Origin of the sequence: Maribacter caenipelagi (genome assembly GCF_004364175.1) — a bacterium.
Lineage (GTDB): Bacteria > Bacteroidota > Bacteroidia > Flavobacteriales > Flavobacteriaceae > Maribacter > Maribacter caenipelagi.
This window is the reverse complement of the sequence record NZ_SNZW01000018.1, coordinates 115,343-173,013: the sequence shown is the minus strand read 5'-3', so window position 1 is coordinate 173,013 and position 57,671 is coordinate 115,343. Positions and strand designations below refer to the sequence as shown.

At 35.5% G+C, this 57,671-nt stretch carries 50 protein-coding genes (2 of these 50 running past the window's edge); 26 read left to right on the top strand and 24 right to left on the bottom strand.

Annotated elements, in window-relative coordinates:
* Positions 1-1,146, top strand: the 3' portion of a protein-coding gene (locus DFQ03_RS16955; protein ID WP_133674431.1) for a TonB-dependent receptor. Its footprint begins 1,119 nt before the window's first position; 1,146 of the gene's 2,265 nt are visible here — the last part of the coding sequence; its start codon lies off the left edge, out of view; it ends in the stop codon at positions 1,144-1,146.
* 21 nt (positions 1,147-1,167) lie between these two features.
* Complete coding sequence (locus tag DFQ03_RS16950) at positions 1,168-1,536, top strand: heavy-metal-associated domain-containing protein (RefSeq protein WP_133674430.1); 369 nt, start codon at positions 1,168-1,170, stop codon at positions 1,534-1,536.
* 415 nt (positions 1,537-1,951) lie between these two features.
* Here DFQ03_RS16950 and groL read toward each other — a convergent pair whose 3' ends face one another.
* The 7 genes from groL to miaB form a co-directional block, all read right to left on the bottom strand.
* Positions 1,952-3,583: a chaperonin GroEL gene (gene groL / locus DFQ03_RS16945; protein ID WP_133674429.1), complete on the bottom strand. Its 1,632-nt coding sequence runs from the start codon at positions 3,581-3,583 to the stop codon at positions 1,952-1,954.
* Between the two features lie 118 nt (positions 3,584-3,701).
* A complete protein-coding gene (locus DFQ03_RS16940; RefSeq protein ID WP_036156781.1) occupies positions 3,702-3,980 on the bottom strand; it encodes a co-chaperone GroES in 279 nt (92 codons plus the stop codon).
* Positions 3,981-4,121: 141 nt separating this feature from the next.
* On the bottom strand, positions 4,122-4,481 hold the full coding sequence (gene secG / locus DFQ03_RS16935) for a preprotein translocase subunit SecG (protein ID WP_133674428.1): 360 nt from the start codon (positions 4,479-4,481) through the stop codon (positions 4,122-4,124).
* Between the two features lie 6 nt (positions 4,482-4,487).
* Complete coding sequence (locus tag DFQ03_RS16930) at positions 4,488-5,603, bottom strand: tetratricopeptide repeat protein (protein WP_133674427.1); 1,116 nt, start codon at positions 5,601-5,603, stop codon at positions 4,488-4,490.
* 5 nt (positions 5,604-5,608) lie between these two features.
* A complete protein-coding gene (locus tag DFQ03_RS16925; RefSeq protein ID WP_133674426.1) occupies positions 5,609-6,130 on the bottom strand; it encodes an LptE family protein in 522 nt (173 codons plus the stop codon).
* Between the two features lie 21 nt (positions 6,131-6,151).
* The gene (locus DFQ03_RS16920) at positions 6,152-7,438 is read right to left on the bottom strand and encodes a sigma-54 interaction domain-containing protein (RefSeq protein ID WP_133674425.1); all 1,287 of its coding nucleotides are present in this window, start codon (positions 7,436-7,438) and stop codon (positions 6,152-6,154) included.
* Positions 7,439-7,458: 20 nt separating this feature from the next.
* The gene (gene miaB / locus DFQ03_RS16915) at positions 7,459-8,904 is read right to left on the bottom strand and encodes a tRNA (N6-isopentenyl adenosine(37)-C2)-methylthiotransferase MiaB (protein ID WP_133674424.1); all 1,446 of its coding nucleotides are present in this window, start codon (positions 8,902-8,904) and stop codon (positions 7,459-7,461) included.
* A gap of 147 nt (positions 8,905-9,051) precedes the next feature.
* Here miaB and DFQ03_RS16910 point away from each other — a divergent pair, with 147 nt between their 5' ends.
* Entirely contained in the window at positions 9,052-9,780 is a 729-nt protein-coding gene (locus DFQ03_RS16910; RefSeq protein WP_133674423.1) for a hypothetical protein, read from the top strand.
* A 74-nt stretch (positions 9,781-9,854) separates the two neighbouring features.
* Positions 9,855-11,123, top strand: a complete 1,269-nt coding sequence (locus tag DFQ03_RS16905) for an LVIVD repeat-containing protein (RefSeq protein WP_133674422.1) — start codon at positions 9,855-9,857, stop codon at positions 11,121-11,123.
* Here the strand turns inward: DFQ03_RS16905 and DFQ03_RS16900 are convergent.
* Both DFQ03_RS16900 and DFQ03_RS16895 read right to left on the bottom strand, forming a co-directional pair.
* Positions 11,120-11,548 (bottom strand): response regulator, encoded by a 429-nt coding sequence (locus tag DFQ03_RS16900; protein WP_133674421.1) that lies wholly within the window; start codon positions 11,546-11,548, stop codon positions 11,120-11,122. The two genes, DFQ03_RS16905 and DFQ03_RS16900, sit on opposite strands and share 4 nt — an antisense overlap.
* On the bottom strand, positions 11,545-12,606 hold the full coding sequence (locus DFQ03_RS16895) for a PAS domain-containing sensor histidine kinase (protein WP_133674420.1): 1,062 nt from the start codon (positions 12,604-12,606) through the stop codon (positions 11,545-11,547). Before DFQ03_RS16895 ends, DFQ03_RS16900 begins: the two co-directional genes overlap by 4 nt.
* Positions 12,607-12,811: 205 nt before the next feature.
* Here DFQ03_RS16895 and topA point away from each other — a divergent pair, with 205 nt between their 5' ends.
* The 7 genes from topA (at position 12,812) to DFQ03_RS16860 (ending at position 22,467) form a co-directional block, all read left to right on the top strand.
* On the top strand, positions 12,812-15,316 hold the full coding sequence (gene topA, locus DFQ03_RS16890) for a type I DNA topoisomerase (RefSeq protein WP_133674419.1): 2,505 nt from the start codon (positions 12,812-12,814) through the stop codon (positions 15,314-15,316).
* Positions 15,317-15,375: 59 nt separating this feature from the next.
* Positions 15,376-16,533, top strand: a complete 1,158-nt coding sequence (locus DFQ03_RS16885; RefSeq protein WP_133674418.1) for a formimidoylglutamase — start codon at positions 15,376-15,378, stop codon at positions 16,531-16,533.
* Positions 16,534-16,653: 120 nt separating this feature from the next.
* Positions 16,654-18,018, top strand: a complete 1,365-nt coding sequence (porK, locus tag DFQ03_RS16880; protein ID WP_036156765.1) for a T9SS ring complex lipoprotein PorK/GldK — start codon at positions 16,654-16,656, stop codon at positions 18,016-18,018.
* Positions 18,019-18,100: 82 nt separating this feature from the next.
* Positions 18,101-18,757 carry a type IX secretion system motor protein PorL/GldL gene (porL, locus tag DFQ03_RS16875; RefSeq protein WP_133674417.1) on the top strand — a complete coding sequence of 219 codons (657 nt, stop codon included), beginning with the start codon at positions 18,101-18,103 and terminating at the stop codon, positions 18,755-18,757.
* Positions 18,758-18,812: 55 nt separating this feature from the next.
* Complete coding sequence (gene porM, locus DFQ03_RS16870) at positions 18,813-20,372, top strand: type IX secretion system motor protein PorM/GldM (RefSeq protein WP_133674416.1); 1,560 nt, start codon at positions 18,813-18,815, stop codon at positions 20,370-20,372.
* Between the two features lie 64 nt (positions 20,373-20,436).
* Positions 20,437-21,324 carry a type IX secretion system ring subunit PorN/GldN gene (gene porN / locus DFQ03_RS16865; RefSeq protein ID WP_133674415.1) on the top strand — a complete coding sequence of 296 codons (888 nt, stop codon included), beginning with the start codon at positions 20,437-20,439 and terminating at the stop codon, positions 21,322-21,324.
* A gap of 99 nt (positions 21,325-21,423) precedes the next feature.
* Positions 21,424-22,467, top strand: coding sequence for an NAD(P)/FAD-dependent oxidoreductase (locus DFQ03_RS16860; protein ID WP_133674414.1), 1,044 nt, complete (start codon positions 21,424-21,426; stop codon positions 22,465-22,467).
* Here the strand turns inward: DFQ03_RS16860 and DFQ03_RS16855 are convergent.
* Positions 22,464-22,859, bottom strand: coding sequence for a DUF983 domain-containing protein (locus DFQ03_RS16855; RefSeq protein WP_133674413.1), 396 nt, complete (start codon positions 22,857-22,859; stop codon positions 22,464-22,466). The genes DFQ03_RS16860 and DFQ03_RS16855 overlap by 4 nt on opposite strands.
* A 141-nt stretch (positions 22,860-23,000) precedes the next feature.
* Here DFQ03_RS16855 and DFQ03_RS16850 point away from each other — a divergent pair, with 141 nt between their 5' ends.
* From DFQ03_RS16850 to DFQ03_RS16815, 8 genes are all read left to right on the top strand, one after another.
* The gene (locus DFQ03_RS16850; protein WP_133674412.1) at positions 23,001-24,911 is read left to right on the top strand and encodes an ABC-F family ATP-binding cassette domain-containing protein; all 1,911 of its coding nucleotides are present in this window, start codon (positions 23,001-23,003) and stop codon (positions 24,909-24,911) included.
* Between the two features lie 161 nt (positions 24,912-25,072).
* On the top strand, positions 25,073-25,948 hold the full coding sequence (locus DFQ03_RS16845) for a leucine-rich repeat domain-containing protein (protein WP_133674411.1): 876 nt from the start codon (positions 25,073-25,075) through the stop codon (positions 25,946-25,948).
* A gap of 213 nt (positions 25,949-26,161) precedes the next feature.
* The gene (locus DFQ03_RS16840; RefSeq protein WP_133674410.1) at positions 26,162-27,046 is read left to right on the top strand and encodes a leucine-rich repeat domain-containing protein; all 885 of its coding nucleotides are present in this window, start codon (positions 26,162-26,164) and stop codon (positions 27,044-27,046) included.
* 431 nt (positions 27,047-27,477) lie between these two features.
* The gene (locus DFQ03_RS16835; RefSeq protein WP_133674409.1) at positions 27,478-28,608 is read left to right on the top strand and encodes an efflux RND transporter periplasmic adaptor subunit; all 1,131 of its coding nucleotides are present in this window, start codon (positions 27,478-27,480) and stop codon (positions 28,606-28,608) included.
* Positions 28,608-31,895, top strand: coding sequence for an efflux RND transporter permease subunit (locus tag DFQ03_RS16830; RefSeq protein WP_133674408.1), 3,288 nt, complete (start codon positions 28,608-28,610; stop codon positions 31,893-31,895). The genes DFQ03_RS16835 and DFQ03_RS16830 overlap by 1 nt, the downstream gene beginning before the upstream one ends.
* On the top strand, positions 31,895-33,259 hold the full coding sequence (locus tag DFQ03_RS16825; RefSeq protein ID WP_133674407.1) for a TolC family protein: 1,365 nt from the start codon (positions 31,895-31,897) through the stop codon (positions 33,257-33,259). Before DFQ03_RS16830 ends, DFQ03_RS16825 begins: the two co-directional genes overlap by 1 nt.
* 53 nt (positions 33,260-33,312) lie before the next feature.
* On the top strand, positions 33,313-33,981 hold the full coding sequence (locus DFQ03_RS16820; RefSeq protein WP_133674406.1) for a hypothetical protein: 669 nt from the start codon (positions 33,313-33,315) through the stop codon (positions 33,979-33,981).
* Positions 33,982-33,990: 9 nt separating this feature from the next.
* Complete coding sequence (locus tag DFQ03_RS16815; protein ID WP_036156737.1) at positions 33,991-34,173, top strand: CPXCG motif-containing cysteine-rich protein; 183 nt, start codon at positions 33,991-33,993, stop codon at positions 34,171-34,173.
* On the opposite strand, the gene DFQ03_RS16810 is transcribed toward DFQ03_RS16815, so the two are convergent.
* Positions 34,174-34,854 (bottom strand): head GIN domain-containing protein, encoded by a 681-nt coding sequence (locus tag DFQ03_RS16810; RefSeq protein ID WP_133674405.1) that lies wholly within the window; start codon positions 34,852-34,854, stop codon positions 34,174-34,176.
* A gap of 464 nt (positions 34,855-35,318) precedes the next feature.
* Here DFQ03_RS16810 and DFQ03_RS16805 point away from each other — a divergent pair, with 464 nt between their 5' ends.
* The 4 genes from DFQ03_RS16805 (at position 35,319) to DFQ03_RS16790 (ending at position 40,176) form a co-directional block, all read left to right on the top strand.
* Complete coding sequence (locus DFQ03_RS16805; protein WP_133674404.1) at positions 35,319-37,634, top strand: glycoside hydrolase family 113; 2,316 nt, start codon at positions 35,319-35,321, stop codon at positions 37,632-37,634.
* 242 nt (positions 37,635-37,876) lie between these two features.
* Positions 37,877-38,260: a hypothetical protein gene (locus tag DFQ03_RS16800; protein ID WP_133674403.1), complete on the top strand. Its 384-nt coding sequence runs from the start codon at positions 37,877-37,879 to the stop codon at positions 38,258-38,260.
* Between the two features lie 123 nt (positions 38,261-38,383).
* Positions 38,384-39,418, top strand: coding sequence for a sensor histidine kinase (locus tag DFQ03_RS16795; protein ID WP_133674402.1), 1,035 nt, complete (start codon positions 38,384-38,386; stop codon positions 39,416-39,418).
* Positions 39,415-40,176: a LytR/AlgR family response regulator transcription factor gene (locus DFQ03_RS16790; RefSeq protein ID WP_133674401.1), complete on the top strand. Its 762-nt coding sequence runs from the start codon at positions 39,415-39,417 to the stop codon at positions 40,174-40,176. Before DFQ03_RS16795 ends, DFQ03_RS16790 begins: the two co-directional genes overlap by 4 nt.
* Before the next feature lie 13 nt (positions 40,177-40,189).
* On the opposite strand, the gene DFQ03_RS16785 is transcribed toward DFQ03_RS16790, so the two are convergent.
* Both DFQ03_RS16785 and DFQ03_RS16780 read right to left on the bottom strand, forming a co-directional pair.
* A complete protein-coding gene (locus tag DFQ03_RS16785; RefSeq protein WP_133674400.1) occupies positions 40,190-40,711 on the bottom strand; it encodes a hypothetical protein in 522 nt (173 codons plus the stop codon).
* 138 nt (positions 40,712-40,849) lie between these two features.
* Entirely contained in the window at positions 40,850-42,088 is a 1,239-nt protein-coding gene (locus tag DFQ03_RS16780; RefSeq protein WP_133674399.1) for a DUF2130 domain-containing protein, read from the bottom strand.
* A gap of 175 nt (positions 42,089-42,263) precedes the next feature.
* Between DFQ03_RS16780 and DFQ03_RS19155 the strand changes: the two genes are divergently transcribed.
* Complete coding sequence (locus DFQ03_RS19155; RefSeq protein ID WP_262711606.1) at positions 42,264-42,398, top strand: hypothetical protein; 135 nt, start codon at positions 42,264-42,266, stop codon at positions 42,396-42,398.
* Between the two features lie 14 nt (positions 42,399-42,412).
* Here the strand turns inward: DFQ03_RS19155 and DFQ03_RS16775 are convergent, their stop codons facing one another.
* From DFQ03_RS16775 to DFQ03_RS16735, 9 genes are all read right to left on the bottom strand, one after another.
* Positions 42,413-42,949: a DinB family protein gene (locus DFQ03_RS16775; RefSeq protein ID WP_133674398.1), complete on the bottom strand. Its 537-nt coding sequence runs from the start codon at positions 42,947-42,949 to the stop codon at positions 42,413-42,415.
* A 29-nt stretch (positions 42,950-42,978) separates the two neighbouring features.
* The gene (locus tag DFQ03_RS16770; protein WP_133674397.1) at positions 42,979-43,485 is read right to left on the bottom strand and encodes a hypothetical protein; all 507 of its coding nucleotides are present in this window, start codon (positions 43,483-43,485) and stop codon (positions 42,979-42,981) included.
* A gap of 118 nt (positions 43,486-43,603) precedes the next feature.
* Complete coding sequence (locus DFQ03_RS16765) at positions 43,604-44,344, bottom strand: hypothetical protein (RefSeq protein WP_133674396.1); 741 nt, start codon at positions 44,342-44,344, stop codon at positions 43,604-43,606.
* Positions 44,345-44,478: 134 nt separating this feature from the next.
* Positions 44,479-46,821 (bottom strand): DEAD/DEAH box helicase, encoded by a 2,343-nt coding sequence (locus DFQ03_RS16760; protein WP_133674395.1) that lies wholly within the window; start codon positions 46,819-46,821, stop codon positions 44,479-44,481.
* The gene (locus DFQ03_RS16755; RefSeq protein ID WP_133674394.1) at positions 46,815-47,513 is read right to left on the bottom strand and encodes a hypothetical protein; all 699 of its coding nucleotides are present in this window, start codon (positions 47,511-47,513) and stop codon (positions 46,815-46,817) included. The genes DFQ03_RS16760 and DFQ03_RS16755 overlap by 7 nt, the downstream gene beginning before the upstream one ends.
* A gap of 434 nt (positions 47,514-47,947) precedes the next feature.
* A complete protein-coding gene (locus DFQ03_RS16750; RefSeq protein WP_133674393.1) occupies positions 47,948-48,172 on the bottom strand; it encodes a hypothetical protein in 225 nt (74 codons plus the stop codon).
* A gap of 307 nt (positions 48,173-48,479) precedes the next feature.
* Complete coding sequence (locus DFQ03_RS16745) at positions 48,480-48,851, bottom strand: endonuclease domain-containing protein (protein ID WP_133674392.1); 372 nt, start codon at positions 48,849-48,851, stop codon at positions 48,480-48,482.
* Positions 48,852-49,034: 183 nt separating this feature from the next.
* Entirely contained in the window at positions 49,035-50,795 is a 1,761-nt protein-coding gene (locus DFQ03_RS16740; RefSeq protein WP_208295933.1) for a serine hydrolase, read from the bottom strand.
* Positions 50,796-50,842: 47 nt separating this feature from the next.
* A complete protein-coding gene (locus DFQ03_RS16735; protein WP_133674390.1) occupies positions 50,843-52,117 on the bottom strand; it encodes a metal-dependent hydrolase family protein in 1,275 nt (424 codons plus the stop codon).
* Between the two features lie 775 nt (positions 52,118-52,892).
* Between DFQ03_RS16735 and DFQ03_RS16730 the strand changes: the two genes are divergently transcribed.
* Positions 52,893-54,422, top strand: coding sequence for a hypothetical protein (locus DFQ03_RS16730; RefSeq protein WP_133674389.1), 1,530 nt, complete (start codon positions 52,893-52,895; stop codon positions 54,420-54,422).
* A complete protein-coding gene (locus DFQ03_RS16725; RefSeq protein ID WP_133674388.1) occupies positions 54,419-54,949 on the top strand; it encodes a YceI family protein in 531 nt (176 codons plus the stop codon). Before DFQ03_RS16730 ends, DFQ03_RS16725 begins: the two co-directional genes overlap by 4 nt.
* A gap of 518 nt (positions 54,950-55,467) precedes the next feature.
* Here the strand turns inward: DFQ03_RS16725 and DFQ03_RS16720 are convergent.
* Both DFQ03_RS16720 and DFQ03_RS16715 read right to left on the bottom strand, forming a co-directional pair.
* Positions 55,468-55,974 carry a PepSY domain-containing protein gene (locus DFQ03_RS16720; RefSeq protein WP_208295932.1) on the bottom strand — a complete coding sequence of 169 codons (507 nt, stop codon included), beginning with the start codon at positions 55,972-55,974 and terminating at the stop codon, positions 55,468-55,470.
* Positions 55,975-56,141: 167 nt separating this feature from the next.
* Positions 56,142-57,671, bottom strand: partial view of a glycoside hydrolase family 3 protein gene (locus tag DFQ03_RS16715; protein WP_133674387.1) — the 3' portion only. 765 nt of this gene lie beyond the right edge of the window; the window shows 1,530 of its 2,295 coding nt (coding positions 766-2,295); the start codon falls outside the window, past its right edge — the gene reads right to left on this strand; it ends in the stop codon at positions 56,142-56,144.

The following is a 57,671-nucleotide window of genomic DNA, read 5'->3' as shown; positions in this document are numbered from 1 at the left end:
AGCTTCGGATTTCAAACTTCATATAGTTTTCATAAACAAGATTCATATTTTGGTTTAAGAACGTATGATATCAATCATGAAAGTATCTATAGCAACCTGTTATTTAATTCCATTATTGGTGATACCAGAAATAAGTTTAAGACCGGTATAACCTTCGCTTATGATGGTTATGATGAAATGGTGACGGCTACAGATTATTCAAGAGAAGACACCTCTGTAGGGGCTTTTTTAGAATATAGTTATGAGAACTTGGAGAAAGTGAGTTTAACCGCAGGGTTACGTGTAGACAATCATAATAGATTGGGAACTTTTGTAACGCCTAGATTTCATATTAGATATACCCCTTGGGAAAAAGGAAGTTTAAGAGGATCGTTTGGTAGAGGTAAACGAGCTGCAAATATTTTTGCTGAGAATCAGCAGTTGTTTGCATCTGCAAGGCAAATTAATATTGAAGATACTGGTGGTAGTGTATATGGTTTAAATCCAGAAGATGCTTGGAATTATGGAGTAAGCTTTTTACAGGGATTCAATTTTTTAAATAAAAAAGGAGATATTTCATTTGATTATTACATTACTGATTTTAAAAATCAGATTGTAGTAGATTGGGAAAATCCGCAAGAGGTTTCTTTTTATAATTTAGATGGAAATAGTAGTGCCAAGAGTTTTCAGATAGAATTGAATTACGAGCTTTTAACCCGTTTAAGTTTTAGAACTTCATATAAGTTTTATGATGTATCAACAGATTACAGAACAGGAAACCTTCAAAAGCCGTTATTGGCTCAAAATCGCTTTTTTATTAACCTAGGATATGAAACGGAAGCGAAGGAGAATGGAGCACAGTGGAAGTTTGATTACACCCTGCACAGTATGGGTGAGCAACGACTACCAGATACAAGTAGCAATCCTGTTGAGTATCAATTAGGAGATTATTCCTTTCCATATAATCTTATGAACGCTCAAATAACCAAGGTGTTCTCGAAGAATTTTGAGCTGTATATAGGTAGTGAAAATTTAACAGGAGAACAGCAAGCCAATCCGGTATTGGGGGCTGATAATTCTTTTGGTCCAAATTTTGATACTACTATAGTGTTCGCACCAATTATGGGAAGAATGTTTTATGGCGGATTCAGATTTAAAATTCAATAACAAACAATTAATATACTAAGAATGAAAACAACGATTTTATCAATAGCAATGATGCTTATAGCAGTTGTAACATATGCGCAAGACAAGAACAAGAAAATGACTTTTGACGTTAATGGTAGGTGTGCCATGTGTAAAGAGCGTATAGAAGAGGCTGCTTTAAATGTCAAGGGGGTAAAGTATGCAAATTGGGATATACCTACACATCAATTAGCTGTAATTATGGATGAGCGTAAAACCGATGCAATGAAGATTAAAACAGCAATAGTTGCGGTAGGTCATGACACCAAAGAATTGAAGGCAACAGATGAAGCTTATAATAGTGTTCACCCTTGTTGTTTATACAGAGAAGATAATTCTGATGACGGACAACATCATGAAAATAAGCAGTAATAGCTGCTTTTATTCGGTTGTAGTTTCGAGTTGAAAATCGGTTAAAAAATTTTAGTTAATTTTTTGCCAACGAGATTATCACGAATCAAAATCTGAAATACATTAGCTATAGATTTATTTTAAATTCTATAACAATGGCACAAGCAAAATCAGCAGGGAAACCAGCTGCAAAACCTTCTCCGGCAAAAGCTGGAAAAAAGGCTGCTCCGAAAGCTGCTCCTAAAAAGAAGTAGTCAAGTAATTGCCTTTAGAAGGCAATACCATTTGGACGATAAAACCACCTTCTGTAAATAAAGAAGGTGGTTTTTTTGTTGGGATACGTATAAAAAAAAGCTGCACTTGAAAATTTCAAGTGCAGCTTTAAATTTAATGTATTTCCGCAAACAAGCTAATAATTGCCTGTCGCGGCTCGCCACTACATCATGCCTGGCATACCGCCGCCGCCCATAGGAGGCATAGCAGGAGCATCTTCTTTAATGTCGGTTAAAGCACATTCGGTAGTTAAGATCATACCTGCAACAGAAGCAGCGTTCTCTAGTGCTACTCTCGTTACTTTCTTAGGATCGATAATACCTGCTTTTGTCATTTCAACATACTTCTCAGATTTAGCATCGTATCCGAAATCGCCTTTACCTTCAAGTATTTTAGCGATAACTACAGAACCTTCACCGCCAGCGTTAGAAACGATAGTTCTTAAAGGAGCTTCGATAGCACGGGCAACGATTTGTAAACCTGTAGCTTCATCTTCATTTTCGGTAGAAACCTTGCTAAGAACAGATTTAGCTCTTACCAGTGCAACACCACCACCAGCAACGATACCTTCTTCAACGGCAGCTCTTGTAGCGTGTAATGCATCATCAACACGGTCTTTTTTCTCTTTCATTTCAACTTCAGAAGCTGCACCTACATAAAGTACTGCAACACCACCAGCCAATTTAGCTAAACGCTCTTGAAGCTTTTCTTTATCGTAATCAGATGTAGTTGTCTCGATTTGAGATTTTATCTGGTTAACTCTAGTTTTAATATCTTTTGCAACACCGCCACCATTAACGATAGTTGTATTGTCTTTGTCGATTTGTACTTTTTCACAAGTACCTAACATGTCTAGCGTAGTATTGTCTAAAGAGAAACCTCTTTCTTCAGAAATAACAGTACCACCTGTTAAGATTGCGATATCTTCTAACATTGCTTTTCTACGATCACCAAAACCTGGAGCTTTAACAGCAGCAATTTTTAAAGAACCTCTTAATTTGTTTACCACCAATGTAGCCAATGCTTCACCATCAACATCTTCAGCGATAATCAATAAAGGCTTGCCCGATTGAGCAACAGGCTCTAATACAGGAAGTAAATCTTTCATTGAAGAGATTTTCTTATCGAACAATAAGATATATGGGCTCTCTAGTTCAGAAACCATCTTTTCAGAATCGGTAACGAAATAAGGAGAAAGGTAACCTCTATCGAACTGCATACCTTCAACAACATCAACATACGTATCTGTTCCTTTAGCTTCTTCAACAGTAATTACACCTTCTTTACCAACTTTACCGAACGCTTGTGCGATTAAATCACCAATAGTTTCGTCATTGTTAGCAGAGATAGAAGCGACTTGCTTAATTTTTTCAGAAGAATCACCAACTTTTTTAGCTTGTTTAGCTAAATCGGCAACGATAGCTTCTACAGCTTTGTCGATACCTCTTTTTAAATCCATTGGGTTTGCACCTGCAGCAACGTTTTTCAAGCCTTCTTTTACAATAGCTTGAGCTAAAACTGTAGCGGTAGTTGTACCGTCACCAGCTAGATCATTGGTTTTAGAAGCAACTTCTTTCACCATTTGCGCGCCCATATTTTCTAATGGATCAGCCAATTCGATTTCTTTTGCTACGGTAACACCATCTTTAGTTACTTGCGGAGCACCAAATGATTTACTGATAATAACGTTTCTACCCTTTGGGCCTAATGTTACTTTTACAGCATTTGCCAATGCGTCAACACCTCTTTTAAGGCCGTCTCTTGCATCTATGTCAAACTTAATATCTTTTGCCATTTTTAATTTTGTTTAAATATTGACCTTTCGTTTGTTGCGGCAGGTCAAGTAAATTATTAGTTTTTTAATTGAAAAATTAATGGCAAATGGCTAAGAGCCAAATTGCCAATTGCTATTTTTAGATAATAGCAAGAATATCACTTTCTCTCATCATCAAGTAATCTGTACCTTCTAACTTCAATTCAGTTCCGGCATATTTTCCGTAAAGAACGGTATCGCCAACTTTAACGGTAACACTGTCATCTTTTGTTCCAGGACCCACGGCTACAACTTTACCTTTCTGTGGTTTCTCTTTTGCAGTATCAGGAATATAAAGTCCAGACGCAGTCTTAGTTTCAGCTGCCATCGGCTCGATAAGAACTCGGTCTGCCAATGGTTTGATATTAACTTTAGCCATAATTATTAATTTTTAAATTGATTTTTAGTTTCGTGGTAATATAAAGGCAGAAATTATGCCATTGCCTTTTTCCTGACAAATTGTAAACAAAAAATGCCAGCTTATGACAAGCTGGCATTTAAATATAATGTGGTATTAACTTTATAAACTATCTGAAGGCGTAGCATCATTAGTTACAGGAGGTGTTACTGCATCTGGCAGTGTTTCTGGCACTACAGTTTCGATATCGTCACCTTGTAATAATTTTGAATCTACTTCACCATAATTACCTTTAAGGGCAACGTTAGATGCTAAGATTAAAACGATTAATAAACCAGCTAGAGTCCATGTACTTTTATCTAAAAAGTCACCTGTTTTTTTAACTCCACCAACAACTTGGTTGCCTCCTCCACCAAAAGAAGAAGAAAGTCCGCCACCTTTTGGATTCTGTACCATTATCACTAATACTAACAATAAGCAAACGACAATGATAAGTATTAGGAAAATTGAAAATGTACTCATTCTAAATTATTTATTATCTTTTCGTAATTTTTCTACCGCTTTAATTCGGTCTGCAAAGAAACTACTTTTTTCTGGATATTTCAAAATTAAAATTTTGTAAGCCTGAATTGCATTTTTATACTTTTTTTGTTCAAGATATACCCTCGCTAAAGTCTCTGTCATCAACTCATTATGGTCTATTTTTGAGGATTTTGAAATATCAATAACGGTACTCTGCTCTGTAGGAACTATTTTAGGGTTTGAAGCTATAAACTTATCTATACGGTCATATTTCTTTTTAATTACTTCACTTTTAACCTTAGGTTTTCTGATAGGCTTCTGAGTTACTTTTAGGTCCTCTACCTTTTGTACTGTCTTTTTAATGTTACTTTCTCTTACCGCGGGTTGTTGGTCAATAATTTCTCCTTGAGGCTCAGAAATATCTTCTTCAGGCTCTTCTAATGGTTTTTTAGATGCGAGATTTAACCATTCAGAAAAAGAATATTTCTCTTTGGCATCGAAAGTTAAGGGCTTACCTATATCAAGTGCATCTTCTTCTTCGGTATTTTCAGGGTTTTTAGTTTGAAATAACTCTGGATCTAGTATTTGGTCTGCATCATGTTCATCTTGTGGAAGGGGCTTGTCTTCAGATGCCGTAATTAAAGATACTACAGCTGTTTCACTTATAGGATAATCATTTTCTTCTATATCTATAATCTCATCTTCTGAAATTGAATCCTCAGTTTCGATTTCGGCTTCAATTTCAATTACTTCTTCTGCTTCTTTAATAATCTCAATATGATTGTCTTCTGCGATTTCTTCCGTTTTTTTAACTTGTTCAATCTCTTCTTTACTTTCTGATGCTACGATATTCTCTTTTGAGATATCACCATCATATTGCAAAAAATCTTTAGAGGTTATAAACTCAAAAAGTACATCTCTGTCTGTAGTGTAAGCAGCGGTTACTTTAAGTGCTTTGTTATATTTGTAGCTATTTAGATTTTTTAATCCCTTTAAGTGTAATGCTCGTGCAGCTTGAAAATAAGGATATTCAGCAATAATATCTTCTAGGTGTTTTGTATGTATAGGTTCTACCACTTTGGTAGGATGTTCTAGAAAATATGTAAAGTCCTTAACGTTCATGTAATCTACCAATCTGCCAATGAGGCGTTGAAAATATCTTGTGTTAACCTTTCGAAAATTATCTCATGGGCTTCACTCTTAATGCTTGCCAATTGTGTGTCTGCTGGATAATCATAAAAGAATGAAAAACTTTGGTCAAAGGCGGCATCTTCTTTCAGCTGATTATAAAAACGAACTTTCACGCGTACAGAAAGTCTGTTTTGTGCAGCAGTTTGTGCAGCGGTTGCAGACATTGGTGAAATCTTATATTCGGTTATTTCGCCTTCATATAATAAATCTGGATTACCAGAAGAAATAAGATCTAAACTAGTCTGGTTTAATATTCGGTCTTGTAATGCCAAAGTGAAATCCCTATCAACACCGGGTTCAAAAGTAGACCCTGGACTCTGGGTGGCATAATTTTGAAAGTAATTAACTTTAAAAGTTTTGGCTTCTCCAACATTACCACCGGTAAAATTATATACACCACAGCTTAGAAATAAGATGACGGGCAGTATAAAGATTAAAGATTTTTTAAGGTATCTCATTGAAATGGGATTCATTTTAAATTAAAGGTCGTACTGTTTTATTTTACGGTAAAGCGTTCGTTCAGAAATGCCTAATTCTGTTGCTGCAGCCTTTCTTTTTCCTCGGTTACGTTCTAAAGATTTTTTAATCAATTCAACCTCCTTCTCTTGTAAAGATAGGGTTTCTTCCTCTTGAATTTCTTCGGCAAAATGATATTTGTCTTCGTACGATTCTTGAATTATAGAAGGTTCTTCTTTTTTAGGTTCGGGCAAATGCAAGAGGTTTCTTGGTGCTTCTTCTTGAGTATCATGATCGATATCTGCATCTTCGTCGTCGTCGTTGCCGTAGATTTTGCGTATCAAGTTTTCATTATCTTTTTGAACCTTCTCGGAGTCGTTGTTCTTTAACAGCTCCATCGTTAACTTTTTAAGATCATTTAAATCGCCCTTCATGTCGAACAGCACCTTATATAAAATCTCTCTTTCGTTACTGAAATCACTTTCAGATTTTGAGTTCGAGACAACGGCAGGTAAGTTACTTGTAGTGTTGTTGGGTAGGTAACCATTTAAAGTCGCAGCGGTAATGGCTCTGTTTTCCTCTAAAACCGAAATCTGTTCTGCAATATTTCTTAACTGACGTATGTTACCTGGCCATCTATATTTTATTAATAAAGATACCGCATGGTCGTCTAGTCTAATAGTAGGCATTTTGTATTTCTGACTAAAATCAGAGGCAAATTTTCTAAATAATAAGTGAATATCATCTTGACGTTCACGCAATGGCGGTATATTGATTTCTACTGTACTTAAACGATAATAAAGGTCTTCTCGAAAACGCTCTTTTTTAATCGCTTCGAACATATTTACGTTTGTGGCCGCTACAATACGCACATCTGTTTTTTGAACTTGAGATGATCCTACTTTTAAAAATTCACCATTTTCTAGCACCCGTAAAAGGCGTACTTGGGTAGTTAGCGGTAATTCGCCAACTTCATCTAAAAATATGGTGCCGCCATCTGCAACTTCAAAATAACCGCTTCTTGTTTGCGTAGCGCCGGTAAATGCGCCTTTTTCGTGTCCAAAAAGTTCACTGTCAATAGTACCTTCGGGTATTGCACCACAGTTTACGGCGATATATTTTGCATGTTTTCTATGGGAAAGCGAATGAATGATTTTCGGAATAGATTCTTTACCTACGCCACTTTCACCAGTAACCAGAACTGAAATATCTGTTGCCGCAACTTGCATTGCTTTTTCAATGGCTCGGTTCAATTTTGGGTCTTGCCCAATAATTTCAAAACGCTGTTTTATACTTTGTATGCTTTCCATGTAAAATGGGTACTATAAATTTAGTTATTGTCAGAATACCCAACGGCAACACCTTTTAAGGTTGCAGAAGTGCAGTCGTTAATTTGTACGTTTACAAAGTCACCTACCTTGTAATTTTCTTTCGGAAAAACTACTACAGTACTTTGAGTATTTCTTCCTTTCCATTGGTTTTCCGATTTTTTAGAAGTTCCTTCTATTAAAACTTCTTGAATCTGGCCAACATGTTTTTCTGTTCTAAACTGACAATGACTTCTCTGTAAAGCTATAATTTCAGAAAGGCGTCTCTTCTTTGTAGCTTCGGGCACATCATCTTCCATTTTTCTGCCTGCCATAGTACCAGGTCTTTCAGAATATGAATACATATAACCGAAATCGTACTTTACGTATTCTAGGGCTTTTAAAGTAGCGGCATGATCCTCTTCTGTCTCTGTAGGGAAACCGGTAATAATATCTTGAGAAATAGAACAGCCAGGTAGAATTTTTCTAATATTATCTGTCAGTTCAAAATACTCTTCGATAGTATGTAAGCGATTCATTTCCTTTAAAATACGATTGCTACCGCTTTGTACAGGTAAATGAACGTGATTACAAATATTTTTGTGTTTGGCCATGGTTCTAATCACGTCCAAAGTCATGTCTTGTGGGTTCGAAGTTGAAAAACGAATACGCATTTTAGGGTTTGCCAATGCGACCATTTCTAACAATTTAGAAAAGTTGGTAGCTGTCGCTTTTTGCATTTCAGAAGCATTCACAAAATTCTTCTTGAGTCCGCCGCCATACCATAAATAACTATCTACGTTTTGTCCAAGTAATGTGATTTCTTTGAACCCTTTTTCAGAAAGTTCTTTTACCTCTGTTAGAATAGATTGTGGGTCTCTACTACGTTCACGACCTCTAGTAAAAGGGACAACACAGAATGTGCACATATTATCACATCCTCTAGTGATAGAAACAAAAGCGGTAACCCCGTTTGTGTTTAATCTTACAGGTGCAATATCGCCATAAGTTTCATCCTTAGAAAGAATAACATTAACTGCATCTCTGCCGGAATCTACTTCTTTTATTAAGTTGGGTAAATCTTTATAGGCATCTGGTCCAACGACCATGTCTACTATTTTTTCCTCATCTAAAAGCTTGTCTTTCAGTCGTTCTGCCATGCAACCAAGAACGCCAACTTTTAAATGCGGTCTAGATTTTTTTACCTTATTATATTCGGTTAACCTTTTTCGAATGGTCTGCTCAGCTTTATCTCGAATAGAACACGTGTTTACAAGTACTAAATCGGCATCTTCTAACGTTTGGGTGGTGTTAAAACCTTCGGTCGCTAAGATAGATGCAACAATTTCACTGTCGGCAAAGTTCATGGCACAACCATAACTCTCAATATAGAGGTTACGTTTGTTAGCCTCTTTTCCATCAACTACCAAAGTTGTGCCCTGCACATTTTCGTCTATGGTTTTCTCCATTTTTGTAATACGTTACAATAAAATATTTTGGATGGCAAAGATACTATTATAATCAAAAATATGACAATATGACATGATTATTTAGGGTTTGTTTATGCTTTCTACTTGAAAATTATTTAGTTTTATTAATAATAACCACCAATACTTATGAATTTAGAAAACTTAACACATCACATTAAATCGAAACCAGATTTAGATTTTGGCACTATATTCAGTAGGTCTATAGATCTTTTTAAGAAAGTTTGGTTGCAGGGCTTTATTATTTTGCTCTTAACATTCGTTGTAATACTACCTTTTTATATTGTTTTGTACATACCTATGATTGCTATGGGTATAACTGATCCAGAGGCACTTCGGTACAATGAATTACCGCCTATGGCCGCTATTGCAATGGCAATTCTTTTTCCTTTTATTGCGATTGGGGTAACTACCTTTGCTTTGGCATTAAATGCGGCATTTTTAAAGATGTGTAGAGAAAAAGATTTAGGAAAAGAATCAGGTGATGATTACTTCTATTATTTTAAAGAAGGGCGTATCGGTAAGGTCTTTATTCTTGCTTTGTATACATTCGGACTCTCAATTCTAGGGGCGCTTGCCTGTGGTGTGGGTATGTTCTATGTAATGGTTCCTGTTTCTTTGATTCCGGCTTTTTTGGCATTTTCAAATGATTTGTCTCCTTTAGAAATGGTTAAGGCAAGCTTTACATTAGGCAATAAGAATTGGTTGGTTATTTTTGGGTTGGTTTTGGTAATGTCCTTCGTTGCTCAATTAGGGTTTTTTCTATGTTGTGTAGGCGTATTGTTTACTGCTATGTTAGCTAAAGTGCCTATATATTATATGTATAAAGACGGGGTAGGATTTGATGAGTTAATCTAAATTTAAACGGTTGATAACGCAACTATTGGTTGTTGTCCCTATCTATATGGTACAACCTTTCAAATGTATATACCATGAAAAATTTAGTTTTTTTATTATGTGTAATAGTATCAGCTTTTTTAGTGTCTTGTGATGATGACGGGCCTTATGAAGATTATCTTGTTGCAAGACCCATTTTACAAGATGCTATTACTTTTAAAGCAGAAGCCGTTTCAGTTACTGAGCCAGTGCCAATTGTATCATCGGGTAAAATATATGCCTATGGTAATTATATTTTTGTCAATGATGTAAATAAGGGTTTTCATGTAATCGATAATCAAAATCCTTCATCTCCAGAAAGTATTGCATTTATCAAATTAGAAGGTAATAATGATATTTCTATTAAAGATGATAAGATATATGCCGATAGCTATGGTGATTTGGTCATTTTTGATATTTCGGATATTACTAATATTACTATTCAAAGTAGAATTGTCAATGCTATATATAATAATGAAGTATGGCTTTCTAATATAGAATATCCTCAAGCAGATTTTTATGAGTATGGCGATATTGATTACGATAGGGATATTGTAATTGGTTGGGAGGTTGTAACCGAAAGAAGATCGGTAGAAGAGTATGAGTCTAGGTATAATTGTGATGGTTGTGTTGTAGATTCTCTTGAAAGTTTTAATGACAGTCCGCAGCCAAGCACAGGTCAAGGTGGTTCTTTGGCACGATTTAAAATTATTGGAGATTATCTTTATGTTGTCGATTATAGTGATATCAATATTTTTAACATTACAGATGTGGAAGATGTTAAGGTGTTAGATGATGTTCAAGTAGCTTGGGATATTGAAACCATTTACAGTCAAGGAGATATTTTGTTTATAGGAGGTTCTCAAGGAATGTATATTTATGGGATTGAAAACCCTGAAAAACCAGAATTTATGTCAGAATTTAGGCATGGCACCGCTTGCGATCCCGTAGTTGTAGATGGTGATTACGCCTATGTAACCTTAAAGGGAGGTAATTTTTGTGGTAATACAGAAAGTGGCCTTTATGTAATTGATATTTCTAATCTTGAAAATCCGGAATTAAAAGTGATTTATCCGATGGATGGTCCAAACGGATTAGGCGTTAAAGGTAATACGCTATTTGTATGCGACGGAGATTCGGGTTTAAAAATATATGATAAAACAGATGCGCCAAATATTAACTTGATCAATGCTTTAGAAGATATTGTTGCATACGATGTAATACCGATGGCATCATCATTATTAATGATCGGTGAAAGAGTGCTGTATCAATATGAGTATGAAGGTAATGACATCAGGTTGCTAAGTGAGTTTCCATTAAATTAAGCAGTTTCCTTAAATTGTTTGGATAGAAGTTTTTGGTATTTTTCAAAAACCTGTTCTATATCTATGGGTTTAATAAGATAATCATGGACATTTTCGTTTTCTTTAGCCATTTGAATGTCATCTATGTTTGATGAAGAAGAGCCTATTATAACCATAGATTGCTGTTTAAAATGTAATGGTAGTTTGTCATAATGTTCCATAAATCCCCAACCATTCATGACTGGCATATTAATGTCTAATATTATAATATTAGGGGGGTCCTGTGAGTTATAGTTTAATTGCCTTAAATATTCAAAAGCATTTAAGCCATTAGTTTTAATTACTGTGTTTATTTTGGCGTCTATTCGTTTAATGGTATAATCATAAACAAAACTTACAGCTCTGGAGTCATCTACTAAAAGGATATTTTCTATGATACTTTTCATTCTAATAATTTTTTAATTTTAAAAGTGAAGCAACTTCCTTTTCCTAATTTGGATTCTACTGAGATTGTTCCTTCATGCATTTCAATAATCTTTCTACAATGGGCTAGACCAATACCTGTGCCTGGGTATTCAGTTCTATCGTTTAAAGAAACAAATACATCAAAAATTCTTTCTTGATTTTCGTTTGCTATTCCAATACCATTGTCTTTTATAGTAAAGACATGGTAGTCATTTGTGCTTAGGTATTCAATTTTAATAATGGGTACAGTGCTTTTTTGAGTATATTTTATACCGTTTGAGACTAAATTTTGAATCAGTAAACGAAACTCTGTTTTATAACCAAATATAACAGGGAGCTTGTCATAGTCTACGATAGCATTTACATCATTAATGGTTTTTCCTAAATCTTGAATTACTTCTCTAACGATTTCATGGCTATCGATTTCTATAAGTTCTTTTTTTGAATTTAATTTGCTGTAATCGAGTAATGCCTTGATAAGAACGCTCATCCTTATGGATGATTCATCAATATATTGTAGAACTTGTTTGGTGTGTTCATCAATAGAAGAGTTGTTTTGAGCATCTAACATCTTGGTTAAACTCAAAATTGTCCTTAAAGGTTCTTGAAGGTCATGTGAAGCAATACGTGTAAATTGCTCTAGTTGTTTATTTTTTAATTCCAGTTGTTTAATATACTCCCGATTTGTTAAATCTCTTACTATAGCGATAAAAAGAGATTTAGTTTCATTTTCTAAAGGTGCTAAACTAACATCGACCGGAAATGTTGAGCCATCTTTTCTTTGCCCCAATAACCCGGTTCTGTTGCTCATGTTCATCTTTACTGGACATTTTGCATACGATTTTGTATACAAGAGATGTTTTCGATGTAGTTTTTTTGGTATAAGTACATTTATAGGTTTGCCAATTAATTCATCTTCTTTGTATCCAAAAGAGTTATGTGCAATATCATTAGCATATGTAATAATTGTGTTGGAGTCGGTTAAAATTACTCCATTCGGAAATAAGTCAATAAACTCTCTAAGCGCTGTACTATTCATATGTAAGATAAAACTTACAATTATAACTTTTGTATTTTGATTTTATTATGCTTTGTTCAGTTTTTTTTCAAAAAGTGTGATTAATTAGTTTAGGTTTTAAACAATTGAATTCTAATACAATTATGATTCATGTTTGGTGATTCCGAATTTGAAAACCTACCAAAGTTTAATTTTTAGTATACATTTGTAAGTATAAACAAGGTTGATGGCGAAAAATTTAGTAATTGTTGAGTCTCCTGCAAAGGCCAAAACTATAGAGAAGTTTTTGGGAAAAGATTATAAGGTTGAATCGAGCTTTGGTCACATAGCAGATTTACCTTCAAAGGAGCTGGGAGTAGATGTTGAGGGCGATTTTACACCGAAATATATAGTCGATAAAGACAAGCAAGCTTTAGTGAAAAAGCTTAAAAGTTTAGCGGATAAAGCAGAAACTATATGGCTCGCGAGTGATGAGGATCGAGAGGGAGAAGCTATTTCTTGGCATTTGGCCGAAGAGTTAGGTTTAGACAAAAAGAAGACAAAACGTATCGTTTTCAACTCGGTTACCAAAGCAGCAATTCAAAAAGCGATTGAGAACCCAAGAGAAATCAATTATAACCTTGTAAATGCACAACAAGCAAGACGAGTTTTAGATCGTTTAGTTGGGTATCAATTATCGCCAGTACTTTGGAAAAAAATTAAACCGGGCCTTTCTGCCGGTCGTGTTCAATCTGTAGCCGTTAGATTGATTGTTGAACGAGAAAGAGATATTGAAGGCTTTGAACCGCAAGCTTCGTTTAAGATTGCAGCAGAGTTTCAAACCGAAGCCGGTAGTATTTTTTCGGCAAAACTGAACAAAACTTTTTCTACGGAAGAAGAGGCAAAAGCATTTTTAGAGAAAAACAAAGCTGCTGACTTTTCAGTAAGTAAGTTAGATAAGAAACCGGCTAAGAAATCGCCATCTGCGCCGTTTACCACTTCTACATTACAGCAAGAAGCATCAAGAAAATTGTATTTCTCTGTAGGTAGAACCATGCAGGTAGCCCAACGTTTATATGAAGCGGGTTTAATAACCTACATGAGAACTGATAGTGTTAACCTTTCTAACGAAGCGTTGACGTCTGCGAAAGAAGCTATTGAAAAGAATTACGGTAAAGAATACAGCGAAACAAGAAATTTTAAAGGTAAGTCTAAAGGAGCTCAAGAAGCACACGAAGCTATTAGGCCTACAGATATGAGCAATCAATCACCATCATTGGAGCGTGATCAATCAAAGTTATACGACTTAATTTGGAAACGTACTGTTGCTTCTCAAATGAGCGATGCGCAATTAGAGCGTACCAATGTTAAGATTAAAGCAAACAAGCATTCAGAAGAATTCACTGCAAACGGTGAGGTTATAAAATTCGACGGTTTCTTAAAAGTGTACATGGAAGGTGTAGATGACGAAGATGTAGCCGAAGAACAAGAAGGCATGTTACCTGCTATGAAAGAAGGCGAGCGTTTGTTGAACAACTATATTTCTGCAACAGAACGTTTTACAAGAGCGCCATATAGATTTACAGAAGCATCTTTAGTTAAGAAATTAGAAGAATTGGGTATCGGTAGACCATCTACATATGCACCGACAATATCTACTATTCTTAATAGAGGTTATGTTGAGAAAGGTACTATTGAAGGTACGGAACGTAAGTATCAACAATTAGTATTGGCGTCAGATGTAATAGAGACCAAGAACCTAACGGAAAATGTTGGGTCGGATAAAGGTAAAATGGTACCAACTGATATTGGTATGATCGTTACCGATTTTTTGGTAACTAATTTTGCCAATATTTTAGATTACAATTTTACTGCACAAGTAGAAGAAGATTTCGATGAGATAGCTTCCGGTGATGAAGATTGGAAGAAAATGATGAAAAATTTCTATAAAGATTTTCATCCTAATGTAGTAGATGTAGAAGAAAATGCAGATCGTGCAAGTGGAGAAAGAATTTTAGGGAAAGATCCTAAAAGTGGAAAACAAGTTTCTGTACGTTTAGGTAGATTCGGACCAATGGTACAAATAGGTACCGTTGATGATGAAGAGAAACCAACATTCGCAAGTTTATTGCCAGAACAATCGTTGAATACTATTTCATACGAAGAGGCAATGGATCTTTTTAAACTTCCTAGAAAATTAGGAGTTTACGAAGGTGAAGAAGTATTGGCCAATGTAGGTAGGTTTGGGCCTTATGTAAAATTCGGGGAAAAATTTATTTCTATGGATAAAGGCGAAAGTGCTTTTGAAATTGAGATGGATAGGGCAATAGAACTTATTGTTGCCAAGCAAAAAGCAGATGCGCCAATTGCCATGTACGAAGACATGGAAGTTACCAAAGGTACAGGTAGATTTGGACCGTTCATTAAGTGGAACGGTATGTTTATTAACGTAAACAAAAAGTACGATTTTGATAATTTATCAAATGACGACATTATAGAGCTTATCGAAGTCAAGAAGCAAAAGGAGATAGATAAGGTTATTCATAACTGGGAAGAAGAAGGCATTCGTATAGAAAAAGCGAGATGGGGTCGTCATAACGTTATAAAAGGTAAGGTTAAGGTAGAATTGGCTAAAACTGTCGATGTTGTTAACATGTCTTTAGAAGAAGCTCAGAAGTTAATAGAGGCTAAGACTCCGAAGAAAAAAACTCCAAAGAAAAAGGCAAAAGCTAAACCTAAGTCAAAAAAGTAATTTAATTTTAGGTCGAAGATTAGTATAGTATTTTTATGATTTCTAAAAACCTTTAATAAATGGCCTTTGATTTTCTAGTTCCGGTATCGGATAAAGTTTTAGCCCATAATGAGTTACTACCTAGTCAGGCCATTGGTAAGAACACACATATACACACCGAAAAGGATGGTTTGCCTGTATTGGCAAATGCCACGGTTGCGATAATAGGGGTTAGAGAATCTAGAAATGCATATGAAAAGAAGCATGATAAGTTAGATGTTTCTGCTATACGACTACAATTTTACAAGCTTTTAATAGGAAACTGGAATGCCACTATCGTCGATTTAGGCGATATTGAAGAAGGTGCTACTGTAAATGACACGTATTTTGTGGTCAAAGAAGTAGTGGCTGGTTTGTTAGAAGAACATGTTATTCCGATTATTTTAGGGGCAACACAAGATATTACCTATCCAGCTTATCGAGCTTTTGACGGTATCAGAGATATGATAAATCTGGTAGCAATAGATAGTAGGTTCGATTTTGGAATAGAAGATGAGCTTATTTCATCACATTCTTATATGAGTAAAATCATAACAGATAAACCAAATAATCTATTTAATTTTTCAAATATTGGTTATCAAAGTTATTTTAATGCCCAAGAAGAAATAGATTTAATGGAGCGTTTATTTTTTGACGCTTACAGGCTTGGGGAAGTTGCGAACGATATTTCTTTGGCTGAACCTGTTTTAAGAAATGCACATATGGTAAGTTTAGACTTACGATCTGTTAAGGCAAGTGAAATTTCTTCTTCAGCAAATTTTTCTCCGAACGGATTTAATGGTAGAGAGATCTGTGCCATTTCTAGATATGCCGGTATTAGCGATAAAGTATCTGTATTCGGGTTGTACGAGATGGAGAACACCGTACAATCACAACAGTTGATAGCACAGATTATATGGTACTTTATAGAAGGTATCAATTTTAGAATTAAAGAATCTCCATATACCAAAACAGACGACTTTGTTAAGTATAATGTACCTAGCGAAGATGAAGAATTGGTATTCTACAAAAGTTTATTAACAGAAAGATGGTGGACAGAAGTCCCATCTATTTTCACTTCACATACTAAAGGCCATACACCTGCGTTATTACCTTGCACCGAGAAGGATTATTTAGATGCATGTAATCAACAAATTCCTGAAAGGTGGTTTAAGGCCTACAAGAAAGGCTTTAATTAACATTATTTTTTTAAAGCATAAAAGGACTTTAATACAATATTTTATATAAAACCTAGTTTTAGTTGTTAGAATAAATTATTGTATTCTGAGTTTAACCATAATCGAAATTTAACCTAAAGTATGAAGAAGCTATTGTTATCCTCTATAGCGTTTGTTTTTTTACTCACAAGTTGTGGGTCTAAGCAAAAAGGTGAGCTAACTGGAGTCCAGGGAAAAAAATGGTATCCGGAAAAACCATATGGAATGGAACTTATCCCAAGGGGTTCTTTCATAATGGGTAAGAGTGAAGAAGACCAAGGAAAGTTATTGAATGCACCGACTAAGACAGTTACGGTACGTTCCTTTTACATGGATGATACAGAAATCACGAATAGTGAGTATCGTCAGTTTGTAGAATGGGTAAAGGATTCTATAGTTAGAACCAAATTAGCCATATTAGCTGATGAGTTAGGTATCGGTCCAGAAGAAGGCGGTATTGGTGACTATGCTTTTAAAGATGCAGATACTACAAGAGCATCTGTATACGATAAGTATATGTTGGACAATTACTCAGGTATGGGTGAGACGGGATACGAAGGTAGAGCGTTAAGCAAAGATGAGGACCTAGTTTGGAACACATCAGATTACCCAGATGAGTATTATACCGAAATAATGGATTCTATCTATCTATCTGAAGAAGAGTCTTATAACGGTCAACGTACAATTGATGTTAAGACATTAAAGTATAAATATAGCTGGATGGATATTGAGGCAGCTGCTCGTGCTTCTGTAAAAGGAAACCAAAGCCGTAAAGACTTTATCCGTACAGAAGAAGTTGAGATATACCCAGATACAACGGTTTGGATCAGAGATTTCTCTTATTCTTATAATGAACCAATGCATAACGATTATTTCTGGCATGATGCATATAGCGAGTATCCAGTAGTTGGTATCAGCTGGCAACAAGCGAAAGCGTTCTGTAACTGGAGAACTAAATTTAAAAACGATGATAACAAGAGTCGTGGTAGACAGTTCGTTAATCAATTTAGATTACCAACAGAAGCGGAATGGGAATATGCTGCAAGAGGTGGTATCGAAGGAGGTACGTACCCATGGGGTGGACCATATGTAATCAGTGATACTGGTTGTTTTATGGCAAACTTTAAACCACAACGTGGAGATTATGCTGCAGATGCTGCTTTATATACAGTAGAGGCGAAATCTTACGAGCCTAATGACTTTAATATGTACAACATGGCCGGTAACGTTTCTGAGTGGACAAATTCAAGTTACGACCCTAGTGCATACGATTATGTATCAACAATGAACCCTAACGGAGGTGATCAATCTAATACCAGAAAAGTTATTAGAGGTGGTTCTTGGAAAGATGTAGCGTACTTCTTACAAGTAAGTACAAGAGATTACGAATACGCTGATTCAGCTCGTAGTTACATAGGTTTCAGAACAGTACAAGATTATATGGGTGAGGAAGATTCCACACAATAAATAATAACATTAACAGTTGTATAATAAATTCAAATTCATTTTTTAACCAAATCTTTTTTTTAAACCTTAAATTAAATTAAACATGGCACAGTCAAAATCCACAAAAAAATTATTTAACATGGCCTACGGGCTAGGAGCATCAGTTGTAATTATTGGTGCGTTATTCAAAATTCTTCACTGGGAGTTAGGACCATTAAATGGTGGTATTCTTTTAGCGATAGGTCTTATTACAGAAGCATTAATTTTTGCGATCAGTGCATTCGAACCAGTAGATGAAGATCTAGATTGGGCATTAGTATACCCAGAGTTAGCTGGTGGTGAAAGTAAAGCACCTAAGAAAGCACAAGCTGCAACTGAAGTAAAAGAAGCTGAAGCATCTTTATCTAAGAAATTAGATGATTTATTAAAAGAAGCTGGTGTAGACGCAAGCCTTATGGAAAGCTTAGGTTCAAGCATTAAAAACTTTGAAGGTGCTGCTAAAGGTATCGCTCCAACCGTTGATGCTATGGAATCTACTAAGAAATATTCTAGTGAAATGGTTCAGGCTGCCGCTCAAATGGAGTCTTTGAACAGTCTTTATAAAGTACAATTAGAGAGTGCCAGCAAACAAGCTTCAGTTAATGAAGAAGTTGTTCAAAATGCAAGTGCACTAAAAGATCAAATGGCATCTTTGTCTACAAACCTTTCTTCATTGAATGGTGTATATGGTGGTATGTTATCTGCAATGAGCAAAAACTAATTTGGATTTTTACCAACCCGAATCAATTATTAATAAAAATCTAAACTAAAAATCCATGGCAGGAGGAAAAAATTCACCACGTCAGAAGATGGTCAACTTAATGTATTTGATCTTCATCGCAATGCTGGCACTAAACATGAGTAAAGAGGTATTGGCCGCATTCGGTATAATGAATGAAAAGCTAGAGACTTCGAATCAAAAGACAACAGCAAGTAACGATGCGTTCTTGGAAAGTCTTGGAACTAAAGCATCTGAAGATGCTGCAAAGTACGATAAGTTATATAAGAATGCTCAAGAGATAAAATCTATGTCTCAAGAATATTATGATTACTTAGAAGGACTTAAAACAGGTATGATGGAAGGGATTGAAGATCCTAAAGATTATGCTCGTATGGATATGGCTGATTACTTAGATCAGAAATTATTCCAAGGTGAAAATTTATCAGAAGATGGTAAAAAATTCATGAGTAACTTAACCGGTTATAGAGATCAAGTTGCGGCAATAGTGCCTGCAGCCTTAAAGCAATCAGTTATCGATCGTTTCCAAACAGGAGATGAGAATGGTAAAGTTGAAAAAAGAGACGGTACTAAGCAAGATTGGATTAACTATCACTATGAAGGATATCCTTTAGTAGCATCTTTAGCAAAATTAACTCAGTTACAAGCTGATGTTAAAATAACTGAAGAAGCAGCTTTGAAATCAATGTTAGAAGGCGAGTTAACGAACCAAGTATCTTTAAAGAATTTTGCAACATCTCTTTCTGCTACTAAATCTGCCTATTATGCAGGTGAGAAGTATGATGGTAAGATAATTATTAGCAAAACTGATAATTCTTCTACTCCGGTTAGAGCTGAATTAACTTTAGACGGAAGAAAATTATCTGAAGGTTCTGATTATAAATTAGAAGCTGGTGGTGTTAAAATGTTAATTGGTTCTGGTTCCGCTGGTGATCATGAAGTAAAAGGTACTATCTACTTTAAGCAAGACGGTGAAGAAATACCTGTTGAGGTTAAAAATTCTTTCGCAACAATATCTAAGCCTAACGCTGCTTTAATTGCTGCCGATAAAATGAATGTTGTATATAGAGGTGTTGCTAACCCAATGTCTATCTCTATACCAGGTATACCAAATAATAAGGTAAGAGCTTCTGCTCCAGGTCTTAAGGCTGTAAGTGGCAGTAAATATGTAATGACTCCAGGAACTGGAAGAAACGTTACTATTACAGCTTCAGGTACTTTGCCAGATGGTCAAGCCGTATCTTCTAAGTCTGAGTTTAGAATTAAAGATATTCCAAGACCAGAAGGTAGTGTAAGTAAGCAAACAGGTAGTATTAAACTTCCAAAAAGGAATGTTGAGATCGCTACGATCGGTGCTGGCTTAGAAGACTTTGATTTTGATTTAAACCTTGCAGTAAGCGGCTTTAAATTCAAAGTACCAGGTCAACCAACTGTTTCTGTAAGAGGCAATAAGATGGATGGTAAAGCTAAATCAGCTTTACAACGCGCTAAAAGAGGAGATATCGTTCAAATATTTGATATCGAAGCTTATATCACAAACAATAAAAGTTACAAGTTGAAAAAAGTATCTCCAGTAGTTGTGGAGATTACAAACTAAATAAATAGAATGATACCGGGCAAGCCCATTGGTCTTGCCCGGTTAATTTTAAAGTGAAGCAAACATGAATTGGAAAAATGTTTTAGTAATGGGAGCGGTAACAATGTTACCTTTATCAATGATGGCCCAAGCAAATGTATTGAATGCGAAGAAACCAGATGAGGTTGGTATTCGTACAGAAGCTCAGAAAGCTGTAGATAACGATGCTCCATTAGAATATGGTTATGTAGATGATAGGGATATACTTTGGTCTAAAACTTTATGGGAAGCTATAGATTTAGATGAGAGAGTTAACTTCCCATTATATTATCCAACAGATACTATGGATATTGGACCAGATAGAAGGTCTTTATACCACGTTCTAATAAAAAATTTAAAGAGTGGAAAATTAGAAACTTATACAGATTCTTATTTCACTAAAAAAAGATCTTTTAACGATTTAAAAGATGCCTTGCAAATGGTTGATACGCTAGATTATGGGTATGAACAAATGAATGCAGGTGAAACTGTTTCAGAAGAGTATATTACTCGTAGAACTATTTCTGCAGCTGATATTGAAGAATATCACGTTAAAGGAATTTGGTATTTCGATAAGAGACAGGGAGAATTAAAATACCGTCTTTTAGGTATTGCTCCAGTTGCACCAGATGTAAACTTTATGGATGATGACAATCCAGACATGGTAGAGCTTTTTTGGGTATGGTATCCAGATGCTCGTGAAATGTTGCACGAAGCTAAAGTTTTCAACTCACAGAATTCAGCTCAGCCTATCTCATTTGATATGTTGTTAAATGCAAGAAGATTCGATGCCGTAATTTATAAAGAAGATAATATACAAGGTGATAGAAAAGTAGACGATTACATTTCTGATAATGCTTTGTTCCAATTATTGGAAGCAAAACGAATTAAAGAAACAATTAGAGATAAGGAACAAGACATGTGGGCTTACTAAGCTTATTGAAAATCCAATTCACATAATAAAGACCCGATCGAAAGATCGGGTCTTTTGTTTTTATATCATGTTTTGTGCAAATGTCATTACATTTGCGCCATGGTAGATTACATGGTAGTAGGACTAGGATTGGCGGGTACCGCATTTTGCGAAATATTACGCAAAAACAACAAGACTTTTGTGGTTTTTAATGACCATTCGCAAACATCGTCGCGTGTAGCAGGCGGTTTGTATAATCCTGTTATATTAAAGCGATTTACACTTTCTTGGCGCGCAGATGAGCAACTGCCCATTGCTGCTGAATTTTATACGCAGTTAGAGCAATTTTTGGATGTGAATTTTGACAAAAAACTTAATGTACTTCGAAAATTCGCTTCTATAGAAGAGCAGAATCTTTGGTTTGAAGCCGCTGATAAAGAAAAACTGAAACCATTTCTAGATATAAAATTAGTGAATAATGAAAATGACGGACTCAAAGCGCCATTTCAGTTTGGAAAAGTACTGGAAACGGGTAAGCTAGATACCAAGTTACTTTTCAATAGCTATGCGAACTGGCTAGAGAAAGAAAATAAGCTATATAATGATACATTTGATTATAGGCAACTTCAAATAGAACAAAGTGCGATAAGCTATCAAGATGTAAAGGCTAAAAATATAGTCTTTACAGAAGGTTATGGTATGATGAAGAATCCGTATTTCAATCATTTGCCAATGCAAGGATCAAAAGGGGAATACATTGTTATAAAAGCTAAAGAACTAAAAGAAACTCAAATTATTAAATCTTCTATATTTTTAATTCCGTTAGGCGATGATTTGTATAAAGTAGGTGCTACATATAATAGAAATCAAAAAGATAATTCAACGACTCTAGAAGCAAAAAATGAGCTTATCAATAAATTACAAAGTCTTTTAGACTGCTCTTACGAGATAGTTGGCCATGAAGCAGGTATGCGCCCTACGGTAAAAGATAGAAGACCATTGGTGGGTAAACATGCAAAGTACAACAACTTATGGCTATTGAATGGTTTTGGTTCTCATGGTATAACCATTGCACCTTGGGCGGCTAAATCGCTTTATGAGCATATAGAGATGCAAATTCCAATACTTGAAGAAATGAATATAGCCCGATTTGCTTCGAATTAAGAATTCTTGATGTTCGCTTTGGCTTTTGGGTCGTATTTTACGAACATATTGATCCAAATATTACGTGATAGTCTCATAATTATTGGCATGAATACGACTAGGGTAACGATAATGGCAATAAATGTTTCAATTAGGTTGGCGCCAAGAAAAAGATTAGCAATAACAAATGCGGCTACCGCAAAGGCAATTCCAACTCCATAACTCACATACATAGCCCCGTAAAAGAACGACGGTTCAATTTTATATTTTAGGTTACAATGGCTACATCTTTCGTGCATTTTAAAGATTTTGCCCATATGGTACGGGTTTTTGTCCAAATACATGCTTTCTTCATGACATCTAGGGCAACTTCCTGTTAAAATACTGTAGAGTTTGTTTCCTTTTTTTAACATTTGCAAAACTTTATACTAAGGTACGATTTTGAGGCATTTTTTAAGTCTTATAACCTTAGTGACAAAGATAAATTTAACTTAAAAGTTACTAGGGTAAAATAGTCCCTGCTTTCGAGTAAAAAAATAGAATAATTAGAATTTATGTTAAACGTTCACAACCTATCAGTCTCTTTTGGAGGAGAATATTTATTTGAAGAGATATCATTCCGTTTAAATGCGGGAAATAGAGCAGGGCTAGTAGGTAAAAACGGCGCGGGTAAATCAACCTTGTTAAAACTGCTTAACAAGGATATGGCTTTAGATACCGGTGTTATTGCAATAGAAAAAGATATCAAAATTGGTTTTCTAAGACAAGATATAGATTTTGTAGAAGGTCGGTCAGTTTTAGAAGAGGCATATCAAGCATTTGAAGAGATAAAATCTTTAGAGCTTAAATTAGATGAAATCAACAAACAATTAGCAGAACGAACGGATTATGAATCAGATTCGTACAGTCAATTAATTGTTGACCTCAGTGATATTACCCACCATTATGAAATTTTAGGAGGATATAATTACCAAGGCGAAACAGAAAAAATACTACAAGGTTTAGGTTTTAGAAGAGAAGATTTTGATAAAAAGACCGAAACCTTTTCAGGTGGTTGGCGTATGCGTATAGAGCTAGCCAAATTATTACTGCAAACAAATGATGTGTTGTTGCTCGATGAGCCGACCAATCACTTGGATATTGAATCTATTATTTGGTTCGAGCAGTTTTTAAATAATTATACAGGTGCGGTGGTAATCGTATCTCACGATAAAATGTTCTTAGATAATGTTACCAACAGAACTATTGAAATCTCATTAGGTCGTATTTACGATTACAATAAGCCATATACCGAATACCTGGTATTAAGAAATGAGATAAAGCAGCAGCAGGTTAACGCTCAAAAGAACCAAGAAAAAGAAATTCAGCAAGCAGAAAGATTAATTGAAAAGTTTAGGGCAAAATCGACCAAGGCTTCAATGGCGCAATCTTTAATTAAGAAATTAGATAAAATAGAGCGTATAGAGGTCGATGAAGATGACAATAGTGTAATGAGTCTTCGTTTTCCAATTTCCGTTACTCCCGGTAAGGTCGTTGTAGAGATAGAAGAACTCTCAAAAGCTTATGGTGATAATTTAGTGTTAAACGATATTAACCTGCTAATAGAGCGTGATAGTAAAACAGCCTTCGTTGGTCAGAACGGACAAGGTAAATCTACTTTGGCAAAAATTATTGTTGGTGAACTTAAACATGACGGACACCTAAAATTGGGTCATAATGTACAAATAGGATATTTTGCTCAAAACCAGGCGGAGTATCTCGATGGTAATAAGACCATTTTAGATACGATGATTGATGCCGCAAACGAAAAAAACAGAAGTAAGGTAAGAGATATTTTAGGTTCATTTTTATTTAGGGGCGATGAGGTAGATAAGTATGTGAAAGTACTTTCAGGTGGTGAGCGTAACCGTTTGGCTTTAGCTAAAATGTTACTGCAGCCTTTTAATGTACTGGTGATGGATGAGCCTACCAACCACTTAGATATTAAATCGAAAAATGTACTAAAGCAAGCATGTTTAAATTTTGAAGGTACTTTAATATTGGTTTCTCACGATAGAGATTTTTTACAAGGGCTAACCAATAAGGTGTATGAGTTTAAAGATCAAAAAATTAGAGAGTATTTAGGTGATGTAGATTTCTACTTAGAGCAGCGAAAAGTAGAAAATTTTAGAGCTATAGAGAAAAAGCAAACAGTAGTTGTTGAAAAGGCAAAACCAAAAGCATCAAATTCTTTTCAAGACCAGAAAAAGCTTAAAAGTTTAAAAAATCAATTGAGTTCGGTAGAAAGCAAAATAGGCAGCCTTGAAAAGGAGATTAAAGACATTGACCATAACTTGTTGGTAGATTATGATGCCACTATTGCTAAGCCTGATTTTTTCGAAGGATACCAAGCGAAAAAGAAAAAGTTGGAAACACTAATGCAGAACTGGGAAACGCTTACAATTGACATTGATGAGTTAGCTTAGTAGTTAAATTGTTGACATACAGATTTGGGGGTTTCACAACACTTTCAGCTACTTTCACAACAAATAGGGGTTAGTTAACGATAAAATTTTAGTATTCGACGTTATTAGTTCAAATTTGTAGGATAATTCTTAGTATATTGAATTTATCAAACCACCATCTTATGAAAAAATTATACTATTTAAGTTTCAGTGTGTTATTTCTAACATCTGCCTGTTTTGCAGAAGTCTCGAAAAAGGAGAAGAAAGCTTTGATTGATTTTTACGAAACTGCCAATGGTAGTCATTGGGTAAAGAAATGGGATTTAAATACTCCGGTTTCTCAATGGCACGGTGTCAAGGTCGAAAATGATAAGGTGGTAGAAGTTAATTTGTTCCATAATAACCTTATGGGATCAATTTCTTCGCAAATAGGAAATTTACAAAATCTTAAGGTATTGAATCTTGCATTCAATTCATTAACAGGTTCATTACCTGCAGAAATAGCAAACCTATCTAATTTGAAAGTTTTGAAATTAGAAATGAATAGGCTTAATGGCGAACTGCCAGAAGGTATTGGTAATCTAATACTATTAGAAGAGCTTTCAGCTTTCAACAATTTTTTCACAGGTAAAATTCCAGCTACGGTAGGTAACCTAACAGATCTAAAAGTATTGAATCTTTCAAGCAATGAGTTCTATGGTGACATACCAAGTTCATTAGGTTCATTATCTCAATTAGAAACATTAGGTTTATTTGAAAATAGATTAGAAGGTGCTATACCAAGAGATATGGGTAAACTAAGCAAGTTGAAAGAATTGGTTTTGGCAAATAATAGATTCATAGGTGATATTCCTAACGAGTTTGCTGATTTAGCAAGTTTAGAAGTATTTCAAATTCAGAATAATAATTTCAGTTCGTTCAAAGCTTTAGAGTTTTTAGAAACGAAAGAGTATTTAGTTTTTGATTATGATAAAGATGATAAGAAATTAGAATTTAAAGATATCAACTTCAGTAAAACCAGAATGGCAGATACTAAGTTCGAAGATATAGAAGAGTAAGAGTAGTTTACACTTTTAGTTAGTTTGGTGAAAGAAAGAGATGTTGTTCAACATCTCTTTCTTGTTGTTATGCATTATTGCTAGCTATATATCATAAATATATTTTTTGCACGTTATAATAAAAGTACTTTTTACACTAAAGCTGTATAATAGGAGTATTACCGTGTAAGAGGTTTAAGTAAAAGTCCCTTCAAATAAGTTAATTTTTTCAGTATGAAAAATGTTATAACCAATACCTTCTTAATTCTTGTGCTGACTTGTAGTTATATGATCCGAGCGCAAATACCTACTAGCGAAAAACAATACCTATTAGAATTCAATAAAAGTACCGTTGGTGATCAATGGCAAAATAAATGGGATGTAAAAGCTGATCCATCAACTTGGTATGGTGTGGAAATCGAAGATGGTCATGTAACTGCATTGAAACTTTATCGTAATAATCTTACAGGGGCTATTCCTGAAGGAATCTCGGTCCTCTCACATTTACAAACATTGAATCTTGCATTTAACGTAATCGAAGGGAATTTACCAGAAGATATGTTTCAGTTAGAAAAGTTGACAACTATGCGTTTAGAGATGAATAAGCTGAAGGGTAATTTACCTCAAGATTGTTCAAAAATGACACAACTAGAAGAATTGTCAATGTTCAATAATTTATTGCAAGGAACTATTCCGAGTGGAATAGGAGAATTGTCAAACCTAAAAACCTTAAACCTTTCAAGTAATTACTTAGAAGGAAGCTTACCTAAGTCAATTGAAAAATTGGGTAAGTTAGAAAGGCTAGAGCTTTTTGGTAATAAATTAGCAGGTACTATAGAAGTTGATCTTGGTCGTTTAGTTAATTTAAAAGAATTGATTCTATCTTATAACCAGTTCGAAGGTGATTTGCCAAACGGTATGGCAACCTTAAGTAATTTAGAGTTTGTACAATTGCAGGGTAACGACTTTAGATCTTTAAATTCGTTATTAAGAATGCAGAGTTCAAAACTTGCAGTTTTTGATAGTGACGATGAATTTTTAAATATGAAATTTGGTAGTACAGATGCCAGTAGAACGCGCATTGTAGATACCAAGTACGAAGATGTAAAACGAAACTAAAGAAGTTGAAATATAAATTAAAAAAGGGATGCTTTTGCATCCCTTTTTTAATTTCTGATAATCTTCGATAGCGACAGTTTTATGATTACTTTAACCATTAAGGCTTTTAATGACAGAGGGGTTTTTTCGTAGTTTCGCCGATGATTAATTGATTTCCAAAAGTATCGCGTTAAAGTCTTTTTAAAATTGCTGTTCAGTTTTAACAATACTTTGATTGTTGTTAAAAATGTGTCGCTGAATTTAAGACGTTAGTGTTGAAGTTTTAGGGAAATAAAGTTCCTAAAGAATAGTAGAAAATTAAGCTGAATTAGTATCAAAGTCGTTTCACGTTGAAATTTGGTCGGTTCATTTAATTAGTGTGATTCTAAAGGATATTAAAAAGTATTTTTGATTCTGTGTTTTTTTAAAATACGCTTATAAATTAAAATAAAATGCGAAAAATTATTTTTACCGTTTTAGGTATTTTACTAATTGTAGTGTCCTTTTTTTTAGCTGGAGCTATTATTGATAGTAAGAAAACATTCAAGCCCAAATCTGATAAAGTAGTTAAAACTGTTTTTACAGAGGTAGTAAAGAATGGAATGGTACCCATTGTAGTATCGGCAAATGGTAACCTAACAGCGAAACAACGGGTAGAGTTATATGCTGAGGTTCAAGGTGTATTTAAAAAGGGTAGCAAGCTGTTCAAAGAAGGGCAAGCTTTTCGTAAAGGCGAGACTATTATAAGCATCGATGCAAATGAATATGCTGCAAGCGTGCAATCTGCAAAGAGTAATCTTTTCAATCAATTAACGGCTGTTATGCCCGATTTACGATTAGACTATCCAGATATCTATTCGAAATGGCAAGATTACCTTTCTAATTTTGATATGTCAAAAACCACTCCGGCGCTTCCAGAAATGACTACGGAGAAAGAAAAGTTCTTTATTTCAGGTAGAGGTATTTTAACCAGTTTTTATAATGTTAAGAATTTAGAGCAACGATTATCTAAATATCGTATAGTAGCTCCATTTTCAGGGATTCTTACTGAGACCTTGGTTACCGAAGGTACTTTGGTAAGATCAGGTCAGAAATTAGGAGAATTCATTAATACCGAAGTTTACGAACTTGAAGTTGCTATTAGTAAACGCTATACTGATTTATTAAAAGTAGGCGAGTCGGTTGAACTTACCAATTTAGATGATAACAGCACCTATAAAGGTAAAGTTACAAGAATCAGTGGTAGTATTGATCAGCTGACCCAAACGGTAAACGCTTATATCGAAGTTGACGACGAGAACTTAAGAGAAGGTATGTATTTAGAAGCAGATTTAGATGCAAAAAAAGAAGAAGATGCTATTCAGGTAGATAGAGGGTTGTTGTTGGAAGGCAACAAGATATTTATAGTACGAGACTCTGTTCTTGATAAGATCGATGTAGAGCCTGTTTATTTCTCAGACAAGAGTGTTGTACTTAAAAACGTACCTGACGGAATTACAATAGTTTCTAAGCCTATAAGTGGTGCTTTTACAGGTATGGCGGTAAAAATGTACTCTGAACAACCAGAAAATAAGAAAGAATAATGCGTAAACTGATAGAATATTTTATTCGGTATCATGTTGCCGTTAATGTTATAGTTATTTCGTTTGCCTTATTTGGTATTGTAGGGGCAAAGGCTTTGAAGTCTTCTTACTTTCCATTGACGGATTCTAAGAACATTGCGATTACAATTACATACCCAGGTGCATCGCCACAAGAGGTAGAGGAAGGTATTGTACTTAAGATAGAAGATAACTTAAAAGGACTTGAAGGCGTTGATCGTGTAACCTCTACTTCTAGAGAGAACAGTGGTACCATTAATGTAGAGATTGAAAAAGGAGAGAATATCGACTTCATGCTTTTAGAAGTAAAAAATGCGGTAGATAGAGTACCTACCTTCCCAACCGGTATGGAGCCTTTAATCGTTTCTAAATTAGAAAGTGTTCGTCAAACCATATCTTTTGCTATTAGTGGAGAAGACATTCCGTTAGCAACACTGAAGAGTGTTGGTAGAGAAATCGAGAATGACCTTAGGGCCATGGAGGGTATCTCTCAAATAGAGATTTCTGGTTTCCCGAATGAAGAAATTGAGATAGCTGTTAATGAAAATGATCTTTTAGCTTACGGCTTGTCGTTTTCTGAAGTAGCTAGTTCGGTTGCCAATGCTAACATACTAGTAACAGGTGGTAATATTAAAACAGATGCCGAAGAATATTTAATACGTGCAAATAACCGTTCGTATTACGGTAGTGAACTAAATAACCTTGTTGTTCGTGCAGATCAATCTGGTAATGTAATTCGTTTAAAAGATGTAGCTATTGTTAGGGATCGTTTTGCTGAAACCCCAAATGCAACTTTTTTTAATGGTAACCTATCTGTTAGTACAACTATAACTAGTACTAATAACGAAGATTTAATTGCCGCTGCAGATCAGGTTAATGAATATGTAGTTGAGTTCAATCAGAAGTATAATAACATTAAGTTAGATGTAGTATCGGATCAATCTACAACGTTAAATCAAAGAACACAGTTACTGACAGAGAATGCCATTATGGGTATGGTGTTGGTATTAATATTCTTATCTCTTTTCTTGAATACAAGATTAGCGTTCTGGGTAGCCTTTGGTTTACCTGTTGCTTTCTTGGGGATGTTCGTTTTTGCGGGCTTCTTCGATGTTACCATTAATGTACTTTCATTGTTTGGTATGATCATCGTTATCGGTATTTTGGTAGATGATGGTATTGTAATTGCCGAGAATATTTATCAGCATTACGAAAAAGGGAAATCTCCTGTTCAGGCAGCCGTAGATGGTACTATGGAAGTACTGCCTCCTATTATTTCTGCTATTATTACAACGATTTTAGCGTTCTCTATTTTCTTGTTTTTAGATAGTAGAATTGGTGAGTTCTTTGGTGAGGTTTCTGTTATTGTTATTTTGACATTGGTAGTGTCGTTAGTAGAGGCATTGGTTATATTACCTGCTCACCTAGCTCATTCTAAAGCATTGCAGCCAATAGATGATAAACCAAAAAGCGGATTAGCGAATGCATTTGCCAAACTAAGGGTAATCAATGAATTTGGAGATAGGCTAATGGTATGGATGCGTGATAAATTATATACGCCAGTTCTACGTTTTTCTATGAATCATAAAATATTCATGTTCGCTGTATTTGCATCAGCCTTTATTTTAACATTAGGTTCTGTAGGTGGCGGTATTATAAGAACGGCTTTCTTTCCAAGAATTGCCAGTGATAGGGTTGGTATTGAATTAGAGATGCCAAATGGTACCAATGAAAAAATCACAGATTCCATTATCTCATTAATCGAAGAAAAAGCCTTAATCGTCAATAAAGAATTGACAGAAGAATATATGGTTGCATCAGATAAAGATGTTTTTGAGAATATAATCAGAAGATTAGGTCCGGGTTCTTCTTCGGCGGTATTGACTCTTAACTTGTTACCAGGTGAAGAAAGACCAAATGAGATTTCTGCAGATATGGTCACTAGAAGATTAGAAGAATTAGTTGGTCCGGTGGTAGGTGTAGAAAGTCTAATTTATGGTTCTGGCGGTAACTTTGGTGGGTCACCGGTTTCGGTATCCTTACTTGGTAATAATATCGAGCAGTTAAAAGCAGCTAAAGCTGAATTAAAGGGCATATTGACCAAAAATCCTAGATTAAAGGATATTGCAGATAATGACCCGGCGGGTATAAAAGAAATTAGATTAACCTTAAAAGAGAACGCCTATTTATTAGGTTTGGATCTACAGACATTAATGACTCAGGTTCGTGCAGGTTTCTTTGGGGTTCAGGCACAACGTTTTCAGCGTTCTCAAGATGAGATCAGGGTTTGGGTTCGTTACGATAAAGAAGAGCGATCGTCAATCTCTAATTTAGATGATATGCGTATTGTAACTCCGTCAGGTGATCGGGTACCATTGAGTGAAATTGCAGATTATACTATTGTACGTGGTGATGTTGCTATCAATCGTTTAGAAGGTAGACGAGAAATTCAAGTGTCTGCCGATATGAAAGATGTAAAGGATAGCCCTACAGAAATCATGACCGAAATTCAGAATGTGCACATGCCAGAGATACAATCTAAGTATCCAACGGTAAGTGCATCTTACGAAGGTCAGAATAGAGAGCTGGAGAAATTGACAGGCTCTTTAAAGTTGGTAGGTTTTACGGTAATATTGTTAATCTATATCACTATCGCATTTACCTTTAGAAGTTTTAGTCAGCCGTTAATGTTATTATTATTGGTGCCGTTTAGCTTTACAGCGGTAGCATGGGGACATTGGATACACGATTTTCCAATAAACGTACTTTCTATATTAGGTATTATTGCCTTGATCGGTATTATGGTAAACGATGGCCTTGTACTTATCGGTAAGTTCAATTCGAATTTACGTGAAGGTATGTCTTTCGATAATGCCATTTTTGAAGCAGGTAAATCGAGATTTAGAGCAATTTTCTTGACATCGATAACTACTATCGCAGGTTTGGCTCCTTTAATGTTAGAGACGAGTAGACAAGCGCAGTTCTTGAAGCCAATGGCGATTTCTATTGCCTATGGTATTGGTATTGCTACAGTGCTGACCTTATTGATGTTGCCATTGTTTTTATCGTTCAGCAACAATTTAAAAGCGCAGAATTTATCTTTCGCTTCGGGTCATAAGATTACGAAAGAAGAAGTAGAAAGAGCAATTAAAGAAAGAAAAGAAGCTTCACATTTAGAAAGTCATTCGCATGGGGCAATTGAAGGTAGCGAACATCTAGGGCAAATTGAAGGTGGTTCACATCCATATAAGAATATAGATAAGTTATAATGAGTAAAGTAAGATTCATCACATTATTAGTATTTTTTCCGCTTTGTGGAATTTTTGCACAAGAAAAGACACTTTTGAAGGAAGATGCTGTTATAAAGGCTTTGGAGAACAATTTCGGAATTGAGATAGCTAAAGGTCAAGTCGAGATTGCTGAAAATAACACGAGTATTTTAAACTCTGGCTATTTACCTACCTTGACAGGTACGGCGGCGGCAACCTATAATAACAATAATACCACAACCGAATTTCCAGGGCAATTTAATGATGATGGTACCGAAAGAGATGACATTTCTATTGATGGTGCAGAGAGTCAGCGATATAGTTCTGCTTTGAACCTTAACTATACGTTATTCGATGGAATGGGTAGATTTTACAATTATAAAAGACTAAAAGAGCAGTATCAATTAAGTACGTTACAGGCTCGCGAGACCATTGAAAATACAATGATACAGATGTTCACGGTTTATTTTGAAATCGCTCGATTGACCGAGAATAAAAATGTTCAAAAGCAAGCATTGGAAATTTCAAGAGATAGAATAACCAGGTCAGAATATTCTTTTGAATACGGTCAAAATACCAGGTTAGATATATTGAACGCTCAGGTAGATATGACCAATGATAGCATTAATTTATTGAATACCGAGCAGCAATTGGCAAATGCAAAGCGCGATTTAAATGTAGTTTTGAACCAAGATTTAGCTACCCAATATCAGGTAGATACCACTATTGTTTTCATACCTAAATTTCAGATTGTCGAGTTCATGGATGAGGCTATTAAGAATAACGTGGCGGTCTTACAGACAGAAACCAATTTAAATATCAATGCATATGATATTAAAGTGAACAAATCGGGCTATTTGCCAACGATTGGTCTTACCGGTTCTTATGGATGGAATAGAAACCAAAATGCCCCTTCTGCTTTCTTAACGGGGGCCGTATTTCCGGGCACTAATTCTAACGTAGGTAACTATTCTTTAGGTGCAAGTCTTACGTGGAATCTTTTTGATGGTGGTAGCACAACCGTAAGTGTAAAGAATGCGAAGATTACCTATGCTAATCAAGAATTATTGCGCAAGCAGGTAGAGCTAGAAGTAAATAGAGATATGCAAAATGCAATGGCATTGTATGAGAATCTTTTAAAAATATATCAAATTCAAGAGCAAAACGTATTTACGAACCAAAACAATTTTGAACGTTCAAAAGAACAATTTCAATTGGGCAGTATTACATCTATAGAATTTAGACAGGCACAGATCAATTTGTTAAACGCTCAGACCAATAAGAACTTGGCAAAGTACGATGCAAAATTAGCAGAGCTTCAACTATTGCAACTTACAGGTCAGTTATTGAATATAGAATTGTAAGAAGGCTTAGAGATTTTAACCTCGATTGTCGAGTAAATTAATTAGGGAATAACATGTATAGCGATAGAACAAATAGCGAGCTTATAAAAATTCTAGATCAACATTCATTACTCACTTTTGAAGCGCAATTAAGTTTACAAGATGAGTTGCAGAAACGTACTGTTGTTGTAGATTTAAGTGGTTTAGAAACTACCATTGCCAATAAACTAGCTCAAATTAATAATCTAGAGTTTTTAAAAGATTTCGGATTTCAGGCCAACAAAACGGCAGATGGCTTAACGGTAACCAGAACTACCAAAGCCTTACTTACCGATGTGCTTGCTGTTATCGTTGGTCTATTAGTTTTCTTTTTGGGTATTTATGGTTGTATAAACTTGGCACATACTTTTATAAATGGAGATGAGCTAGACGTTTTTACCTTGGCATATAAATTTGCCATGGCAAGTTTAGTTTTTATAGGAATAAGTTTTTTCAGCGGATTAAAGCGCTTGTTTGATTTCTACGGATTCGAGTTGCGTAAGATGAACGGATTGGTCAGCTTAAAAAAGCGTTTCGATGTAAAGTTAGAAGAAGTCAAGGTAAACCCTTCAGACATTCATTTAGATACTAATGAAGATATACTATCCTTAAAATTAGGTTACGATACCATTTTTACTTCTAATGGCGGTAATTTAATTCAGACTCTTACTTTAAAAGAACTAGCGAAAGAATTGAAAGCATAAACTGTAGTTATGTTCGAGCATTATTTTCAGTGTCCGTATTGTTGGGAAGAAGTATCTATGCTATTAGATCCATCTATTTCACAACAGACATATGTAGAAGATTGCGAAGTATGTTGTAACCCTATAGAGGTTACTCCGCAGTTTCAAGATAATGAACTGATTGGGTTTGATGTTCAGAGTATAGAGCAGTAATTATTCTAGTATTGCAATTTTACCACCAAACGTATCATCTTTATCTACAGATTTTGGGTTGCCGTACACCGTAATTGCTCCACCTGCTTTTACCTTGGCAATAACAGCCTCACTGGCATAAACTTCGGCACTACCTCCAGATAATACGATTACGGTACTACTTTTAGTCTTTAGACCTTTATTTAAAAGTTTACCACCGGTATTGATCATCACCTGTTGAGTACCGCTATTACCAGAAAGTTTTATTTCGCTACCGCTCGTGCTTTTAACCGATACATTGTTGTAGGCAATATTTAAGGTGATGGTACTGGCGTCTTGTGCTTCAATAGCTAAATCTGTACCGATAATTAATCCCGTTGAAATAATACGAGAGTTCTTATTTGCATCAATAACCGAAAGTGCTTCAGTATAGAAAAGTTTAATGCTTAAGATGGAATTCAGCAAAGATTCGCCCGAGCACATTTTTAGTCTCAAGCGACCGTCATTTTCGGTAATGCTCAAATCTTTTTTGTTCTCGGCAGATATTTCAATTTTATTCTTTTCGCCTTTCACTAAGGTAACACTAATTCTATCGTACACTCGAAGCTCTGTATATTTCTCTAATGGAATTATTGCTACGCCTTGGGCAAAAGCGGTCAAGGTATAAAAGCAGAAACAAGTAAAAAGTAGCATTGATTTCATGTAGCGTTGACTATTTGGTAGTACAAAGTTAAGGTACAAATGGCTTTCTACCACAAAAGGGCAGAAGTGGATTTTACTTGTGATATTTTATTCGATTTTTAAAACTAATAAGTTCAAGCAAAACGTATTGTCAGTTCGAGTGTTTTTGAAAGAAGCGTAGCGTTTTTTAAAAATGTATCGAGAACAGGTCTGGAACATGCGAGTTTCTCGATACAAATTTCTTCGTGCCTTGAAATTCACTCGAAGTGACATTTGAGATGCCTAAAGAAGAATAAATGAATCGGAAACCCTTTTTCAAGTTCAAGTGTTTATGAAAGAAACCTAGGTGTTTTAAAATGAATTTAAAACAGGTTTGGAACATACCACCACAAAATTTCCTTTTTTAAAAGTTAAATAACGTCGTAAACAGATATAGGTTTTACAGTTTTGTTATCTTAAACAACAGTTAGCCAATTACTGACTTTATGAAGAAGAAATATCTCTTAGTTGCCTTATTTGTTATTGTTGGTATTGTTGGGTTTGCAGGTGTAGAATATTTTCCTAAAGCAGAAAATGAGATCATACCCAAAGCAATAGATTCTGTGGCTACACGAAGAGATCTTCGTAGAAGTTTCTTCGATAAGCGAGAGATATTGGTGGTCTACGGTGCAAAAGATTCAACACTACAGCAGCAGTATAAAAATGTTCTTCATAACCTTTCTTTGATGGAGGTTACCAAATCTTGGCGAAGTGTAAAGGTCAGTTACCAAAATGTAGCAGAGGTAAGCAGAGAAGCACTGAACAATAGTATTGTTTTTTTGGTAGGTACCGTAGATGAGAATCCGCTGATAAAAAAATACATGGGCGATACCCCTTTTCAGGTATCGAACTCAGAAATAAAAATAGGCTCAAAAGAAGTACCCAATAATAATTCGATTCTCGGGGTAAGTTTTTATCCGAGTCCCACAGACCCTAAAATTCCTTTTAGCTTTTTGACCGGTACAGATGCCCAAGAAGTATTTTCATTTTTTGAAGAAAAAGTAGCTGAGCAAGGTCAGTCGTTTTACTGCCAGAATTTAGAATACGAGGTGTATGAGAATAAAGAGCGATTGGTTATGGGCGATTTCAATAACGAATGGGGAATTGAGGGGGCTACATTTTTCAATTTTGCCACGGGCACCAGGGTTTTGTTAGATACCGATGAATTTAAATTCATAGACCATCAAAAAGCCATTGAACCAGCCGATGTTGATAATTGGCAAGCAAAGGTTACAGCATCAAAAGCTACGATAGTCGATTTTGTTAGTGGCAAGAATGCACCAAAAATTACATATAATTTTTATACCTGTACAGAAGAAAAAGGCTTGATGACAGGCAATACAGATCATTCTACTTTTGATACTGTAACAAATTCGGTACACACCATTGTCAATAAAATCTATGACAATAATAACATCGGTAGAGATAATGCTTTGTTGCTGCACAACCTTATTGGAGAGAGTGATAAAAATATAATCACATCGGGTTTACCGATTTATTTTACTAATACCTGGCAAATGAAAGGCTATCATTATTGGTCGGCAAGGTTGGTAGAATCTGAAAATACATTTACTGTAGCAGAACTGTTGGATAATTCTTTTATGGAGATGGAATCATCACTTATTAGAGATTGTATGGCAGGTGCTTTTACCGATTTTCTAATAAAAACTTGGGGGAAAGAAACCTACCTAAAACGATACAAAAATGCATCCCTTTCTGAAACAGAAGAAAAAATACTAGAAGTAAAGTGGCAAAACTATTTAAAGGGGTTGCCAAAAGCACATCCGAAGAAAAAAACGGAAAAGAAAAAATTACCCTACCTAAAAGGCTTCAATTTTGCACATGAAGGCTATAGTATTTATAACGGCTATGGTTCTCAAAAAGCGACGGAATCTCTATTGAAGCAAAAGAATATGGGTAGTAATGCCATGGCAATCGTACCGTATACGGGCATTAACGATATAAATACACCAACGCCACTTCATTTTAGTAATAATGCCGGTAGTGAAAACGATGACGCTGTAGTACATGCCGTGGCAATGGCGAGTGATATGGGTATGTATACCTTGTTGAAACCACAGATTTATGTGGGCGGTAGTTGGCCGGGCGGTATAGATATGCCTACAGATGCACAATGGGACAAGTTTCATGATTATTATTATCGTTGGATCCGCCACTACGCCTTCTTGGCAGAAATTCATGAGATGGATGCCTTGTGTATAGGGGTAGAGTTTACCAAAGCAACTTTGTCGCAACCTGAAGCTTGGCGTGCGATGATCAAGAAAACGCGGGCGCTTTATTCTGGGCAACTTACCTATGCCGCCAATTGGGGAGCAGAATTTGAGAAAATAGAATTTTGGGACGATTTAGATTTCATTGGTTTAAACTCCTATTATCCGTTGAGTAAAAAAGACAGTCCTACGAACGAAGAATTAAGTCTGCAGTTCGATACCGTAAAGACGAAGATTAAAAAGGTATATGATCGCTTTAAAAAACCCATCGTATTTACCGAAATAGGTTTTAGAAGTGTTGATGCCCCTTGGAAGAATCCGCATGCAGAGGCAGACGATACCATTAACGAAGAAGCACAGCGTAGATCTTACGAGATTATCTTTGAAGGTATACAAAACGAACCTTGGTGCCAAGGTATACTGTGGTGGAAATTCCCTAGCTACATCGAATACCGCGGCGAGCATAATAGTGCCTTTACACCTAATAACAAATTAGCCGAAGAATCGGTGCGCGATTGGTTCACTAAGTAGGCGTGCATCCGAAAAAATGAATGTATTTTAATTGTTTGTCTACTTCAAATTAGAAGTGTATAAGTACTAATTACTTCAAAATTATTCCCGCTTAATATCCGCCAAAAAAAAATTCATAACTGTCTAAAGCTGTTTTAGATGGCAAATTTGACAGTTGGGTCACTAATATTATCTACAAGCAGTATTGCGCAATATCTTTGGGGTATAGTAAAACAATTCTAAGAACTTAAAATTATAAAATCATGAAAAACATTAAAATTTTATCAGCGGTGGTCGTAGTGGCCGTCACCTTTATATCATTTAAAGGAATTCAAAAAAATAAAGAAACCGAGAAGGCAGAAATCACCGCCATTTTCAATGATTGTGTTATCGATTTAGAAGCACAGTTAGAAGCATCTTTAGAGATGGATAAATTGAATGCGAACGACATTGAAGTATTAGAAATCAACGAAGAAATAGATTTAGGTTTCGATGCATTTGAATATTTGCCTCTTGATTTTGATCCCTACGCAGGTGCCAATCTATCCGATATAGATTTTGAAATTTTCGAAGAGGAAGATATTGTGGAATTAGGTTTTGAAACTGCAGCTTATTTACCTGCCGATTTTGATGCCTATGCACTTTAAGAAGTTAGTGTAGTTTAAATGTAAGTTGGTCTTTACTTAGTAAAGACCGGCTTTTTTGCGCATTGCAAATTCAAAGTTATTATTACGGTATATTTGAAAAGTACCATTTAGAAAAGAGATTACATGGCATTGACAAAGGTTAAACAGGGAGAAGTAGTTAAAACGGCCCTACTTATAGGTATTTTGGTATCGCTGCCAAAGACTATCTATCTATATAATGGTATTATGGAGGGGAACTTAAATTTCTCCATGTCTTGGGTTACCGACTTTTTATATAGGTATCTTTTCTTCTTTTGTTTTTCATGGTCGGTAATACAGTTGAATGCCAATATAGATTATGATGCTTTAAAATGGTCGCCAATATTAAAGTGGATCTTGATATTGCTCATAAATGCTTTATCACTTTTTGTAGTGGTAAAAATCATAATAGCAGTTTATCCTTTGGTAAATGGCAGAACGTTGGATTCTCATGAAGAAGGCTGGGTTAATTTTACCTTCATCAACCTGTCTATAGTACTATTTTTTATTGCCCGTTTATTACGTGTAAGTACAGATAAGCAAGAGAGTAGAATTGAGAACGAGCAGTTAAAACAACAGAATCTAGAGAACGAATTGGCAGCCTTAAAAAACCAGATCGATCCACATTTTTTGTTCAATTCGCTAAATTCATTATCCTCTTTGATAAGAGATAATGAAAATGCCACCAAATTCGTAAATAAGCTATCTTACATGTACCGCTACATATTACAAAGTGGCGAGACCAATTTAGTACCTGTAAAAGAAGAATTAAAGTTTCTGGATAGTTATTGTTTTTTAATGAAGACCCGTTATAGAGATCGCATACAAATAGATATAGATATTGCCGATGAGTTTATGGATTGTAAAGTGCCACCTTTGGCATTGCAGTCATTGGTAGAAAATTCAGTGAAGCATAACGAAATATCTTCGACCAACCCACTGACCGTAAAGGTCTATTCTAGCGGAGATTCTTTGGTGGTAGAAAACCCAATTCGTAAACGCAGCACATTAGCTGAGGGTATGGGCACAGGACTCTATAATCTTAAAAAGCGGTATTCTCTTTTATTGAAAAAAGAAGTGTTGGTCAGTACCGATAATGATATATTCAAAGTAAAATTACCTTTAAAGCAATCGGCATGAAAGTAATACTAGTAGAAGACGAACTTGCTGCAAGCGATAACCTGGCATATCTGTTAACGAAGATCAACCCTGCAATCGAGGTTATAGCCGTTTTAGATACGGTAAAGGCGACCGTAGCATATTTTTCAAAGCCGCATGAAGGTGTTTTGGTATTTATGGATATTCATTTGGCAGACGGTATTTCGTTCGAGATTTTTGATCAGGTAGAAATCAAGATTCCCATCATATTTACTACGGCATATGATCAATATGCATTAAAGGCATTTAAGGTAAATAGCATTGATTATTTATTGAAGCCGATCGATCAAGAAGAACTGTCAGATGCCTTAGATCGTTTTGAAGCTCAAAACCACCAAAATGGTATCGATGAGCAGCAAATGCATAGTCTAATGCATCTAATACAGCACAAACCTGCAAATTTTAAACAGACATTCTTGGTGGGTTTGGGCGACCAATTGTTACCTGTAAAAACTGCCGATATAGCCTATTTCTTTATAGATACTGGTCTTGTAAAAGCGGTAACGGTACAAGAGCGTTCTTATGTGCTCGATATTAAATTAGAAGACATAGAAGAGGCTTTAGACCCCCAGGTGTTCTATAGGGCAAACAGACAGTTTATAGTACGTAGAGAGGCTATAACCGCTATTAAATTTCATTTTAACAGCAAGTTGTTGGTAGAAGTTCACCCGGTGTGTAGCGAGCGTATTGTAGTGAGCAAGGCAAAAGCGTCGGATTTTAAAAATTGGATGGGAACTTAAGGTGCTTCTTCTTTTAGGGGATGGTGCTGATCTCGGTAAGTTTAAAATATCCGTTCGGCTCTTTTACAAATGAAAAGCTATGTTGACCACCTTCGAAAAATACGGTCGGTGGTGTTGTTGTAACAAGTATGTGCGCATAGGTTATCCCCTCTTTTTGTTCGCTTAAATAAACAGTTTCATTTTCTTGAAGGATGTTTATAAACTGCGGATTAAATAGGATGTCATAATCATTGGCTATAAAACTGTCAATGGGTATATAAATGAGGTCTTCGTAAATTTTATCGTACCAAAGGGAATCTTGTTCTCTTAGGATGCTCATTTGTTGCACTTCAGATGGTGTATTCTCTAAACAATCATAGCAACGTATCGTCTCGGCAGATGAATTTTTAAAAGCTTCCTTGTCCTCAGCCTCTAAATCAGATAAAAAGGATGTCCATATATTAGTTACATTATCACCTGATGCTTTCTTTTCTTGTTGGCATGAAGAGGAGAAAATAACAAGTAGTAATGCAAACAAGATGAGACATTGCTTCATAATTTATTAGCCTTTGCATTATGGCTTTTAGCCTTAACTGTTGGTTGATGAATATAAAAAGCGTAATCCATAATGCGAATAACGTATTGCGAATAGCGCGCAGCAAAAAATCACTAATTCACCACCAACAACCAACAACTAGTCGTCTATCTCCGCATCCGGTAAATCAAGTATCGTGGAAGTTGATAACGAGTTTCCGGCTATGCCTTTAATAGAACCAAAGAGTACATTAATATTTTCTTGAACGCCCCAAATTTGCTTTTCACGAACCGCAAAATTCTTATAGGCCGCTTTTTTCTCGTAGTTAAGCTGTTTGATCATAGAGTCATAGTTTTCTATAATCCTGTTGATATTCTGTACAAACTCGTTACTGGTTAGGTAGCTGTACAACAATTCCATCTTATCCCCTTTGTTCTCGTCAGACGATTTTATCGATTGTGTTTTTAATAGTAGTTCTCGTAATACGAGCGATACACTTTTTACCTCGTTGAATCCGCAGATCCAAACACCGTTTTTCTCTCCAAAGCGGTCCATATCTGGCGGAAAAGTCTCCGTTACGATAACCGCAATATCTGCCTTGCAATTAATCTGGTCTTGTTTAAGTTTATTGATCCAGTCGTTACTAAAATTCTTGGTACGCTTACTCTCGTATACAATAGAACCACAGGTCTGTTGAAGCGAGTTTATAACCGTTTGTACGCAATCTGCACCACGAACGCCTTTGCCCACTTCGTCGATATCATCAAAAGGGTAGGTGGCACGTAACAGCTCTTCTAGTGCCAATTCTTGTACTTCGCCCTGCATTTGCATAGAGCCTTGTTCGGCCTTACGCTTCATTTCATCAATTAGCTTCTTTTGGTCGTCTAGCTGCTTTTGGTATTCCTTTTCCTTCAGTGCCATAGATTCGCGTTCTTTGGCCTTGGCTTTTTCTTCGATTTGGGTTTGCTTTTCGAGCAACTCTTTTTGCACGTTCAGCTTAAGGTCCTCCGCTTTTTCCTTTAGTTCGTTCTCACGTTTTAAAAGGTCGATCTCTTGAGCGCGTAGCGCTCTGTTCTCCTCTTTCTTTTTCTCGTTCTCTTGCTGTAGCGCTTTTAATTTTTGCTCAAAAGATTCGTTGGTCTGCAGTTGTATTTTTTCAGATTCTTTGGCAAGGCGTTGGGCTAGTTTTTCTTTAAAAAGCTCATTCTCCTTCTCCTTTTTCTTTTCGAATTCTTCTACTTCGATTTCAAGTTTTCTACGTTCTTTATTGAATATTTCAGCCTGTTCGGCTACTTTTCGCTCGTATTCAGCCTTAAAATGTGCCTGCATTTTACCAGAAAGTGCCTCTTCAACATCAAACTCATGAGCACAATTTGGGCATTTAATTTTATCTACCATTTTCTAAAAACCATTTTCAACTATAAAAATACAGAACCCATACCAAGCCTACAACGTTTGGTGGCACTCAAATGAAATGAAAATTCATTTGTTGCGTAGTATTTTGATTTCCTGACAATTGTCATAGAACATCTTGTAGCTACATTCTATTTTTGTTTTATTAAAATTACCGACTATGACCTCATTACATCTACCCTTGGTAAACTGGAGCAACGGCGTTATTATGATCGCTGTATTTGCAGCTGTGTGTATTACCCTTGTTGGCATTGTACTAATGCTAATGAACGGCGACAAGAAAAAAGAAGAATAGTTTCTCTTACCTCGCTATTGATATAGCACGTACCGTGGCGGTGTAAGTCCGTTTAGGCGCATGTATACCAACATTTGTCCTCTGTGGTGCGTAATATGGTCTGCCAACAGCATACATATTTGTCGTTCAGAGCGTGTAAGTCCGAAATAATCTAATTCGGTATCTAACTGTTCGGGAGAAACATCTTGTAAAAGAGCAATAGCTTCGGTAAACGTTTGGTCTATACGCGCCATCATTTCAGCCTTTGTTTTATTGGCAGGTTTAAAAACGGTATCGGTTTGGTATACGCGTGCTTTTCGGTCGCCAAGGAGAGACTGGCTGTGCCAATCTAGCGCAAAACCAATATGCATTAAGTTTTCGGCAAAACTCAAGGACTCTTCTGTTGCTTTATACCCATACTTTTCTTCGGGCATCATATCGGCAACCAGTAACAAGTACTTGCGTGAGTTTTCTAATCGCTCTATAGAGTCTTCAATGAATTTGTCTTGTTGGGCTAGAAGACAAGTTGTTGTAAATAAGAGGAAGGTGATAAGTGTGATTGTTGTTTTCATGATGATTGATGATGAGGTGAACAACTAATTTACTTCATTTGGGACAATGCACAGCCATTTTCACGTTCTTCTTGAGTTAATGTCCAAATATTGATGACTCTTTGTTCTAGTCTATTTTCGGTAGTAGGTGTCACCAATTCCACTTCAACAATACTTTCGGTTGAGAATTTGTACTTAGCGGATTCTATTAAATACCCGTTAACATAAACGCTATTGTTCGCATCTAAACCAAAAAAGGTATTGATTTCAGCTTGAGTTTTAGAGGCTATTTTTTTCTTTAAAGTTACTGAAGCAATACCGTTTTCACTCAGATTGTAAAAGTCATGGGTTTCTCGTCTAGGTTTATCTTTTATTACTGCTATTTCTTCAATATTTTCCTTTGAAGTGATTATATTTTTATTGGCGATGATATACTCGTCAATTAATAGCATTGGGCAATTGATTTTTATTGCTTGTGGTAGTTTTATGAAGCTATCTTGGGAGTAGGTATTGAGGTGTAGAAGAATGAAAAGGATTGTGGTGAGGGTTGTTTTCATGGGATAGATATTTTACGCCATAGTTAATTCAATTTCGCTTTTTTCTAATTTATTTTTTGAGTTTTTAAGTTTTCCTAATCTGTTTCAGAGCATTATTCTATTTTCATTGCAATGATAGTTATCCATTGATTTTAATCAGTTTTATATTTTCTTCTTTAGTTTTTAAGAAACTAAATTTTTCATTTTCCCTTTCTAGAGTTCTGTCAATAATCATTATGCTATTAGTTAGATTTTTTATTTCCCACTGTTCCTCAAGCTTATTAGACTCACTACGTAAGTTCATTCTAATGAATTCAGCAGTATTATTGACTTCAATTTTTGATTTTGACTCTTGATAGAAATACTTGGTCGAAATAGAATCTTTGTCAATTATATATAATGGGGGATATTGAAAATTTTCTAAGGATACTCCTGGAGGCGCAGGTGGAAGAGGCGGTTTTTCAGTACTATCATTAAAGAACAGTGCATGATGCTGCTCTTCAATCCATATTCCATTTAGAAGTTCTTTTTTCCATTTCGCTTCTCTTTTTTCAATTTTTATTTCATAGTCTTTTTCAGAAATGAAAAGCCCTTCAAAGCTATTATCATCTATTTGTTTAATAGCAATTAATCGGTTGTCAAATACTAAAATATCATTATTGTCAAAAGTTGCAATTCTCCAAGGTAATTCTTTATCGCTATATTCAAATACTGTGTATGTCGAATCTTTAAATTCAATTGTTAGTGTGTCATTTTCTTCAATAGAGAACATATCAAAAGTATTCCCTCGTAATTCATTTGCAATATTCTTCTGCTCAACATTTTTTTTACAACCAAACATTGTAAGAATTAGAAGTAAAATTAATGTCGGTTTGTTCATTTTTGAATGTTAGTTAACGTGTTTTAAGTACTGAAATTATCAAATAAATCACAGATAGAAAGTCCGCGAGGTCTTTCGTAAGTAAGCTAGAACTAGCCATTAATTATCTACGGTGTTGGCGTTAGTTATTATTCTTATATATATCGTTCAATTAACTTGTAATTTTCTGGGTTAGTAATAAATTTATTAATTGACTTTTTAAATATTATTTCTGTTTCATCTATTCTTTCTATATGTCCAATAATTAGCTCTATATCTTCAAAACTAAACCCATATTTCAAGAGCCAAATTTCTGTTTCGTCATTAGTACCATATTTTATATAATTACTTAGTATAAGTGACCTTTTATCATTTGTTTTTTCAAAGTAAAGTATTAACGCACTAGATATTGGGTCTTTTACAGAAAGAGAAAGAACTTTGTCAATATAATCATAAGTGTCATAAATTATTGTATCAAAATCTATATCAGTTACACTTGTGTTTCTATTGAATAAAGGTACTGGTCTTTTAAAACTTTTATTTGGAAGAGCTTCGGCTATGCAAGAAAATCTTACTTTTTTTTCAAAAAGTTGCTTTTTAAATTCACTTATTGAAATTTCCTCATTTTTCAGCTTACGTCTTAACTTTCGTCTAAAATCTTTCTCAGATAAAAATGCGTATCTCAATGAAATTATTTCAGCAAAAGACTTTCCTTGAATTTGCCAAAGTAAAATGGGTATAGATGCACTTAGGACACTTTTTTCACCATCACCAAATTCAGTTCGTCTTAAATGGGCTGTATAAATATTTTCAAGTGCTTTCTTTATTTTTTTTCTTTTATAGTCAGTTAATACATAATATTCTTTTACTGTTAAAGGCTCTAACTCTTGGTTTAAAAAGTTGTCTAAAATAAAAGAGATTTGTGTATCTAAGTCTGCTTTTTCAATTCGTGTTATTTGACTTTCTGTTAACTGTAATTCAGAATTAAAAGTGTCATTTTTTATTGCATCAACTATATCAATAAAGTCTTCGTTATTTGGGTCTGTCGGGTTATCAAGATTTGATAATGGTGATAATGATGATTCAGTATTTAATCTATTTATAAAAGTTCGCTTGTTTCTACTCTCTACCACGACATAACCATAATCAAAGTGATTGTCTGCAAGTGTTACTCTACCAGCTCGCCCTATTAAATTTTTTAAATTTAAAGTCTTTTGATCTTCATTGCCTCTGAAAGTAAAGTTGTTAATCCAAATTATATCAAATGGCATATTAATACCTTGAATTAATGTAGAAGTTGAAAAACAGATTTTAGCGTGATGACTATTTACAAAATCTTCAATTATTAATCTTGCGTTTAAAGGAATTGAACCGTGATGAATTACAATACCTCTTTTCATTAAGTAGATAAGCATAGAACTCTTTTCACTATCATCTTTGGTTCCAAAAAAGGCTTCTATTTTTTCAATAAAACTTAAACTTTCTTTATCGGTTATTATTGGACATAATTCGATATAGTCTGCAAAAGACTCAATAAAATCTCCACTATATATTTTTGCTTTTGAAATGTAAATTAGAGCTGTGCCATTATTTTTAATGGTTTCTTTAATAATATCACCTTCAATTTTTTTTCCATTCATTTCATCTTGAAATGGTGAAAAATATTTAAAGTTACTCTTTGAATGCTCAATGAAAATTTTACCAACTGTTTTTTGATTATATGTTTCCGAATCGGTACTCTGTGTGATATTATGCTTTTGAAATTGTGCTTCAGGGTTAAGTATAAAAGGATGCGTAAATACCTTTTTTATATTGCTTAATTTTTTGTCAATTCTTCTGACTAGAGAATCAAATTTCATTCCTCTTATACCTTCTTCCGAAATTTGGGCTTCATCTAGTAAAATTAATTCTACATTTAGTTTTGGAATATTTTTAAACAATTCTTCACCTCTTTCAGGTGTTATTATATAAATCCTATTTTTAGTTCTTTTTGTATTTACTACTTCAATGAATTGGAGAACTAAAGTTTCTTTTGATACCAGTTTTTTGACTTTAATTAAGTACTCTGAAATCAGAGCTCTTGATGGCAAGATGATAATGATATCTCCTTGAGTTTCTTTAATTAATTCTTGAAATAAAAATGATTTACCTGCACTTGTTGGTGCTGAGAATGAAAAATTAGTGTATTTTTTTATTGAAAGATACGCATCTGCTTGTACAGGAGTGAAATTGTGGCCTGTTTCTGACATTATTGTCTCGGCATATGCATTATAAATTGCTTCTATGAACGAATTTGGTTCTTCTGTTTTGTAAAACAAACCCATAAGAAACATTAGCTTAGATTCATATTTTTTGAAAGAATCGGCATTATATTTTTTCAGATACGATAAAGTTTCTAGATGGCTATTGTCAATTGGACCATTTTTATGAAAATCATAAAGTATTTCTTTTATTAAATCATTGTCAATATCTTGGTTGAATATTATTTCACTTAACATAATTCAACTGCGATTAGATAAAGTTCATTATATTTAATAATCTCCTTTATTGGTTCTGAATCAAGAGCATTATTAAGTGTATCAATTATGTTTTCATTATTATGTGAAAAAGCAGCTGAATATCCTTTTTTATTATCTATGATATTTTGTTTGGTTGTTGAATCTAAAAAAGGAAGTAAGGATAGTAATTCAGAGCTATCTCTGTCTCCAATAAATTCAATTATTTGATTTAAGGCTTTGGCTCTTGGAGTTCCTTCTAAACTAAACTTTGCCTCTCCAAAAACTAAATAACTCTTAGAACTTATAGAATGATAGTCAAAACCAGGGTTTCCTGTAATTTTTTCTTTAAGTAATTCAGCTAACGGAATTAATTTATGAGAATGTTCAATTTCTAAAGCTTGCTGAGCTGCATACGAAACAATAAATTCTCCAATTTCAGTATTTACATTTGAAGATATTTTAGCAATTATTTCATTTACAATTTTATCAATAGTTTTTTTTGAAGTAGCTCGAAAAGTTATCTGTGATATTTCGTCAAGATTTTTTATCCAATTTGTATCACAAATATGTTTCTCAAATTCGTCAACTATTGGTCTAAAATCTTTAATCTTTATATAGATACAATTAATTTCACAACAACTTCCTGTAGGTAGTTTAGAAAGACTTGTATTGTCAATTTTATGAATGTCCATTTAATGTTTTTTTAACTACTGCCAACATTCGGTATATGTAATAGCTATTACATATAATTTCCGTTAAAGTGGTTGGGGGAATATACTTGACTTGGTACTGCAATATAAAGAAGTTTATGGTACATTTTCTTACGGTTTTCCGTAAAACTGTCAGAAAAATAAAAGGTTGTAAAGAAAATATAACGAGCTGCATTTGTAGTTGAAGTTAGTACACCGTAGCACCCACCCCTTAATCCCCTCCCAAGAGGGGAGAATTGCGTTTTTGGTTGTGGGTTTTTTGGTGGTTGGGGAGATTGGTTTTTATAATGCCAGCGCTCGCCCAGACCCTAAAGGGTGCCATTGCGCAATTTGGTGTTGATATATGTTCTTAATCTAAAAAGATGAATGATAACTAAAAGCTGTTCCCCTCTTGGGAGGGGCTAGGGGTGGGTATTTTATTCTATAATTTCATAGTCAATACTAAGCTTTCGTAAGGCCCGTAATGCGGAACCGGTATTTTTATCATCCAATTCTATGTCAACGGCATCACCTTCTAAAAGTATATCGGTAAGTTCATTTGCTAGCGATGCACTACAGCTAGGCGATATCTCTACAATACAATTGGCAATAGCTCTTCTGTCTGGTCTTGGGGCATCACAAGACAATAAATTGATTTTCATAATTGTAATTTATACATGCAAGATACCAGTGTTGGGTGAGGTAATGGGTATTGGTATGCAATTATTCAATTGTAGTGACTAGCTGTTCCCCTCTTGGGAGGGCTAGGGGTGGGTTCTTTTGGGTTAGTATGTTCAATGAAACCTTCATCACCCGATCACCCACCCCTCAATCCCCTCCCGAGAGGGGAGGTTTTCGTTTTTGGTTGCTTTGGGGGAATAGGTGTTAAGGGCCACCACATCTATTTTGTCTAAAATACCCAATAAAAGTAACGATCTATTCCCCTCTTGGGAGGGGCAAGGGGTGGGTTCATGTTAGTTCTAATCTCTCAATTATTACTTTAATCTCTTCTAAAACAAAGCTTAAATTATTCTTTACATCGGTATCTGAAAACCTGAGCACATACACACCTAAAAATTCTAAGCGTGCTTGCCTTTTTTTATCTTTTTCTTCATGTCCTTCTTTAAAGTGAATACTGCCATCTACTTCTATGGCGAGCTGAAGATCTTTGCAATAAAAATCAACTATATATTGATCGATAGGAATTTGTCTACTAAATTTTTGACCTAGCTTTTTACCTTTGATTTCTCTCCATAGCACAATTTCACCAAGGGTCATGTTGTTTCTTAATGTTCTAGCGAGTTCAACTAAATTTGGGTTATACGGAATAATCTTTCTCATCGTAGTACCCACCCCTCAATCCCCTCCCAAGAGGGGAGAAGTACGTTATTGATTGCGAAGCTAGAGTTAGTTGAAACTTCTGTTTTCATAAAATTATTGTTAGAATATATTTTAATTAAAGACGCTAGCTGTTCCCCTCTTGGGAGGGGCTAGGGTTGGGTGATAAGACTAAATAACCTAACACTACTCAACCTTTTTACCATTCATTTCTTGCCCGTTTTGAAATAGAGTTAAACTTTCAATTGCTCCGTTTTCATCTTTTATAAACTGAATTTGAGCAGCAACTTCTTTTAAGTAAAAAGTATCGTTCGATTTTGCAAAAATATCGAACATGGGTTGCCCCGTTGCCTGTGCTTTTAATTGCTTGCCTTCTTTGGTAATTGTAATTTTAAAAGTGGGCATTAATTCATAAACACCCTGGTAGCTTTCTAATAGTCCTTCTGTTACTTCGAACTCTTTGGTGAGACTGCTGGTGTCTACACCAAGTTTTTTTAGCATGTCTACTCCGTTTACGTTTGCAGGATTCATCTCTACAGACTTTTTGTAGTTTTCAATAGCACCTTTATTATCGCCAGATTTCATTAATGCTTCGGCATAACTATCATAAACATTGGCAGATTTTGGATACGCGTCTACGTTCAGTTTAAAAACTTGAATTGCTTCTTTTGTTTTGTTAGACCCTAATAGTTGATATCCCGTTTGGTTCATTTCATTTTCATTGACATCAAAATCTTTGTTGTCCTTATTCTTTTCAAAATACGCAACCCCTGCATCTATACCTTTAGTTTCTATGACCTCTAAAAGTTTAGATGCTAAAGGAGTTTTAGGGAGGTCGTAAGTTTTATCGTTTATAATACCAAGAATCGATTGTGTGATTTTACCTAATGGGGCACCACCTGTATTATTTAAAAGCACAATCAATGACTTGTCTGAAAGCTGTCTTGAAATTTGTGTATTGAATCCGTTAATACCGCCACCATGCGTAATTGTTGCGATACTATCGGTTGTGTTGCCGAGGGGTTCATTACCAACCATCCATCCATAGGTATAATGAAAACTGCCGAAAGCGGGTATGTGTGGTTTAAAATACATATCCATATATTTTTGGGGTAGTAATTTGTTGGTATACAATGCTTGGTCCCACAGGTATAAATCTTCTACGGTAGCGTATAGCGAGCCTGCAGCATACGGAATAGACATATCTAGGAAAGGGGAATTGATAAATCCGTTTCCATTATTCTCGTAACCTGTTGCTCTATTTTTTAGGATGTCTGAATGATGATCGAATCCGGATTCCTTCATACCTAATGGAAAAAATATCTTCTCGTCTAGCATTTCTTCATACGTTTTACCGGATAGTTTTTCAATAAGCACACCCAAAAGAAAATAACCGGAATTGCTATAGTTGAATTTCTCGCCAGGAGTAAACTCCAATGCCATATCTTGAAAAATTTTTGTAAACTCTTCCGGAGTGTAAGGGTCACGACTTTCTTCTTCAAAAAACTTAGGGAAGGCAGTATAGTTCGGTACTCCAGAGGTATGAGTCAATAAATGGTGGGTGGTAATTTTGTCTCCGTTTTCTTTTGGATAATTGGGTAAGTAGGTGGTTATAGGTGCCTGTAGGTCTAGTTTACCTTCGGCAGCCAATTGTAGAATAAGCATGGCGGTAAATTGCTTGGTTATTGAACCTAGTCTATGTTTGGTACTGGGGCTGTTGGGAATATCCCATTCCATATTTGCCATTCCGTAACCTTTTTTAATAATTACCTCACCATCTGCGGCAATTAGAGCAGAGCCATTGAATTCTCCATAAGATTTATATTGATTTAGAAGTTCATCTATCTGTTCGGCTTTCGTTTGGCCAAATGCCATGGAGCTCGTAAATAATAATGCTAAAAAGCCTAAAAGAAGTTTTCTGATTGATTTATTATGCGATGATTTCATGATATTCGTTTTTTTGATTTATTGACTATACTACCAACAAGTGGCTTTTATTTTTTATTCTTATATACAACACCATCTTTCATAACAAATTTTACATGTTCTAAAGTGGTTATGTCATCTATGGGGTTTGTGTCTACAGCAATTAAATCGGCAAGTAAACCTTCTTTTACTTCACCACGATCGGTAAGGCCTAGCATTTCTGCGCTGTTGGTAGTGGCAGTTTTTATAGCTTCTTTAGTGCTCATACCACATTCGATCAAAGCTGCGAATTCAATGGCGTTTTTACCATGAGGGATTATAGGTGTATCTGTGCCAAAGGCAATTTTAACATCTGCCTTAATGGCTTTAGTAAGGTTCTGTTTGGCAATGGGCATAACATACTTTGCTTTGCCGGCCATAACGGGATCCATTTTGTCGATCATAGGTTCAATAATGGTAGCGAGCCCTCTTGTTGGAACCAAGTAAACATTGTTTTCTTTCATTAGTTGAATACCCTCATCATCTATAATAGATCCGTGCTCAATTGAATATACACCAGCTTTTATAGCTTCTTTAATGCCTTTGGTACCATGTGCGTGGGCAGCAACTTTTATATGGTGCCTAGACGCTTCGTCAACAATGGTCTTCATTTCTTCATTACTTAATTGTTGTGCTCCTATCGCATCTTCCATAGAGAGCACACCTGCGGTAGCATGCATTTTAATGAATTTGGCACCGTGCTTAATTTGATAGCGTACTGCTTCAATCGCATCATATTTACCATTAATTATTCCGTCATTTGGACCTACAGTAACTAATCCTTCAGCTAGTCCTAAAGAAATATCTCCGTGGCCGCCATTTATAGAAATCATATGTCCCGATGGAATGATTCTGGGTGCTGCGATCATCCCTTTATTAGAAGCTTCGGAAACCGCAACATCAATAAGCTCGGGCGTAATATGTAACTGCCCTATACTTCTTATGGTAGTAAAGCCTGCCATTAATGTTTTTTCGGCATTGACCACTGCCCTAACAGTACCTTGGCTAGCACTTTCTTTATAGATATAGTCCCAGCTGCCTCTAAAATCGCCATCTAAATGCACATGCATATCCATAAGTCCCGGTAATAGTATCTTACCCGATAGGTCTACAGTTTCTACGCCTTCAGGTAATGTCTTCGGATTAATAGATTTTATGGTTCCGTTTTCGATAAGTAGATTAGCGGGAGAAATTAATTTTCCGGTTCTGACATCTAAGTAAGAGTCTGCTTTGATCAGTTTAGATTGTGCAATTGTGGATAATGTCGCTGTTAAAAGGAGAAGGAGTGATAAAAATTGTTTCATGTGGTAATGTTTGGATTTATATAGTCTTTTTCAAAGAATACAATAACCGTAGTTCTTTGATGAAAATAATACTATAAAGTGTTAGGGGAGTGGACTTTATTGATTACAGCAAGATACAGAAGTTTGACTAAAAAAGTTTTATAGTCGAGCATTAAAAGGAGTTTGATAAAAGTCACTATCTGCTCCCCTCCTCGGAGGGGCTAGGGGTGGGTCCTTTTGGGTCAGTATGTTTAATGAAAACTTCATTACGCGATCACCCACCCCTCAATCCCCTCCCGAGAGGGGAGGTTTTCGTTTGGTTTGTGGGTTTTTTGGTGGTTATGGAGATTGGTTTTTATTAGAGTTATTTCGTCTGTTTATCTAAAAAGTTTGTTTCAAGTCAGAAACTGTTCCCCTCCTTGGAGGGGCTAGGGGTGGGGCCTTTTGGGTCAGTATGTTTAATGAAAACTTCATTACGCAATCACCCACCCCTCAATCCCCTCCCGAGAGGGGAGGTTTTCGTCTTTGGTTGCGGGTTTGTAGGTTGCTTTGGGAGAATAGATTTTAAGAGTTACTACATCTATTTTGTCTAAACGGTATAATAAAAGTCACTAACTGTTACCCTCTTGGGAGGGGCTAGGGGTGGGTCATTCATCCTTTATACATATTCTTAAATTAATCGCTTTACCAAAAAATCGGTTTTTTCTACCATCTGCAATGTTTTCTGAACGATACATAAAATTTTGATGCAAATATTTTAATATGAATTGTAAATTAATAATTTAACCATCACATTATGAGAACATTATACCAAGTGCTACTGACTTGTATAGCACTAACAACCTTGTTTGGTTTTATGGTCGTTACTATTGATATTCCAAAACCGTACATTAAAAAATATCTTGAAGGAGTGTATGTGCCGTTGGCAGATAGTACAATCAGTATAAATTACGTGCCAGAAGATCAGTATGAAAAACTGGCAACCCAAGAAATATATAAATCATATCCTGTATATCTACCAGGAAGAGAGCCTGAGGGATATTATGAGAGCTTATCACAATTAGAGCCAGAAGTGGTATTCAAGGAAGATGAATTGACCTCTAATGAAGATTGGGTAAAAGCGGGTGAACTGGTTTTTGATTATAGCTTATCGCTACGCCCTTTAGACTCCACTTTTCTAACAAGGTTGACTTTATTGCACGATAAAGAAAAGTTACCGGTTGGTAAAGACGGTATTATTCCATTTTATAAATTGGTAGTTCCGGAAAAAGGGGTGTTACTTATAACAGGGCGTTCTTGCGTTATGTGCCATACTAAAATAATGCCCGATAGTTCTATAATTAAAGGCGCACAAGGCAATTTTCCTTTCGATCCCGATTATGCGGAAGATTTAAGAGGTTTATTAGGTAATGCCAGAAGCCAGAATGTTCCGCAAGAACAAATTATGCAGGGACTCTTTGGAGATAAAATGTTTCTGTTTGGGGCACCGTGGATCAAATCTGTAGCACAGCAACGATTATTGGACATGTCACCCGAAGATTTTATAGAGAATATTGATAGAGCCCCTAGCGGTGTAGTGCATAGACATGGTACAAATATTGGAACACCGGCAAGTATACCAGATCTATATAACTTAAAGGATAGGAAGTACTTAGATCATACGGGACTCATGCGCCATAGATCAATCGAAGATTTAATGTTGTATGCCACATTTAACGAAGAAACGGATTTTATGAGCAAGTACAATGATTATAACATGCTGCGCCCTTGGCCCAATGAGCAAGAAAATCCGATGCGGGCGGGTAGACGATATTCCGACGCACAGTTATATGCCCTTGCCAAATATATTTATAGTTTGAACGCACCCAAAAACCCTATTTCACAACCCGAAGAACTAGTGAATAAAGGGCAGCGTATTTTTGCTAAAGAAGGTTGTGTTACTTGCCACGCTCCGCCATATTTTTCCAATAATATGTTGTTGCCGGTAGATGGTTTTACGTTTCCTAAATCATATAAAAGCAAGCTTGATATTTTTGATATATCTGTAGGTACCGATCCGCAATTGGCAATGAGTACTAGGAGGGGAACAGGGTTTTACAAGGTGCCATCTTTAATTGGTGTTTGGAATAGGCAGGCCTTGCTACATGATGGTAGTATTAGCAGTTTAGAAGAACTGTTGAGCAAAGAGCGTTTACAGGATAATTTTGAGCGCACAGGGTATAACGCAACCTATAATACAAGTCAAAAAGTTGAAGGTCATCCATTTGGGTTAGAACTTTCTACCGAAAATAAACAAGCATTAATTGCCTACGTCAATAGTCTATGAAAAGCAGCTATTTTACATTGATATTTATTTTTCTATGTAGTTGTTCCGCTATTGCACAAAAATTGGTGCTAGAAGAAGCCACCGTAAATTTTAAGGTTAAGAATGCAGGATTTTGGGTAAACGGATATTTTGATGATGTAAAGGCAGAAATGGAATTACAACAATCGAATTGTAAAATCAAAAAACTGAACGGAAAGTTAAAAGTAGCTTCTATACATACAGGTATTTCCCTTAGGGATGAACACCTTAAAAATGATGATTATTTCGATATAGAACTTTATCCAGAAATCTGGATGGAATTGCTTTACTGTGAAGCCCAAAAAGGAAAGTCTATAGATACGGTGTTTAAGTTGGTTATAAAAAATGTAGAACGGGAAATACATATTCCATTAACTATGGAACGTGACTTAAATAGAATACTTATATCAGCGGATTTTGAAATTAATAGACAAGATTTTGGTATTGGCGGAGACAGTCTAACACTAGCGAACGAAGTTTTGGTAAGTATTGCTGCATCTTTTAAGTGAGCTATTTGATTTTGAGAAGTATTTTTAAAATATGTGAGAACGGCGTTTAGTATTCACCCACCCCTCAATCCCCTCCCGAGAGGGGAGGTTTTCTTTTTTTTTGCGTTTTTTTTGGTTGCTTTGGGAGATTGGATTTCTAAGAGTCACCACGTCTGCTTTTATCTAAAAAGTTTGTTTCAAGTCAGAAACTGTTCCCCTCCTTGGAGGGGCTAGGGGTGGATCCATTTGAGTTAGCGTATTTATTAAAATCATCATCACCGTAGCACCCACCCATCAATCCCCTCCCGAGAGGGGAGGTTTTCTTTTTTTTTGCGTTTTTTTGGTTGCTTTGAAGATTGGATTTTATTAGAGTCACTGTATTTGTTTTATCAAAAATGCTCAATAAATGGCACAATCCATTCCCCTCTTGGGAGGGGCTAGGGGTGGGTTCTTGATGGTAGCAGTGTTTATCACAAACCAAAAAACCGCTTTAAAGAAATGTCTTTAAAGCGGTTTTGATATCAATTTATCTTAAATAATTATACGAAAAGCAAAATAATGGTCAGTAATATGCCGCCAAGTGAGAAATAGAGTCCTTTTTTGAAAACAGTAGTTTTTGGCATGAACATCCAAAAAGAGGATATTACGAAAAAGAGTAATGAGAGTCCGAACATTATATTCAACCAGTAAACAGGGCTATTGGTAGTTGCCTTATGTAGGTGTTCCATTTTGTCAAGGATAAAGGGAAGTTCCATTTTTGTTATGGTAGCCATACCCGTTTTGGTATTGTAATTTCCATCCTTAAAGTAAAGTACATCGCCTTCTTTTTTATCTACTTTGACGGCCATACGTAATTTTGGGCTCAGTTCGCCTCCGGTCAAATTAGGTTCTAATTGCCGTTCTGATACTTCTTGGTGCTTTAGAAAATCGGTGTTTCTAAAAATCATAATGATTCCGCTGATGGAGTACATCGCCATGATACCCGCTAAAAAGAAGCCTAAATATCTGTGTATAATTCTCATGCGTAAACTTGTGGTCATTTTCATTTTTCATTTTTTAAAAGTTGGTGTTTAGTAATCAAAAATAGGTACATAATTTTATATATGATTAAGACAATGTTTGGGATGAAAGGTTTAATTAGAAAGTATTTAAAAAAGAAAACCCCAAAGAGAAAAATCTCTTCGGGGCAATCTCCGTTGTTTGATAGTTGTAATTATTTATAAGCACTTACCCGTTCATCTTCGATAACACCGTTCCAATTTAAGCCGTATGCAAAATCATAAGAATTGCCATCGGCATCGGTATATGGTTTCATATCTCTTGGTACATCTTCAAATTGCGCTTCTACCGTTAACATATCGGCAGGCATTTGAAAAGGAAGCAGGGCAGAAGGTTCTGCAGCGCCAGTAATAATTTCCATTAGAGCTTGGTCTTGCACACCCATGTGCACCAATATGGCCGAAGCACTACCTTCTATTTCAGAAAAAATCATTGGTTTACCAACCTTTACAGAAACGATTACGGGCTTTTCTCCCATCTTCGCTTTGGTATCATTTACCAATTGCATATCTGAAGTGTTTATCGTTTTTACCGATTTTCCTTTATAGGTTCTATTGGTGAAATCTTCTAACGGACTACCGCCGGCCAAACTCACTTCACGAGCGGTATCTGCGGTATAATCACCATATTGCAAGCTAATAGGTACATAGCCATTACCTCCTTGTTCTAAATCGCCACTGTTGTAACCAACACCACCATCTGGGCTATAAATACCTACCAAGGCAATGTCTGCTTCTTCTGGAGTTTCTACCACATCAAAGTATTTGGCTACTACTTCCATATTAAAAGCATCTACAATTTTTGGTTCAGAAGTCATACCCCACCAGTTGGTGCTAGGGGCTACATAACGTTGTGGTACATATACCTTCTTTTTGTCTTTAATAGGCAAAGTTTTGCCATTATTCTTCAACATTATAATTGATTTCAATTGTGCATCAAAACCAGCTTTCATAAACTCACTGTTCCCCACAATTTTACTGGTTTCCGCTACATCTAAATACGGATTTTCAAATAGTCCGACTCTAAAGATATTCGTTAATAAGCGTACTGCCGAAGCTTCAAATCGTTCGCGCATTGCTTCTTCGCCCATTGCTGCAACACCTAGTTTATAAGCTTCCAAAACCGGACCCATGTCATTATTTCCTCCAAATTGGTCCATTCCTGCTGCAATAGCCTTATAATGACGTTCTGCAACAGATAAGCTTTCTACACCAAAAGGTTTTCCTTCAAATTTAGATACTGAAGTAATATCTCTAGTAATGCCCCAATCTGTACATAATACACCTTCATAACCGTATTTACCTCTTAAGATATCGGTGATTAAATACTTGTTATACCCATTGGCTACATTTTCACCTTCACCTGTAGATATCGTATAATAGGGCATTACGGCAGCAGCCTTTTTAGTAGGACCATCTAGTTTAAAGGCACCTTCGGTAAACGGTTTCATGTGGTCTGAAATATTTTTACCAGGGTAAACGGCATAAGCGCCATACCCAAAATGACCATCACGACCACCTTCTTCTGGTCCGCCACCAGGCCAATGTTTTACCATGGCATTTACACTCTGCATACCCCAATCACCACCATCGGTAGACTGAAACCCATCTACGTAGGCACGTGCCAAATCGGTAGCCAAATCTGGGTCTTCGCCCATGGTACCGTCAAAACGGCTCCAACGTGG

What these genes read in the sequence shown, in the direction of transcription:
- DFQ03_RS16950 (WP_133674430.1), top strand. Translation starts at nt 1,168, where the DNA reads ATGAAAACAACGATTTTATCAATAGCAATGATGCTTATAGCAGTTGTA.
- groL (WP_133674429.1), bottom strand. Translation starts at nt 3,583, where the DNA reads ATGGCAAAAGATATTAAGTTTGACATAGATGCAAGAGACGGCCTTAAA.
- DFQ03_RS16940 (WP_036156781.1), bottom strand. Translation starts at nt 3,980, where the DNA reads ATGGCTAAAGTTAATATCAAACCATTGGCAGACCGAGTTCTTATCGAG.
- secG (WP_133674428.1), bottom strand. Translation starts at nt 4,481, where the DNA reads ATGAGTACATTTTCAATTTTCCTAATACTTATCATTGTCGTTTGCTTA.
- DFQ03_RS16930 (WP_133674427.1), bottom strand. Translation starts at nt 5,603, where the DNA reads ATGAACGTTAAGGACTTTACATATTTTCTAGAACATCCTACCAAAGTG.
- DFQ03_RS16925 (WP_133674426.1), bottom strand. Translation starts at nt 6,130, where the DNA reads ATGAGATACCTTAAAAAATCTTTAATCTTTATACTGCCCGTCATCTTA.
- DFQ03_RS16920 (WP_133674425.1), bottom strand. Translation starts at nt 7,438, where the DNA reads ATGGAAAGCATACAAAGTATAAAACAGCGTTTTGAAATTATTGGGCAA.
- miaB (WP_133674424.1), bottom strand. Translation starts at nt 8,904, where the DNA reads ATGGAGAAAACCATAGACGAAAATGTGCAGGGCACAACTTTGGTAGTT.
- DFQ03_RS16910 (WP_133674423.1), top strand. Translation starts at nt 9,052, where the DNA reads ATGAATTTAGAAAACTTAACACATCACATTAAATCGAAACCAGATTTA.
- DFQ03_RS16905 (WP_133674422.1), top strand. Translation starts at nt 9,855, where the DNA reads ATGAAAAATTTAGTTTTTTTATTATGTGTAATAGTATCAGCTTTTTTA.
- DFQ03_RS16900 (WP_133674421.1), bottom strand. Translation starts at nt 11,548, where the DNA reads ATGAAAAGTATCATAGAAAATATCCTTTTAGTAGATGACTCCAGAGCT.
- DFQ03_RS16895 (WP_133674420.1), bottom strand. Translation starts at nt 12,606, where the DNA reads ATGAATAGTACAGCGCTTAGAGAGTTTATTGACTTATTTCCGAATGGA.
- topA (WP_133674419.1), top strand. Translation starts at nt 12,812, where the DNA reads ATGGCGAAAAATTTAGTAATTGTTGAGTCTCCTGCAAAGGCCAAAACT.
- DFQ03_RS16885 (WP_133674418.1), top strand. Translation starts at nt 15,376, where the DNA reads ATGGCCTTTGATTTTCTAGTTCCGGTATCGGATAAAGTTTTAGCCCAT.
- porK (WP_036156765.1), top strand. Translation starts at nt 16,654, where the DNA reads ATGAAGAAGCTATTGTTATCCTCTATAGCGTTTGTTTTTTTACTCACA.
- porL (WP_133674417.1), top strand. Translation starts at nt 18,101, where the DNA reads ATGGCACAGTCAAAATCCACAAAAAAATTATTTAACATGGCCTACGGG.
- porM (WP_133674416.1), top strand. Translation starts at nt 18,813, where the DNA reads ATGGCAGGAGGAAAAAATTCACCACGTCAGAAGATGGTCAACTTAATG.
- porN (WP_133674415.1), top strand. Translation starts at nt 20,437, where the DNA reads ATGAATTGGAAAAATGTTTTAGTAATGGGAGCGGTAACAATGTTACCT.
- DFQ03_RS16860 (WP_133674414.1), top strand. Translation starts at nt 21,424, where the DNA reads ATGGTAGATTACATGGTAGTAGGACTAGGATTGGCGGGTACCGCATTT.
- DFQ03_RS16855 (WP_133674413.1), bottom strand. Translation starts at nt 22,859, where the DNA reads ATGTTAAAAAAAGGAAACAAACTCTACAGTATTTTAACAGGAAGTTGC.
- DFQ03_RS16850 (WP_133674412.1), top strand. Translation starts at nt 23,001, where the DNA reads ATGTTAAACGTTCACAACCTATCAGTCTCTTTTGGAGGAGAATATTTA.
- DFQ03_RS16845 (WP_133674411.1), top strand. Translation starts at nt 25,073, where the DNA reads ATGAAAAAATTATACTATTTAAGTTTCAGTGTGTTATTTCTAACATCT.
- DFQ03_RS16840 (WP_133674410.1), top strand. Translation starts at nt 26,162, where the DNA reads ATGAAAAATGTTATAACCAATACCTTCTTAATTCTTGTGCTGACTTGT.
- DFQ03_RS16835 (WP_133674409.1), top strand. Translation starts at nt 27,478, where the DNA reads ATGCGAAAAATTATTTTTACCGTTTTAGGTATTTTACTAATTGTAGTG.
- DFQ03_RS16830 (WP_133674408.1), top strand. Translation starts at nt 28,608, where the DNA reads ATGCGTAAACTGATAGAATATTTTATTCGGTATCATGTTGCCGTTAAT.
- DFQ03_RS16825 (WP_133674407.1), top strand. Translation starts at nt 31,895, where the DNA reads ATGAGTAAAGTAAGATTCATCACATTATTAGTATTTTTTCCGCTTTGT.
- DFQ03_RS16820 (WP_133674406.1), top strand. Translation starts at nt 33,313, where the DNA reads ATGTATAGCGATAGAACAAATAGCGAGCTTATAAAAATTCTAGATCAA.
- DFQ03_RS16815 (WP_036156737.1), top strand. Translation starts at nt 33,991, where the DNA reads ATGTTCGAGCATTATTTTCAGTGTCCGTATTGTTGGGAAGAAGTATCT.
- DFQ03_RS16810 (WP_133674405.1), bottom strand. Translation starts at nt 34,854, where the DNA reads ATGAAATCAATGCTACTTTTTACTTGTTTCTGCTTTTATACCTTGACC.
- DFQ03_RS16805 (WP_133674404.1), top strand. Translation starts at nt 35,319, where the DNA reads ATGAAGAAGAAATATCTCTTAGTTGCCTTATTTGTTATTGTTGGTATT.
- DFQ03_RS16800 (WP_133674403.1), top strand. Translation starts at nt 37,877, where the DNA reads ATGAAAAACATTAAAATTTTATCAGCGGTGGTCGTAGTGGCCGTCACC.
- DFQ03_RS16795 (WP_133674402.1), top strand. Translation starts at nt 38,384, where the DNA reads ATGGCATTGACAAAGGTTAAACAGGGAGAAGTAGTTAAAACGGCCCTA.
- DFQ03_RS16790 (WP_133674401.1), top strand. Translation starts at nt 39,415, where the DNA reads ATGAAAGTAATACTAGTAGAAGACGAACTTGCTGCAAGCGATAACCTG.
- DFQ03_RS16785 (WP_133674400.1), bottom strand. Translation starts at nt 40,711, where the DNA reads ATGAAGCAATGTCTCATCTTGTTTGCATTACTACTTGTTATTTTCTCC.
- DFQ03_RS16780 (WP_133674399.1), bottom strand. Translation starts at nt 42,088, where the DNA reads ATGGTAGATAAAATTAAATGCCCAAATTGTGCTCATGAGTTTGATGTT.
- DFQ03_RS19155 (WP_262711606.1), top strand. Translation starts at nt 42,264, where the DNA reads ATGACCTCATTACATCTACCCTTGGTAAACTGGAGCAACGGCGTTATT.
- DFQ03_RS16775 (WP_133674398.1), bottom strand. Translation starts at nt 42,949, where the DNA reads ATGAAAACAACAATCACACTTATCACCTTCCTCTTATTTACAACAACT.
- DFQ03_RS16770 (WP_133674397.1), bottom strand. Translation starts at nt 43,485, where the DNA reads ATGAAAACAACCCTCACCACAATCCTTTTCATTCTTCTACACCTCAAT.
- DFQ03_RS16765 (WP_133674396.1), bottom strand. Translation starts at nt 44,344, where the DNA reads ATGAACAAACCGACATTAATTTTACTTCTAATTCTTACAATGTTTGGT.
- DFQ03_RS16760 (WP_133674395.1), bottom strand. Translation starts at nt 46,821, where the DNA reads ATGTTAAGTGAAATAATATTCAACCAAGATATTGACAATGATTTAATA.
- DFQ03_RS16755 (WP_133674394.1), bottom strand. Translation starts at nt 47,513, where the DNA reads ATGGACATTCATAAAATTGACAATACAAGTCTTTCTAAACTACCTACA.
- DFQ03_RS16750 (WP_133674393.1), bottom strand. Translation starts at nt 48,172, where the DNA reads ATGAAAATCAATTTATTGTCTTGTGATGCCCCAAGACCAGACAGAAGA.
- DFQ03_RS16745 (WP_133674392.1), bottom strand. Translation starts at nt 48,851, where the DNA reads ATGAGAAAGATTATTCCGTATAACCCAAATTTAGTTGAACTCGCTAGA.
- DFQ03_RS16740 (WP_208295933.1), bottom strand. Translation starts at nt 50,795, where the DNA reads ATGAAATCATCGCATAATAAATCAATCAGAAAACTTCTTTTAGGCTTT.
- DFQ03_RS16735 (WP_133674390.1), bottom strand. Translation starts at nt 52,117, where the DNA reads ATGAAACAATTTTTATCACTCCTTCTCCTTTTAACAGCGACATTATCC.
- DFQ03_RS16730 (WP_133674389.1), top strand. Translation starts at nt 52,893, where the DNA reads ATGAGAACATTATACCAAGTGCTACTGACTTGTATAGCACTAACAACC.
- DFQ03_RS16725 (WP_133674388.1), top strand. Translation starts at nt 54,419, where the DNA reads ATGAAAAGCAGCTATTTTACATTGATATTTATTTTTCTATGTAGTTGT.
- DFQ03_RS16720 (WP_208295932.1), bottom strand. Translation starts at nt 55,974, where the DNA reads ATGAAAATGACCACAAGTTTACGCATGAGAATTATACACAGATATTTA.